We start from the raw sequence: 57,671 nt of genomic DNA on the forward strand, positions 1-57,671 counted from the left end.
ACGCCAAGGAGGCGGCGACGCGCCTTGCCGGCAAGCGGGTTTTCGCCTGCGGCTTCGCCGTGGCGTCCGGGGCGGAAAAGGCGCTTTTCACGGCGCTGTGGCGGCAGGGCAACCTGGAGATGCTCTGGCACGGCGACCCGGCCCTGGCCAATCCCGGGGCGCGGGTGCATTTCGCCTGCCTGGAGCAGAAACGCTGGCTCGGGACCCTAAACGCCCGGGCCGGCTGCATCACCGGCGGCAAGGCCCGCCGTGCGCGCCGCAAGGACGATCCCGACCGCCCCACCCTGGTGCTCGGCGCGGGCACGGCCAACCTGTCCTCCAAGAAGCTGCGCTTTTTCGAGGGCCACGACCTCCACGCCCAGCTCAAGGCCCTGGAAGGCTGTCTGGCCGAGGGACAGGCGGCCGACGCCCTGGACAGCACGGCCATCGTGCTGCCGGACACCGGCCTGCTCTCCCCGGTGCTCCACATCCTGCCGCGAAAAGACGTCAATATTTCCATGGGCTATCCCCTGGCCCGCTCGTCGCTGGCCAGGCTCCTGGAGACCATCCTCACCCTGCAGGAAACGCGGCTGGACACCGGGCGCTACCACTGGCGCGAGCTTGTGGCGCTTATCCGCCATCCCTACCTCAAGATGCTGCACACAGGCGACGACGAACCCCTTCGGGCCGTGTTTCACGCCCTGGAAGCGGCCCTGCGCCAGGGCGGCGCCTTCGTCGATCCGCTGGCCCTGGAATTCGGCGACGAGGAGGCCCCGCCGCCAAAGGAAGCCCTGGCCCTGTGTCGGGAGGTTCTGGAGACGTGCCTGACCGCCTTCGAGGACGTGGACACGCCCCGGGCGCTCGGCAACGCCGTGGGCGGGTTGTGCGAACTGCTGCTCGACCCCGCGCGCAGCGGCGACGCCTGGGAACGGTTTCTCATCGACGCCGAGTGCCTTTTTCGCCTAGCCACGAACGTGGTCCCGGCCCTGACCGGCGGCCGGCTGGCCGACGCGGTCCTGCCCCGCGAAACGCTTTTTGCCCTGTTGCGACGGCTCCTGGCCGACGAGAGGGCCCCGTTCGAGGCCGAACCGCTCACCGGCTTGCAGGTGCTCGGCGTGCTGGAAACGCGCCTCCTCTCCTTTCGCCGGGTGTTCGTCCTCGACGCGGTGGAGGACAAGCTGCCCGGAGCCGCGCCCTACGAGCCCCTGCTTCCCGATCCCCTGCGACGGCTTTTGAAGCTCCCGGACAGCCGCGAACGCGATCTGGTCGCCGCCTACAACATCTACCGGCTTTTTTTCGGGGCCGAGGAGATCACGGTGTTCTACCGCACCGGGTCCTCCGGGGCCGGACTTTTCGAGGACAAGCCCGTGCGCAGCCGGTTCGTGGAGCAGCTTTTGTGGGAGGAGGAAAAACGGCTCGGCCGGGTGCTTCTGCCCGGTGAAGCGCCGGTGTCCCTGGTTTCGATCCCCCTGTGCCCCATCCCGGAGGGCGACGCGGCCATGCCCAAATCCCCGGTCGTGGCCGAACGCCTGCGCGCCTACCTGGCCGAAAAACGCCTGTCCGCCACCTTTCTCGACACCTACCTCACCTGTCCCTTGCGCTTTTTCTACCGCTACCTGACGCCGCTGGCCCCTTTGGCCGAGGTGGCCGAGGAAGGCGACCGGGCGGCCGTGGGGCAGGTGGTCCACGACACGCTGAAGGAATTCTTCACGCCCTATCTCGGGTGCGACATCGACGCGGCGGACATCGACGCCGCCGCCTTGGCCGATCTTTTCGAAACGCGCCTGCGCGCCGATCCCGCCTATGATGCCCTGCCCCCCGACGGCCGGCTGCTTTTGCTGCGGGCCGGGCGCACGCGCCTTGCCGCCATGGCCGCCGGTTTGCCGCGCACCATGCCTGTGGCCCTGGAAACCGAGCTTGCCGCCAGCATCGAGACGGCCGGGCGCAGCTTTCTGCTCGGCGGCCGGCTCGACCGGGTGGACCGCCGCGAGGACGGCATCGTGATTTTGGATTACAAGACCGGCGGTCTGCCGGCCCTGGGACAATCGCTCTGGGACGACGAGGCGCTGTGGGGCCGGTTGTCCCGGTTCACCGCCCCGGACGACGACCCGGAACTGCTCGAGACCGTGGCCAGACGCGTGGGCAGCCTGCAACTGCCGCTCTACTGCTGGCTGTACGCGGCAGGCCAGGGCGAGACCCCGGCCGACGCCGCCTTTGTGGAGCTCAAGGAAACGGGCCGGGAAAAGCCCCTGTTCGGCCCGCGCCGCGACCAGAGCGCCCGCGAGGAAGCCATCACCGGCCAGACGCCGGCGCTTTTGGCCTTCGCGCTGCGCCACCTGTCCATGGCCACGCGCTTTCCCCCGCGCCCGGACGCCCGGCGCTGCGCCTACTGCGATTTCCGTCCGGCCTGCGGGGCGCGCCCGGGCGGCGGCGCCGCCGCCTCGGACACGTAGGACGAGGGACGACCGCGCCCCATCCCCCGGACGCGCTAGCGGTTCAGGGAATCCTCGGGTTCGGTATTTTTCTTCGGGCGCAGGGGCTCGTAGTAGATGGCCGATTTGGTGGCCTTGGTCGCATTGTTGTACTTGAGCTTCATCTTCATCTTCTTTTCCGGAAAATCCCAGGACATCACCAGCCAATCGCCGTCGGTTTCGGTTTCGGGCGTGCCGGCCAGTTTCGTCGTCACCTGCTTGATGATGTCGATGTTGTCGTGCTCGGTGCGCATGATGCGGTCGTACAGTTTGCCGTCGACCACACCGTAGACAATCACAGGGGCCAGCCGCTCATGCACGCCCAGCCGGCAGGGGCCGGTGAAATTGTAGTACGCGACGCCGTCCTTCTCCATGAACTTCACGAAGTAGTCGTGATCGTTTACCTCCGCCAGCGGCTTACCGTAGGGCGGCTTGGCGCAGTCGAATTCCCCGGCCCAGGCGGTAGCGGCAGCGGCGACAAGACACAGCAGCAGACACAGAAGCGACAGGCGGCGCGACATGAGGTGTCCTCCCAAGGGATTGTAAAGTGCCCGACCATAGAGAAACATCCGCCCCGCGGCAATATCCCGGTTAAAGACGGCGCTTCAGTCTTTTTTCGGGGCGGTATGCGTCGCGGACGCTTCGTCCGAACGCGGGTGGGCCTTGTCGTAGACCTGCATGATGCGGGCAAGTTCGAGGTGGGTGTAACGCTGGGTGGTGGAAAGGCGCGCGTGGCCGAGCAGTTCCTGGACGCTGCGCATGTCGGCCCCGGATTCGAGCAGATGGGTGGCGAAACTGTGGCGCAGCATGTGGGGGTGGGTGTGCTTGGCGATACCGGCGGCTTTGGCCAGGGCATCGACGATGCGCGCCGCCTGCCGGCGGTTGAGCCTGCCGCCGCGCGAGCCCAGGAAAAACGCCTGTTCGCGCGGATCGGGCGCGAATTCCGCCCGGCGCATGGCGTATTCCCGCAACCGCTCCCGGGAGGCGTCGCTTAGGGGGGCGAGGCGCTCCTTGCCGCCCTTGCCGTAGACCCGGGCCACACCCTGGGCGATACTCACGTCGTCGAGGTCGAGCCCCACGGCCTCGGCCACGCGAAGCCCGGAGCCGTAGAGCAGTTCGGCCAGGGCCAGATCGCGGCAGGCCTCGCGCGAGCCGTCGGCGGCCGGCGTGCCGGGGCTCGGCGTGACCAGGGCCACGGCCTCGTCCACATTGAGCGCCTTGGGCTGGCGCTTTTCCGTCTTGGGGTTTTTGAGCCCGGCCAGGGGATCGACTTCCACCAGCTTCCTGCGCAGCATGTAGCGGAAAAAGCCGCGCAAGGCCGAGAGCTTGCGCCCCATGGACGTCTTGGCCTCGCGGCGGCGATGCAGCTCGGCCAGAAACCCCCGGCCATGTTCCCGGGTCACTTGCCCGGGCTGGCCGAGGCTGAGGCCCCGGCCATGCAAAAAAAACTCGAACTGGTCCAGATCCACGCCATAGGCGGCCAGCGTGGCCGGGGAGTAGCCTTTTTCGGCCGCGAGGTAGTCGAGAAAACCGACCACGGTCTCCGGTCGGGCCGTCGCGCCGGGCGCGTCCGGTTCAGCCTTGCCGCTTGTCGAGGACATAGCAGCTCCGGGGATTTTCCTTGGCCTTCTTCTTGAGCGTCATGGCCATCTGCGAGGCTTCGCCGTAGTGGGTGAGCCGGCCGTCGCGGTTGAATATCACGGCAATGGAGATGGCCATGAGCGGAAAGGACCTGCGGTTGCCCTCGCGGTCCGTGGACAGGATGAAACCGCGCTCGCGGTCCTCGGCGTCGTAGAAATGGGGCACGATGTCGTCGAAGCTGGCCACCACGGCCTTGCAGGCCTCCTCCACCCGGTCCGTCGGCAGGATGAAGACGAAGTCGTCCCCGCCGACATGGCCCACAAAGGCCTTCTGCCCGCCCACGGTCCGCACGGTGTTGACGATGATGCGCGCCGTCATCATGAGGATTTCGTCACCCCGGGAAAAGCCGTACTTGTCGTTGAACGACTTGAAGTAGTCGAGGTCGGCGTAGGCCAGGGCGAAATCCTCCTTGCGCTCGATCAGTTCCTGGATACGGCCGATGATCGAGGTGTTGCCCGGCAGCTTGGTCAGGGGATTGGCGTCGAGGGACCGCGAGGCCCGGGCCAGGGTCAACGACACCCGGGCCCGCAGCATGGCGGCGTCGAGGGGCCGGGTGAGCAGTTCGTCGACCTCCGTGGCGCACCAGTCGATGTCCCGGCCGGCCAGCGCCGCCTCGTCCATGACCAGAGCCACCGGCATCTGCCGGTAGACGTTTTCGCTTTTGACCATGGCCACGAGATCGAGCCCCGGGATGTCGGTAAGCTTCTGGTCCACCACGAGCAGGTCCGGCGGGTCGTTGAACAGGTGCTCGATGGCCCCCCGGCCGCGCGGCCGGTCGAACAGCTCGATCTCGGCCGGGGTGAACGCCTGGCCGAAAAGGGCCATCAAATCCTGATCGGGGCTTAGGACCATGATCTTCTGGGGCCTGGGGAAAAGGCAAAGAGGGGTGTCTGGCATGGCGGATCAGGTGAACGACAGGTCGGCGATCTCCACGAACTGCTCGCACAGATGATCCAGGAGCTTCTCGACGTGGGCGGGTTTGAGCTTCAAAATCTTGAGCGCCTCGGGTTGCAGGTAGGTGGCCCCCACATCGCCGGAAAAACCGTATTCGAAAACCCGGACCATGAAATCGCCCAGATGCACGACGCTGGCCATTTCGGGGTACAGGCTCGCCAGGTGGGGCTTGTGGTGGTAGGTGAGCCCTTCCTTGATGTTGGCCGGCAGCTTCCAGTGCCCGGCCAGCCAGGCGTTGATGCGGTCATGGCCGAAGCCCATCACCTCGCGTTCGGCCTCGAGGTAGTAGCAGTCGCGCTCGGCCACCACCCGCTCGATCTCGGGCTTGAGGTCCGGCAGCTGGACCGTGGCCACCACCTTGCCGAGGTCGTGCAGCAGCCCGGCCACGGAATACTCCTCCGCATCCTTGAAGCCGAGCATCCGCGCCGTGGTCCCGCAGGCCATGGCGCAGCCCAGGCTGTGCTCCCAGAGCCCGACCATGTTTTCGGTCATGACCTCGAAAACCGAGGTGGACACGATGATCGAGCGCAGGACGTTGAAGCCCAAAAGCACGAGGGCGTGGCCGATGGAGCTGATGCGGCCGGGAAAGCCGTAGACCGGCGAATTGACCATCTTGAGGACCTTGGCCGAAAGCACCTGATCCATGCTGATGAGCTTGGCCACCTGTTCGGTGGTGGAGTCCGGACGCTCGACGAGCTTGCTCACCTCTTCGAGCACCTTGGGCAGGGTGGGCAGGTCGCGCACGGCCAGGATGCGGTCCTTGCGCTCGGTGCGCAGGTCCTCGCTCATTTCGCGGCCCTCTTGCCCTTGGCCGCCGGGGCGGACGCTTCAGCCGGCGGCTGGTCGGGCGCGGGGGCTGCCGTTGCGGCTTCCTTGGCCGCCTTGGCCGCCGCGGCCGCCGCAATCATGGCCGCGCTGGAGGCCGCCTTCATGTGGAAATAGTTGTCCAAAAGCCGCCGGATCTGCCCCATCCACTTGTCGTCGGGATATTTGCGGAACAAAAAGGGGATGCGCTCGATGCGCTTGTCGAACGACGACGCGCCGCCCGGTCCGTCGAGACTGATCGGTTCGCCCTCGACCACCAGATGGTCCACGCCCATGGACTCGAAACGGGAAAGCAGGCTTTCGGAAATTTCGGAGCCGGCGGCGGCCACGGCGATGCCGTCGGCCCTGGCCACGGGCTTGGCCAGAATCATACCCGGCCGCGCCAGGTTGAGCGGGATTTTCTGCATGGATCGCGTTACCCTTCCACTTCCCGGGTGTAGTACATGCCCGGCCATTTCCGCACAAGGCCCTTCATCTCCAACAGCACCAGGGCCTGGCTCAGCGGGCCGGAAGCGGTCTCGAGCGTCCGGGCCAGGGCGTCGATGTGGCGCTTGCTGCCGTCGGCCAAGAGCTTCACAATCCCGGCCTCGAGCGGCGGAAGGTCCGGCGGCGAAGCGGTCGGGGCAACGGGCGATTCGGGCGGCGTGGGCGAAGCGGGCTTGGATTTCGGGGCGGCGGGCGGCGCGGGACGCGGCGCGGACTGGCGTTTCGAAACGGCGGGTGGCGCGGGACGCGGCGGCGCGGGGCGCGGCCTGTCCACGAAGGCGGCCAGCTCCCGGGCCAGGGCGGTCACGATGTCCTCGGCCGTCTGCACGAGTCTGGCTCCCTGGCCGATCAGCGCGTGGCAGCCGGCATAGGTGGGCAGGTTGACCGGCCCGGGCAGGGCGAAGACCTCGCGTCCCTGGTCCAGGGCCAGCCGGGCGGTGATGAGGCTGCCCGAGCGGGCCGCCGCCTCCACCACCATGACCCCGAGAGACAGCCCGGCGATGATGCGGTTGCGGATGGGAAAATTCTGGGACTGGGGCGGCGTGCCCGGGGGAAATTCGCTGATGATGGCGCCATCGGCCGCAAGCGCGCGCCAGACGTCGAGGTTGGCGTCGGGATAGACCAGGTCGAGCCCGGTGCCGCACACGGCAATGGAGCGCCCGGGCCCGGTCAGCCCGCCGAGGTGGGCCTGGCGGTCGATGCCATAGGCCAGCCCGGACACCACGGTGATGCCGCTGGCGGCAAGCCCGGCGGCGATTTCATGGGCGGCGGCGAAGCCGTAGCGCGAACACTGTCTGGCCCCGACCATGGCCACGCAGGGACCGGAGAGCAGCCGCGCCTCGCCGACGACGTAGAGGACCACGGGCGGATCGGGCAAATCGCGCAGCCGGGCCGGGTAGGCCGGATGGAAATAGGGCAGGGGCAAAAGGCCCTTGGCGGCGGCGGCTTCGATCTCCCGCTGCGCAGCGGCGGTGGAGACGCCCCGGGCCAGACCCGCCGCGACCGCGTCGTCGCAAAGCCCCTGGGGACCGAAGCTGCGCACGTCGGCCAGCGCGGCGGCGGCGGAATCGTAGCGGTCGAAAATGCGTTTCCAGGTCCGGGGGCCGATGCCGGGGGCATGGCGCAGGCGCAGGCAAGCCCCGAGTTCGGTCAAAAACGCGTCATCGCCCGTCCAGGCGGTATCGGGCGCGACCGGCTCGTTGGTCATTTGGGCAGGGATTGGAGTTTCTGGCGAACAAGACCGGCCAGTTCCGCTTTGGGGTAATCCTTGAGATACCGTTCGTAGGAAGCCCTGGCGGCGGCCGTATCCCCGGCCTTCTCCTGGGCCATGGCCATCTTGTACAGAGCATCGGCGGCCTTGCCGTGCCCGGGCCAGCCCTTGGCCACCTTCTCGAAGTCGTCGATGGCGGTCTTGTAGTCGCCGGAGGAAAAAGCCCCCTCCCCCACCCAGTAGAGGGCATTGGGGGCCAGCGGGCTGTTGGGATTGGCGGCCAGAAACTGTTCGAAGGCGGTCTTGGCCGCTTTGGCGTTGCCGTTTATGGCCAGCTGCAAGGCCCTGTTGTAGGCGTCCTTTTCGGCCGGGGAAGCGGTTTCGGCATACCCGCCCGGGCCTGAGCCGCCGACGGTCGGGGCCGGCTTGGGGGACGGCTCGGGGGCCGTTGCGGCAGGCGTGGCCGCAGGCGAGACCGGCGGAGCGGCAGGCTCCGTGGGAGCGGGCGCTGCCGTGGCGGTGGCCGGCGGACCGGCCGCCGCGCCTGCCGGTCCGGCGACAGGCGGCGTCTGGGGCGGTTGCGCGATCGTCGCGGCCGGCTTTTTCTCCGCTGCCGTTACTGGCAACGGCGGGGTGGCGGGAGGCGTGGCCGCCGTGGCGACCTTGTCGGCGGCAATGGCGGCTTCGGGCGTGGTCGGCGCTTCGGCCGGTCCCACCCGGCCATAGCCGTGACGCCCCTTGGGCGCGTTCACCCGGGGCGAAGGCTGGGACCTGGCCGGCGGCACATTGCCGAGCGGCGGCATGGGGATGCCCTCCCCGGCCAGGGGCTGGGTGCGCTCCGGCTTCGCCGGCTGGCCCGGGGGGGGCGGCGCGGAAACTTCCGGCGTTTGCCCGGGCTGGGGAGACGCTGGTGGAGACGCGGGCGCGCCTGCGGGCGAAGCCCCGGGATTGACGAACCCCATGCCCAGGGCGCTGCCCTGGGGCACGGCCACCTCCGGGGTCTTCACGCCCTGGGCGTGGAGCGCGGCCTGGATTTCACCGACCCGTTTGGCCAGGATGGCCAACTGACCGTCATTGTGGGTCTGGCGCTTTTCCAAATCCTTGAGCGTCGCCTCAGCTTTCTCCAGGGACGACTCCACCGCCTTGAGACGAAAATCATCGCTCCCTTTGCCCACGCGCAACGTATTGCCCGGCCCGCATGCAGCAAGCAGGCAGGAGACACAGATGGCCGTAGCCGCCGTAACAAGACGTTTTCCGCTCATGTCGCAATGCAGGGATAAAGAGTTGGCAACCCATTCAAGTTCCGCCAGAAACTACGTCAGGGGGGCGCGTTGCGCAAGCCGATTTTGCGACGCGGTCTTCACTGTGCGTCTGTTTGTTGCATCCGACAGGAATTTAGGGCAAAAGCCGACGGCAAGGCGTGGCGTTTCACGGCGTCATGCCTGCTTTGCGCCATCCCCGCGCCAACCCCGACTCCACAAAGGAGAACGCTCCTCATGACCGAGGCCATCCCCATCGCAATCTTCTGGGCGGTCATGTTCCTTTTGGCCTTGCATCTGGGACTGGCCCTGGCCGCCGCCTCGGTGCCGGCCATCACCTCCCTGACGGGCCTGCACAAAACCAAGCGGCTGAAAATATTCATCGATAAATTCGGCCAACAGGCTTCCACCTTTGCCCTGCTCGGCGGATTGTGGGTCTTCGTGATCGTTTGCGCGGCCCTGGCGGCGCTGTGGTTCCTCTTGCCCGAAAAGGCCCCCTACGTCTGCGGCATCCCCCTGCCCCTGGCCGCCGTGGCCGGCCCCATTCTCCTTGGCGCGGCCGTCTTTCTCGCCTACCGGGGCCTTTGGCAGCGCCTCAAGACAAATAAATCCCTGCACGCGGTCATCGGGCTTTCGGCCACGGTGCTGCTCTGGGTCGCCTTTTACACCGGCCTGGCCAGCCTGCGCCCCCTAAGCCTCGCCCTTCCCGCCCCGACCGGCCCCGAATTCCTGTTGCCGCCGGCCGGTTCCCTGTTCTGGCGGCTGCTCGTGCTCGGCATCGCCTTGTCCGTGGCCCTGGCCGGCATCTTCACCGGAGCCTGGCTGGTCTGGCGGCGCAACAAGGACGATTTCGGCCGCGACTACTACAACTTCACCCTGCGCCTGACGGCTCGGATCGGCTTTTTGGGCCAGATCGCCGCCCTGGCCGCCATGGCCTGGCTGGTGCTCGGCTTCGTGCCCCTGGTCGGCGAAATTTCCAACCGCCTGACCATCGCCGTGGCCCTCTACGGCACCGGCACGCTTTTCACCCTCGTCTGCCTCGGCGTGGTCATGCCCCAGGAAAACGCCCTGCGCCATAAACTCATGCTGGCCGTGGCCTTCCTGACCACCCTTGCGGCCCTCACCGGCCTTTTCGCCGGCCTGACGACGATCTTTTTCCCGGCCGTTTTCACGGCCCCGGTGCCGCTTCCGTGAACTTCGCGTGACGCCTCCGTTCGCCCAAGCGTCACATCCGTGGGCTATTCCTTGCCAAAAAGTAAGGAGCATCCCATGCCCGCACGTCCCCTCGCCATCGCCCTGGCCGCGATCCTGACCGCCACCAGCGCCCTGGCCGCCCAGGCCCCGACCGTGCAGAAATACACGGTCGAGGCCCCCCAATCGACCAATATCCCGGCCCCGGCCAGCCTGGCCAAGGCCTTCCCGAACGGCTTTCCCCTGGGGCTCGGCTCCGGCGTGGTCTTCGCCGGCAAGGACGCCGACGGCTCCATCGTGCTCTACGCCGTGGGCGATCGCGGCCCCAACGCCGACGCGCCCGACTACGTTCCCACCCCCGGGGCCAAGCCCGAACCGGCGAAAATCTTTCCCGCCCCGGGTTACACCCCGTCCCTGGCCAAGCTGCGCGTCAAGGACGGCAAGGTGGAAGTCCTCGCCATCACGCCGCTTTTGACCGCCGACGGCAAGCCCATCTCCGGCCGCCCCCTGCCCAAAGGCAGCGTGGGCAGCACCGGCGAAACGCCGCTGGCCGCCGACCTGTCCGTGCTGCCCACGGACACCAACGGCCTGGATACCGAAGGCATCGCCATGGCCCCGGACGGCAGCCTGTGGCTGTGCGACGAATACGGCCCGTTTCTGGTCCACGTCGATGCCGCCACCGGGAAAATCATCAAGAAATACGGCCCCGGCCAGGGACTGCCCGAAATCGTGGCCAAGCGGCAGCCCAACCGCGGCTTCGAAGGCGTGGCCGTGACCAAGGACGGCAAGGTCTTCGCCGCCGTGCAGTCGATCCTCGACGTGGACGGCAAGGTCAAAGCCTCCAAAGCCCCCTTCATCCGCATCGTGGAGCTCGACCCGGCAACCGGCAAGACCCGCATGTTCGGCTATCCCCTGGACAGCGAAGCCTACAAGAAAAACGCCGACGCCAAGCTCGGCGACCTGACCGCCATTTCGCCGACCAAACTCCTCACCGTGGAACAAGGCAAAGGCGTGGATAAAAAGATGCGCAACATCGTCTACGCCATCGACCTGTCCCAGGCCACGGACCTGACCGGCAAAACCGCCCCCGACGGCAAGCCCCTCGAGACCGTCTCCGACCCGGCCGCGCTGGAAAAACTCGGCGTCAAACTGGCCCAAAAAACCAAAGTGGCCGACCTGCGCGCCCTGGGCTGGAACGCCGAAAAAGCCGAAGGCCTGTCCATCGCCCCGGATCACAAGACCCTTATCCTCACCTCGGACAACGACTTCGGCATGACCATCAAGCCGAATAACCCGGTCGCCGACAAGGACGGCAAGCCCGTCAAAAAGCCCGGCGACTACCAGCTCGCCCCCGGCGGGCAACTGTCCCACGACGGCCAACCCGTCCCCACCACCTTCGTCATCACCCCCACCACCGAAAAAACCGACCTCTGGGTCCTCACCCTGCCCGAGGCGGTGCGGTAAACGGGGAAGAGGCGGGGAGGCGAGCAAGCGGGGGCTCCGCCCCCGCCCCCCCGCCGGGAGGCCATGGGCCCCCCGGGCCCCCCATCCGGTGTGCTTTGGCCGGGCGGGAGGCCGGGTTGGCTGGCGGAAAGGCGGAGAGCGGAGAGTGGAGAAGATGCAGGCGGAATTTGTCGGGACGGTGCATGTCGCTTCGCGACAAGCTCGTCCCAAGCAAATTCCGCCTGCACCACGCCGGTCGCCCCTGCGGGGCGACATTCGGAGAACATCTCTTCTTAATTCTCTTAAAATGCGGCGCTTCGCCGCTGGCGCGGTTGTTGCCGCAATCGTGTCCGGCGTCGAGGCGCAACGCGCCTCGTGCCGCCGGGCCGATTGCGGCAACAAAACAGAGGACGTCCCCCCCTGCCGCCCAACCCCATGGCCTCCCACCATCCCAACCCGGAAAAGGGAGGTCCGGAGGGCATAAGCCCTCCGGCGGGGTCCAGGGGCAGAGCCCCTGGCCGCCGGAGGCACCCCTTCCTCCCCTCCTCCCATTCCCTCGCCTATTTCGACGTCATCACCAACACGCCGTTCCATTCCCCCGCCGGCGGCTCAGCCAGCAACTTCTCGCAGCGCTTGACGTACGAAGCGGCGGCGGGGTCGGTGCCGGCCAAGGCGGTAAAGCCGGCCAGGGCGGCCTGAAAATCGCCGGAGATGAAGGCGTCCAGGGCGTTGGCGTAGGCATCGTGAGTGGCGGTGAGGGCTGCGGCGGCGGCGGGCCAAAGGGGTTCGTGGACGTCCACGGGTTCGGCCCGGCCGACCACGGCCACGCGGCCGAGGCGGCGGCTGGCAAAGGCGTCGCCGGCGGCGTCGCGGGTGGCGCTGGAGATCATGGTATAGGTGCCGAATTGCTTGTTGATGCCTTCGAGGCGCGAGGCGAGGTTCACGGCGTCGCCGAGCATGGTGTAGTCGAAGCGGGAATCCGAGCCCATGTTGCCGACGACGGCCGGGCCGGTATTGAGGCCGACGCGCATGTGCAGATCGTGGCCGGAGCGTTCGCGGAAGGCGGGGCGCAGTTCGGTCAGTTTGTCCTGGCAGCGCAGGGCCGCACGCACGGCCCGGGCGGCGTGGTCCGGCTGGTCGAGGGGCGCGTTCCAGAAAGCGATGATGGCGTCGCCTTCGTATTTGTCCACGGTGCCGCCTTCCTCCAGGATGATGTCGGTCATGGCGGTGAGGTATTTGTTCAAAAGCGCGGTCAATTCCTGGGGCGTCATGCCTTCGGAGATGCCGGTGAAGCCCTGGAGGTCGGAGAAGAAGATGGTCAGTTCGCGCAGTTCGCCGCCGAGGCTCATGCGCTCGGGGTGGGCAATGAGCGCCTCGATGACGTCGGGGCTCAGGTATTGGCGGAAAGCGGATTTGATGAAGCGTTTCTGGCGGCCCTCGGTGGCGTAGCCGATGAGCACGGCGGTAACGAGGGAGCCGGCCACGGCCAGTTGCGGCAGGGCCAGGGGCAGCCAGCTTCCCAGGGCGTAGGCGGCCAGGGCGATGAGGATCGGCAGGGGCAGGAAGAGGATGATGACGCCCGCGCCGGCCATGGCCCCGGTGGTCAGGGTCACGGCCAGCCCGGCGGCCACGGCAAGGGCCCCGGCCAGCCACCAGCCGGCCCAGTGGGGGATGACGTGCAGGAAATCGCCGGTCAGCAGACTTTGCAAGGTCTGGGCATGAATTTCCACGCCCGAGGTGACGCCGGCCACGGGCGAGGGACGCAGATCGAGCAGTCCCGGGGCGGAAAAGCCGAAGAGCACGTAGCGGCCCTTGAACATGTTCGGATCGAGGTCGGGCTTGCCGCCTTCGAGCAAGGTCAGCTCACTGCGGATGACCGCCGCCGCGGACACGGCCGGGAAATCCGACGAGCGCCGCCAGCGGGGGATGGCCCGGCCGGCGTCGTCGAGGGGCACGGTGACCGGCCCCAGGCGCAGGGAATGGCCGGCGATGGCGGCGTCGAGGTTGGGCTCGGCCAGCATGCGGGCGGCAAGGGGCAGCGACGGCACGGCCTTGCCGTCGAAGAGGCCGAAGAGGTTCACCCGGCGGTAGATGCCGTCGAATTCCGGGTCCTGGCTGACGTTGCCGAGGATTTTCGCCCCGGCCGCCACTTCGGGCACGGGAAAGGCGGCCTTGGGATAGATCGGGGCTTCGCTTGGCGGCACCTTGGCCAGCCAGGATTTGAGGCCCTTGATGACCAGGGGATCGGGCGGCACGTCGGCCGGCCAGACGTTCGTCTTGCCTGACTCGCGCCCCAGAAAGACCGGCAGCACGAAGTTGCCCAGCCGCTTGCCAGCCGCCGCGAAGGCCGTGTCGTCGGCCACGCCGTAGGTCGAGGGCTCGGTGTAGAGCACGTCGAAGGCCACGGCCTTGGCTCCGCCGCGCCGGCAGAAATCCAGAATCGCGCCGTAGACCTCGCGCGGCCAGGGCCAGGACAGGCCGTTTTCCTTGGCTGCCCAGTCGAGGCTGGCCTGATCCAGGAGAATCAGCCGCACCGCGTCCGAACCGCCGTCCCGGGGCGTGAGCAACCGGGCCCGCCAGTCGAAGGTGCGCGCCTCGAACGAGGTCACGATGCCGGTCAGGGACAGCAGCCAGGCCGCCGTGAGCCCGACCACCCCGGCCATGACGCCGAAAAGGATGCGCTTGCGAAAGGCGGCCGCGCCGCCGGAACCGCCCTCTTTCGCGGGGGAAACCGTCTGTTGCACGCCTGTGTTCCTTTTCAAAGGAGCCCTTGCAGGTGTTCCCGGATGTACTCCGGGGTATAGTTGCCGTCCGGCTTGGCTTTGATGCGCACCATGGGCAGGTCGAGGGTCCGGATCACTTCGTCCTTGAACCGGTCCCTGAGCGGCTGCCCATCGTGGGAGCTGTCGTCGAGTTCGATGATGCAGGCGACATAGTGGCCGGGACGGGTGATGATCACAAAATCCAGGTGCATCTTGGACACGCGGTTGAAGGCCGCGTAATACGCGCCTCTGTCGGTATATTTCAAATTCTTTTCGTCGTTGTCGATGCGCAGCACATCGGCCAGTCGCACCATGGACAGGATATGGTAGCGCCTGTCCACGACCTGTTCAAGTTGCTCGAAAAACTTGCTTTCGTTCTGCGTGAAGACTTTTTTCCTTTTGAAAATGCTGAAATCGAAATCCAGGGAATAATAGTCTTTCTTCGCCCTACCCTTGCGCCACCAGAGTATCCTGGCAACGATATAGGCCACAAGAATCAAGCCAAAGACAATGCCGACTGTTTTGAACTCCACGAATCAATGCTCCGCCACGCTCGGCGCGCGACTCACCCGTAGTCTTCTTCCATGCGGCGCTTCGCCGCTGGCGCGGTTGTCGCCGCAATCGCGTCCGGCGTCGGGAAGCGCAGCTTCTCGTGCCGCCGGGCCGATTGCGGCGACAAGATCAACCCAACCCGCACCGTTTCCCCGCCCCTCCACCCACCATCCCAACCCGGTAACGGGAGGTCCGGAGGGCATAAGCCCTCCGGCGGAGAGGTCCCGGAGAGGCAGAGCCTCTCCGGGCGGGGTCCAGGGGCAGCGCCCCGGCATATCCAGGGGCAGCGCCCCGGCCGGTCCTTAGATATTCCCCAACGCCGCCTTGAACCGGGCCACGCGCGCCGGGGGCTCGTTGATCTCGGCCACCCGGGCCAGATTGGCCAGCTCGTGGATGCGATCGGACGGCGCGGGGTGCGTCTTGGCGAAGTCCGCGCCGCCGGGGGTGAGGCGCTTTTGCATCGCTTCCAGCATGTCCGGCAACCCGGAGGGGTTGTAGCCGGTGCGGACGAGGATGGTGACGGCGGCCTTGTCGGCTTCGTATTCCAGGGTGCGGGAGTAGCCGTTGTTGACCATGGTGGTCATGATGTCGCCGATGGAGTCCGCGAAGATGTTGGTCAGGCGGGCCACGTCCGCGCCGCCGGCCTGCTTGAGGGCCTCGCCGCCGATGATGGCCAAGGCCTCGGTGGTGCGGGCGCGCTTGATGGCGCGCAGGGCGTCCTTGTGCTCCACGTGGGCGACCTCGTGGGCCAGTACGGCGGCCAGGGCGTTTTCGCCGGAACAGCAGCGCAGCATGCCGCGCGTGATGAAGACGAGTCCGCCCGGCGCGGCAAAGGCGTTGATCTCGGTGGAGTCGATGATGAGGAAGTGGTAGCCGCCGTAGGTCTGGGGCATGTCGGAGAACATGGCCAGGGACTGTCCCACTTCGTTGACGTAGGCATTGGCCTTGGCGTCGCGGTAGGGATGGTATTTGGTCAGAAGCGACGCGCCGACAGCCCGGCCGATGTAGTATTCCTGCTCGGGTGTGAAGTCCTCGGCGGCGTGGGCCACGGCCTTGACGCTTTTGACGGCCGAGGCGGCATAGTCGCCGACCGGCGCGCCGCCGACGCTCGCGCCGAAGGAATCGAGGACCCGGGAAAGTCCTTCGGGGTTGTTGCAGCCGTAGAGCGCGAAGCCGAACACGAGCAGCCCGGCCAGGGAAAGAAGGATACGCGACCTCATTTCGCGCCTCCCTGGGGATGCACGCCGCCCTGGCTCAAAAAGGCCAGGAGTTGTCCCGGGTTGTAGCTGATGCGCTCCATGGCGTTGATGGCCGCGTAGTCGCCGCCGTGGCTGCGGCGATAATCCGCCTCGACCTGGGCGGAAAAGCCCTTGCCGGCCAGGGCCATTTCCTTGCCGGAAACGCTGCCCGTGCCGCCCGCCCCGCCCGAGGACATGGCCAGTTTCTCGGTGGTCAGGGCCGTGCGGTGCATCCAGCCCGAAACGCCGCCGGGCAGGGTGACCTTGGCCCAGTCGCCCTGCTCGGTGCTCACGTTCACGCTCTGGCCATAACTAGCCTTGCCCACGATTTTGCCAAGGAATGAAGGCGACTGGCGCACTTGCCCGTCGCGCACGGACACACTCATGACCTTGGCCGCCAAAGCGATGGCCCCGCTCAGGCACACGGCCAGGGCCAGGGCCAGCGTCAGTTTCCGGTATCGCACGAAGGACTCCTTCACATGGCGCGCGGCGCGCCGGACTTGTGCCCCAGAAAGGCGGCGTTGCTGGATAGACTGCCGATATATCGACAAAATATCGTTTTACCGTTCCACCGTCACATGGGCCAGTTTCTCGAAATAGCGAATCATGCCGCCGTGATCGTCCTCGCCACAGCCATCGGCCAGCATGGCCTGCATGACTTCCATGACCGAGGCGGTAAACGGCAGGGGCACATGCAATTCGTTTGCCGTGCGCAACACGTTGGCCAGATCCTTGACGTGGAGCTTGAGGCGAAAGCCCGGCTCGAACTTGCGGTCCATGACCAGCGGCGCCTTGGCGTCGAGCACCGTGCTGCCGGCAAGGCCTCCGCGAATGGCCTGATAGACAAGCTCCGGCTCCACCCCGGCCTTGGCCGCCAGGACAAACGCCTCGGACATGGCCGCAATGTTGAGCGCCACCACGACCTGGTTGGCCAGCTTGGCCACGTTGCCGGCCCCGACCTCGCCCACGCGGGTCACCGAGGCGGCCATGGCGAGCAGCACCGGTTTGACGGCTTCGAAATCGGCCGCGTCGCCGCCGGCCATGACCGTGAGCGTCCCGTCCACGGCCTTGGGTTCGCCGCCGCTGACCGGCGCGTCCAGAAACCGCACGCCCTTTTCGGCCAGGGCGGCCCCGATCTCCCGGCTGGCCAGCGGCGCGATGGAACTCATGTCCACCACGTAAAGACCCGGCCTGGCCCCTTCGATGACGCCGCCTTCGCCAAGCACCACAGCACGCACCTCGGGCGAATCCGGCACCATGGTGATGACCAGCTCGCTTGCCCTGGCCACCTCCGCCGGCGACGGAGCAGAGGTCGCGCCATGGGCGGTCACGGCTTCGACGTTTTTCACGGTGCGGCTGAACACCGTCAGCTCGTAGCCGGCCCTAAGCAGATTGCGACACATGGGCTTGCCCATGATGCCAAGGCCGATGAATCCGATTTTTTTCATAGGGTGTCCTTTTGGGTGTGGAGGCCTCCGGCGGCCAGGGGAGGCTCCGCCTCCCCTGGACCCCACCGCCGGGGGACCGAGGGCCCCCCGGTCCCCCCAACTAGGGGGACAATGGGGCTAAAGGGTAAGTCCCATCTCCGTTACCCAGGCCAGGGAGGCGCGGGTATCGGGATCGGGCACGTATTCCAGGCCGACAAAGCCCTCGTAGCCCAGCCGGTCCAGTTCGGCAAAAAGGAAGGGAAACCGGATTTCCCCGGTGCCGGGCTGATGCCGGCCGGGATTGTCCGCGATCTGCACATGCCCGATGCGGGGCAGGTTGGCGGCGATGGTCGCGGCCAGCTCCCCCTCCTCGCGCTGGGCATGGTAGACGTCGTACTGCATGGCCACGTTGTCGCGCGAGACGGCGTCGATCAGATCCATGACCTGCTCGGTGGTGCTCAGCAGAAAACCGGGGATGTCGAAATGGTTGATGGCCTCGATGACGAGGGTGCGACCCTCGGCGGCCAGGGCGTCGGCGGCGAAGGCCACGTTCTCGATGAGCGTCTCGAAGGCGTCCTCGGGCGAAACGCCGTCCGGCAGTTTTCCGGCCAGACAGTTGAGCCGGGCCACATCCAGGGTCTTGGCGTATTCGAGGGCCAACCCCACGCCGTCGCGAAATTCGGATTCGCGGCCGGGCAGCGCCGCGATGCCGCGCTCGCCGCCGGCCCAGTCGCCGCAGGGCAGGTTGAAAAGCACCTGGGACAGGCCGTTTTCGGCCAGACGCGAGGCCAGTTCCACGGCCGGGTAGGCGTAGGGAAAGAGGTACTCGACAAAATGGAACCCGGCATCCCTGGCGGCGGCGAAACGCTCGGGAAACGGCGCTTCGGTGAAAAGCATGGTCAGGTTGGCTGCAAAACGCGGCATGGCATTCTCCTTGGTCGCATAACGCAACGCGAACTCAGACGGTTTCGGCCGCAGGGCCGGGGGGGGACCAGGCGGGATCGAAGCAGGGCGCGCCCGAAAGAAAACAGGCCACCATGGCGTCGATGCTTGCCTCGCTGACCATAAGCATATCCGTCTGGCGGGTGAACTGCAAAAGCCGGCCCATGTGCCCGAGCTTCTCCGCGATCACCTCAGCCGGGAATTTCTGGAACCGGCCGGCCACGCGGTCGGCGGCGGCGTCGACCACGAAACCCAGCGCCTCCAGGATGCGGCCGATGGCCTTGGCCCGGCGGGCGCGCTTGACGTCGTCGGCCGCGCCCCCGGCAAAGGAAAAGGTGATGTAGTTCTTGTTGACCGTGGCCCCGCAGTAGCAGTCGAGCACGCCGTAGTGATAGCCCACGCGGGAGCTGAAGTTGAGGTACTTGTCCGAGATGATGGCGTAGGACTTGTCGCCGAAGCGGTCGGTGCCGGCTCCGGGCTGGGAAAACATCTGTTCGGACATGACGGAGAAAAACCCGCCGAGGTTCACCGGCCGGGCGATGCGGGCTTCGCCGGTCAGCACGAGGCCCGTCAAAAGCGCGGCAAAGGGGCGCGAGGCGATATCCCCGGGCACAACCCGCGATTTGCCGGCCGCCTCGTCGCGGATGCCGCCGCCAAGGTCGATGATGTGCAGGTCGAGGCCGGTGTTGGCATCGAGGGTGACGCTCCCCCCCTGCCCGCCCGAGGCCAGATCGCTGACCGCGAACATCACGCCGTAGGACCATTCGTGGAGCAGCCTGGTTACGTCGTGCACGGTGCGGCAGCCCTCGGGCTTGAAGGAAGGGGCCTTGGGGTCGAGCAGGGTCAGCGGCACGACGCGCTCGGCCACATCGGTCAGGATGGCGTGGACTTGCGTGCCGGCCATGAACGTCGCGTCGGCCGGAGCCGTGGCCAAAAGTGCCTCCACCCGGCCCCGGTAGATCCGGCCCGAGGCCGCATCCACGGTGACGACCTCTCCCGGCGTAAGGAGGCTTGTCGCGCCATCGAGCCCCAAAAGCGTGGGCACGCCGAATTCCCGGGACAGCGAGGCCATGTGCCCGGTGACGCTGCCGTGGTCGGTGACGATGGCCGCCGCCCGGCGCATGGCCACCATGAACCGGGGATCGCTGTGGGGCGCGACCAGGACCGCGCCCTGGGGAAAGGCGTCCAGGTCGTCGTCGGCCATGATCAGATGGACCGGGCCGCAGCCGACGCCCGAGCAGGCCGCCTGCCCGCCTTCCACGAGGATCGCGGCGCCGGGCACGGGCGGCGCGGGACGCGGGGCCGCGGCCGACAAGGCGGTCAGCTGGCGCGATTGCAACACCAAAAGCCGCCCCTGCCCGTCGACGGCCCATTCCATGTCCTGGGGCCGGCCGAAATGGCGTTCCAGGGCCAATCCCCAGCCGGCCAGGGTCCGGGCGTCGTCGTCGGAAAGGCTCGGTTCCCGGCGCTTGTCCCCGGGCACGGGCACGTCGGTAAGCCCGCCCGTCGGCGACGGCACGAGCATGCGCGGCTTGTCCGTGACCACCCGCTCGGCCACGGCCAGGGTGTCGCGGTCGATAAGGAAGCTGTCCGGGGTGATGACGCCGTCCACGGCATAGGGCCCGAGGCCCCAGACGGCGTTTATGAGCACCGCGTTGCGGTAGGGGTCCTCGGGCAGGCGCGTGTAGAGCACGCCGGCCGCGACGGAGGGCACCAGGACCAGGCAGGCCACGGCCATGGCCACGTCGTCGTCGGGAATGCCCTTGAGCAGCCGGTAGGACATGGCGCGGGGGGTGAAAAGGCTGGCCAGCACGAACTTGTAGGCGCTGGAGATACGGTCCGGGGCGACATTGAGCATGGTGAGATACTGGCCGGCAAAGGACAGCTCACCGTCCTCGCCGATGGCGCTCGAACGCACGGCGAAGCGGACGCCGGCGTCTCCCGCCGTCGCCGTGGCCACGGCCGCGTCCATCTCGCGCGAGACGGCCTCGGGGAGTTTCGCGCGCAGGATGGCGGCCTGGATGTCCTCGGCGGCGGCGGCCATGGAGGCCGGATCGTCGGGCGCGATACCCAGGCGGATGCTGGCCACGGTCTCGAACAATCCCGCTTCCTCGAAGAAGGCCCGAAATGCGGCGGTGGTCACGGCGAACCCGGGTGGCGACGGCAGTCCGGCCTTGCCCGCGATCTCGCCCAGGTTGGCGCATTTGCCGCCCACCTGGTCCACCATGTCGCCGGTTATTTCCGCCATGGGGATCACGAGCCGGCCGCGATAGGGATTGACCCGGCCGGCGATGACCGTCTTGATCTCGGACGAGAGCCGTTCGACCAGGGCCAGAAGCGTGGGCTGGGGCTTGCCGGAAAGGCGCTCGAAGCTTTTGATCATGCGGATGGCGTGGAACACGGCGCGGCTCGTGCGCGAACGGATAAAGGCCATGCCGAACACCTCGCGGCCTTCGAGCATGACCTCGATTTCCGAAAAGATCTTGAGCAGCTCGGTGTTCGACTCGAGCAGCGACTGGAAATGGTTGTATTTTTCCCGAAAGATCGCGGCCGTCTCCTCGCGGGAGATGACCGGCCGGCGGGAAAAAAAGCTTGTGACCAGACCGCGCAGATCGGAAACGACGGTGCCCATGGACCTGCTCCTTTGTCAGGGCATTCCCTTTTGCGCCCGGACGTCTTCCCCGTTATGGTGCCCCGACCGGCCCGTCCGGCCGAACAAGGGAGGGACTTATGGGCGCCAATCTGGCTATCGTGATGCTTGTCCTCATCTTCTCCGTGGCCATCGGCCTTTTCATCGGGAGCAAGATACGCCGCAAATGACCGTACCGGCCAGCCCTTACCGGAGACAAACCGGCTCGGCCGGCGAGGCGAAGACGTCTTCGTCAAGCCCGGCTTCCCGGGACAGACGCCGCAGGACCTCCAGGGCCTCGGCGAAATCGTAGCGCGTAACGGCCCGGCGCAATTCCGCCAGGCCCTTCGCGCCGACGTGTCCGGAAACGGCCCGGCCAAGGGCCGCCACGTCCTCGTCGGCCTCAATGCTGCCTTCGGCCAGATGCGCGGCCAGACGGCGCAGCAGCGGCGCGTAGTCCGCCGGTTTTGCCGCCGGCTTTGCCGCGGCGTCCCCTTGCGCCTCGGACGGCATCGCCGCCGGCACAGGCGTGCGGCCTTCCATGACGCGGCCGAGCGCCGCCAGCAGTTCCTCCCGCTCGAACACCTTGTGCAGGCAGCCATCCATGCCGGCCTCCAGGCAGCGCGCCAGTTCCGGGGCCGTGTCGTGGGCGGTCAGCGCCATGATGGGGATATCCGGCGGACATGGCGGGCTCACCCCGTCGGCCAGCAGCTTGCGGATGATGCGCGTGGCCGCCGGGCCGTCCAATTCCGGCATCTCGATGTCCATGAGGATGCAGTCGAAGGGGCGGCCGGAAGCCTTTTGCCCGAAAAGCGCCCGACAGGCGTCCTTGCCGTTGACGGCCGTTACGACCTCATGGCCGGCGCTGCGCAAAATCTGGGAAAAGATGGCCCGGTTGAGCTTGGCGTCGTCCACGAGCAGCACTTTCCAGCAGCCGGTCATGGCGCACTCGGGCGGGGAATCGGGCGGCGGCGTCAGCCGGGCCGCAGCCTCGACGGTGTCGGCCAGGGCGGCGGCATAGGCCTCGAGCGCTGCGTCGGGCGGCAGTCCCCCCCTGCCCAGGGTGACCTCCAGTTCCCGCGCGGCATCGGCCAACGCCTCGGCCGCGATATTGCCGGCCACGCCCTTGACCGTGTGGGCCAGCCGCCGCGCGCCGTCCAGGTCCCCCGCCGTCAGCCGCCGGGCCAGGGTCCGGCCGCTGGTGGCGTAATCGCGCACGAACTCCGCCGCAATGCTCGCAAGGAGCGCCCCGTTGCCGCCGAGCCGCTCCAGGGCCTTGGCCGCGTCCAGGCCGCAGACCTCCGGCGCATCGCCCCGGGGCGCTGGGGAGCCAGACGCGGCCGCGTCCGCAAGAGCCGCCATGTCCCGGCCCGCCTCGACCGCCGGCGCGATCCACTGGCCCAGGGAAGCAAGCAGCCGCGCCGGATCGATGGGCTTGGTCAGATAGTCGTTCATACCGGCTTCCAGGCAGCGCAGCCGGTCGCCGGAAAGCGCATGGGCGGTCAGGGCCACGATGGGCAGATCGCCGCCGCCGGGCAAAAGCCGTATGGCCCGCGTCGCGGCCAGACCGTCCATGACCGGCATCTGCACATCCATGAGCACGGCATCATAGAGGGCCAGCCCGACCATCTCCACGGCCTCGCGGCCGCCGCCGGCCACATCCACCACCGCGCCGAAACGTTCGAGGATCTCCCGGGCCACCTGCTGGTTGATGGAATTGTCATCCACAAGCAGGATCAAGGCGCCGGCCAGGGGACCGGTCGCGCGGGAGGGACCTTCGGGCGCGGCGGGGTCTTGCGGCGCGGTCTGGGCCGGGGGGACGGCCGGGGCGGGGTGCCGCCCGGTCCTATCCTCCTCGAAGGGACAGGTGAAAAAAAAGCGGGAACCCTGCCCCGGTCGGCTGGCGACTTCCAGCCGGCCGCCGAGCAGTTCCACGCCGCGCCCTACCAGGGCCAGCCCCAGGCCCGTGCCGCCGTAGGGCCGCGACAGGGAGCCGTCGGCCTGGGTGAAGGAGTCGAGCATGGCCGGGATGGCGTCGCTTTCCATGCCGATGCCCGTATCGGTGACGGCAAAGGCCAGCCCGACCCGGCCGTCCCGGCGCTCCACCAGCTCCACGGCCACGCGGATCGAACCGTGCTCGGTAAATTTGACGGCGTTGCCGACCAGCTGGCCCAGCACGCCCTCCAGACGGGCATTGTCGCCGACAAGCCGCGTGGGGACGCGCAGATCCAGGTCCAGCTCCAGGGACAGTCCCCTCCCCCGCGCCGCCGCGTCGAAGCGCCCGATCACCCTGCCAAGCGCCTGCCCCAGATCGAAGGCGACCGGGACCAGCTCGGCCAGCCCTTTTTCCAGCTGGGCGAAATCCGTGATATCGTCCACCACGCCGAGCAGGCCGGTGGCCGAAGCGGTGATCTGGGACAGATAGTCGCGGACGCGCGGATCGGTCACCAGGGGGACGGCCAGATTGGCCAGGCCGATGATGGCCGAAAGGGGCGTGCGCAGCTCGTGGGTCATGCGGGCCATGAAATCGGCCTTGACCTGCATGCCCGCCTGGGCTTCGCCGCGCAGCCGCTCATTGGCAGCCTCGGCCTCCCGCAACGCTTCTCGTAATCGGTCGCGCTCGGCGGTGACAAGCCCAAGGGCGTCGGGCAAAGAAGCGTCGTTGGCGGCATCGCTTGCCATGCGGACTCCGATGCGCTCCGGCCGGGGCCGAACCGCCCGTGAAGGTTCACCTCTCTCCCTGGAAGAACTGGCTTTTTCCATCCCCGGCGTCAAGGCCATGGCGCGTCGGCCAGCCATGGACAAGGCGGCGCGTTGCCGCTACCAAGGGGGAGATCCACAGGAGTCGCCATGCCGCCGGATACGGAAACCCTGCTCGCCTTCGCGCTTACGGCCGTGGCCTGTGTCGCCTGCGCCGTCATCGACATCCGCACCAAGCGCATCCCCAACGCCATCACCTTTCCGGTCATGGCCGCGCTCGTGGTCCTGCACGGCGTTTTTTCCGGCACGGCCGGACTTGGCGAATCGGCCCTCGGGCTCGCCGGGGGATTCCTCGTTTTCCTGATCCCCCACCTTTTCGGCGTGCTCGGGGCCGGCGACGTCAAGCTCATGGCCATGGTCGGCGCGGGGCTCGGCACCCAGGCGCTGCTGACGGCCGTCCTTTTCACGAGCCTCGCCGGGGGCGCGCAGTTCTTCGTCTGGCTCGCCTGGATGCACCTCGCCGGCACGCGCAAGGGTCGGGGCTACCGCCTGTGCTACGGACCGGCCATCGCCGCCGGGGCCCTGGGCACCATGGCCCTCAACCTGGCCGGTCAGCCCTACCTCAGCCTGGTCCTCCCCCACTTCTGAGAACCGAGGATTGACCCTTTTGCGCTCTCTTTTATAAATTTGCCGCCATGCCCACACACGCCCCAAACATCGCTAAACGCCGCCGCATTGCCGGCGCGATTTTTTGCGGCCTGATCCTTTTGGGCGCGTTCGGGCTTATCGCGGTGTGCTGCGGCACGCCCGAGCGCGGCGCGCGGCTGTACGACCAGGGCAAGGGCAAAGAGGCGCTGCCGCTGCTCGAAAAAGCGGCGGCGCGGGGCTCGGCCCCCTCTTCCTACCGGCTGGGGCTGTTGCTCGAATCCGGCCGGGACGCGCCCCGGGACCTGCCCCGGGCCTTGGCGCTTTTTACGGCGGCGGCGAAAAAGAACCTGGTGCCGGGCATGGTCAAGGCCGGCGACCTGTCGCGCGCAAAGGGCGAGAACGCGGCGGCGGTGGGCTGGTATCGCCGGGCAGCCGATCGTGGCAATCCGGCCGGCATGGCCAGACTCGGCGAGATGCTGCTTGCCGGCCGAGGCGCGCCCGCCGATACCGACAAGGCGCTTACGCTGCTGCGTCAGGCCGCGGCCAAGGGCGACCGGCAGGCGGCCATGGACCTGGGCCAGGCCCTTGTCGCGCTCTCCGAAGCCGGGGACGCGCGCGGCGACGCGGCGGCGGCGGCCCGGTATTTCCAGGCGGCCGGCGAAGCCGGGGACGCGGCGGCCATCGGCCGTCTGGCCGACCTGTACGCGGCCGGCCGGGGCGTGCCCAAGGACCTGGGCAAGGCGGCCGATCTGCGGCGGCGGGCGGCCGACGCCGGCGACGCTCCCGCGGCCTACGCCCTGGGGCTGGCCTATCTGTCCGGCCAGGGCGTGACCGCCTATCCCCTGGAAGCGGCACGACTTTTTTCCAAAGCGGCCGACGCGGGCTACGTGCCGGCCATGCTGCGTCTGGCCGACATGTATTATGCCGGGCTCGGCGTTTTCCGCGACCCGGACCGGGCGCTTTCCCTCTACGACAAGGCCGGGGAGGCGGACGACGCGGCGGCCGGCCGGCTCTGCCGGCTTTTCGCCGCCGGCGACAAGGAACGGCGCGACGCCGGGCGGGCCGTGAAATTTTGTGACAAGGCGGCCAAGTCCGGCGATGCCGGCGCGGCCACACTGCTCGGGCTCGGCATGCTGCGCGGCCGGCTGCCCGGGGACGCGGCCACGGGCACGCGGCTGCTGTCCCAGGCGGCCTGGACCGGCGATCCCGAGGCCATGTACGCCATGGCCCTGCTCCATCTGGCCCAGGAAGGCGTGGCCGGCAATCCGGCCGAGGCGTTTCGCTGGTGCCGGCTGGCGGCGGCGGCCGGTCTGCCCGAGGCCAAGACGCTGCTGGCCGCCCTGTCCGAAGAAGAATTCCCCAGCGCCGCCAATCTGGCCAAGGCCATGGATTTCTACCGCGAGGCGGCCGGAGCCGGCGATGCCGAGGCCGGATTCGCCCTGGGGTCGCTGCTCTCCAAAGGCCTGGCCGGGCCGCCGGATTTCAGCGCCGCCCGCAAATGGTACGCCATGGCGGCCAAGGCCGGCGATTCGCGGGCCCAGTTCAACCTGGGGCTCATGTACCTGACGGGCAAGGGCGGTCCGGCCGACGACGCCAAGGCGCTGACCCTCATGCGCGAGGCGGCGGACCAGGGCGATCCCCACGCGCGGTGCAACGTGGCCACCATGGAACTGACGGGCCGGGGCACGACAGCCGATCCCCAGGAGGCTTTTCGCTGGTATCGCCTGGCCGCCGGTCAGGGATTCCCCCAGGCCCAGGCCATGCTGGCGACGTTTTATTACGACGGGCGGGTGGTGCCGCGCGATTTCGAAAGCGCGCTCTTCTGGCTGACCCTGGCCAGTCGCGATCCGGGCGGCGACGCGCTGCTCATCCGGGCCGCCAAGGCCAAGGCGTCGCTGACAAGGCGGCTCACCCCGGAACAGCTCGAACGCGTGCGCCAGCGCGTGGCCGACTTTTCACCGGCCGCCTACGATCCCAAGGCCGAAAAGGCGCTGCTCGCATCCATCAAGTTCCTGCCGCCAAGCGCCCGGGGACCGGGATTCGCCTCCGCGCCGAAAAGCGCCCGAAACGTCGCCTCCGAACCGCCGCAAGTGGATAAAAGCGAGGACAAGGCATTATTTTAAAAAGATTTTGGGGATGATATCCGGGGGGAAACTTTTTTGAAAAAAAGTTTCCCCCCGGACCCCCTTTCAAAAAACTTTAACGGTTACGCTATTATTACGTTCAATCATACGTAACCATTGAAAGTTTTTGGGAGGGGAGAGCGCGAGAGGGGGACCCTTTTTTCAAAAAGGGTCCCCCTCTCGCACACTCTTCCACTCTTCCACTCTTCCCTCCCCCTATGGCACCGGGACATGTTCCAAAAGCGTCTGGACGACGGCGTCGGGGGTGAGGCCTTCTGCCTGGGCCTCGTAGGTGAGCAGGATGCGGTGGCGCAGGACGTCCGGGGCCAGCGCCTTGATGTCTCCGGGCGTGGCGTAGTCCCGGCCGTCTATGAGCGCCATGGCCCGGGCCGTGCGCGCCAGGGCGATGGAGGCGCGCGGCGACGCGCCGTAGGCGATCTTGCCGATCAGCCCGGCAAGGCCCGGGAGTTCCGCCGCACCGGGATCGCGCGTGGCGCCGACCAGGGCCACGATATAATCCAGAAGCCGCGCATCGAGCCGCACCGCCGCCACAAGCGCCCCGAGCTCCAGCACCTGCTCGCCGGTCAGCACCGACTCGACCGCGACCGGCTCGTCGCCGCCCCCCCGGCGCACGATCTCCTTTTCCTCCTCGGCCGAGGGGTAGCCGAGCACGAGCTGGAAAAGAAACCGGTCCACCTGGGCCTCGGGCAAGGGATAAGTCCCCTCCTGCTCGATGGGATTCTGGGTGGCCAGGACGAAAAACGGCTCGGGCAGGGAAAACGTCTCCCCGCCGATGGTCACCCGCCGCTCGGCCATGGCCTCGAGCAGGGCCGACTGCACCTTGGACGGCGCCCGGTTGATCTCGTCGGCCAGCAGGATGTTGGCGAAGACCGGCCCCTTGCGCACGGAAAACACGCCCGTGGCCGGCTGGTACACCTCCATGCCGCAGATGTCGGCGGGCAGCAGATCCGGCGTGAACTGCACCCGGCGAAACTCGCCGTGCACGGCCGCAGCCAGGGTCTTGACCGCCAGGGTCTTGGCCAGTCCCGGCACGCCCTCGATCAGCACATGCCCCCGGCATAAGAGCGCGATAACGAGCCTGTCCACAAACCCGGCCCGGCCGACAAGCACCTTGGCCATCTGGGCGCGCAAGGCCAAAGCGGCCTCGCCGACGCCGGCCAGACGCGCCGGATCGATCATGGTCATGGGAAATCTCCGAAAAGCGGATCAGTGTCCGATGGTATTGCGGAAAATCCAGTCGTTGATGAGGAAGATGCCGTCCTTGCCCACGGTTGTAAACCGTACCAGCTTGTCTCGGCGCACCTCGCCGGCCTCGGTGAACTGGAAACCCACGTATTTTTTGTGCAGCTGCGAAAAATCCCGGATGCTCTTGGTTTCCAGACGCAGCCCGAGCTTGAGGTCCGGCAGGTTGACCTGCCCGGTCAGGTGCAGGAAGGCCAAAAGCGGGTAGTCCTTGTTGCCCTCGACGAAATAGGTATACGCCGGGGCCTCTTCGTTGATTTCGAGCATCAGCCCGCCGGCGGAAAGGTCCCGGATATGGCACTGGGATGCGCCGTCGGGAATGATGCAAAACGGGGCGGGCCAGTGCTTCAGGGCGGAAAATTCGCTCCAGTCCGCGCCGAGGTTGGGGGAGGACAGCTCGAAGGAGGCCAAATGGCTGGGGTTGAGCGGCAGCCGCTTGTGGGTGCGACGGGTCAGCGCGAACGCGGCCGGAAAGGCCAGCTCCACCAGGGCGTAGTTGGCGTCCACCGCCCGCACCCCAAGGACGTTGGTTCCGAAATCGCAGTACGTGCTTTTCTGCTTGCGGTCGGTGATGGCGAAATAGCCGTGGACCTCCTGACCGCAGGCGGCCTCGTTGAGCCTGTTGCCGCTTGGCGACTGGAGAACCATGGAGTCCTCCTTGATCGCCTTGATGTAACAGGGATTTATGGCCGAATTGTCGCGAGCGTCCATGAGGCGGAAATAGAGGATGCTTTTCTGCTTGTAGGCGCTTTCCAGGACCGTGCGCTCCTCGACCAAAAGCCCGCGGGAGGGCACGGCCTTTCGCTGCTGGATGGCCTTGGCCGCCTCCAGGGTCCTGCGCAGCCAGTACATGGCCGCGATCCGGTTGACCAGACTCTGGGGAGGCTCCACGCCCATGCGGAACCTGGCCTCGCAACAGCCGTCGGGGCAGTGGCCGTCGAAGCGCTCGAGCATTTCCCGGAAAAGCTCCAGCACACCGATATCGGGGGGAAATGCCTGGGGTTGCAGCGTCATGGCCGCATTGCGGTACTCCTCCAGGCCGAAGGCCTTGGGGATATCGCCGATGACCAGGACGCCAAACCGCCCAAGCGCCGGTCCATGGAGAGCCTTGTCAAAGATATTTTTAAACAACTTCAAGATGAACGGCTTCTTGTATTTCGCTTCCACCAGCCGGGAGGTGAAGTCGAAAACCGGACGACTGGCGAATTCCATCAAGGTGGCCGTTCCTAGGGAACGAAAGTACCAGTCGCGGACCGCGCGGTCGTTGTGCGAATTCTCAATAATATTGCTTTCGAATTTCAGCACATAGTCATAATTATTGAGATGCATGCAATACTTGTTTTCCCGGGAATCACCCACGAAATGGACAATCCAATGCTTCCTTTCCTCTTCATTTGTCCAGGCCCAGCAATGATACAGAAGTTCGCTGCTCAAATAATCAAAAAAACGCCTTCTATTGAAGTCGTTTTGCAAAATATGCATCACGGCTGGTTCCAGCTTCGCCCGATTGTTCTGGCAGGCAACCAGCCCCTTGTTGACCAACCACACGGGCAAGGCCGCGTTTCGATCGAATATGTAGCGCTGCACGCTGGCGTCGATGGCGCCATCCGTGGATCTGTTCAGGAGATTATTGGAAATATGGCGTACAAGGCGCGAGGCGGCGCCGACAAGCGTCGGATATGCGGCGGGTTCCGGCGGCAATTTGGCGAGCCGGCCGAAATGCATGTCCAGGCTGGTATTGACCACAGGGGTCAGGGCATCTTTCATGAAACGAGGTCCTATACGTATGGCCTTCGAAGAAAGATTGTCGATCGATAGCACATTGCCTTTTTTTCGCAACCGCCCGGGACGCGCGCAAAAGGGCACCTTAGCGCGGCAATGCGGCAACTGTGTTCCGATCGACCCAGCCCGCCCGAATCGGGCCGCCACCTTCCGTCACGACGCGTACAAAACCGTTTCGTGACGGACCGAGGGTGACGACCGTGCCGGGAGCCAAAGGAAAAAGCGTCTCGGCCCCCGGCTCCGGGGCGCTTCCGGCCTGGGCGGCGCGCAGCATCACGGCGCGCGGGAAAAGAACCGGCGACAGCGCCCCCCAGCCGACCGCCAGCCACAGCACGGCCACGAGCGCGGCAACCCAGGGGACACAGGCGACAGCCCGACACGGCCGGCGTGGCCGCCGCGCCCGGAAAAGCCGCGACCCGGCCAGCGAGAGCCAGAAAAGCGCATTGGCCGCCAAAACGAACGGCCACAGGAGGCGGGCCGAAACAAACCGGGCCAGAGGCGCGTCCACGGCCGTGACGTCCAGGCCGGCGGCCGCCAGGGCGGCGGCAACCGCCCCATCGGCCGGGTCCAGGCGGCGCGCCCGGTACAGCCACCAGGCGGCCCGGCCGGGATCGCCGCCAAACCGGCTGGCCGTGGCCGCGTCCAGGCACAAGGCCGTGTCGACCAGACCGGGCTCGGCCGTGGCGGCAGCGGCAAAGGATGCGGCGGCGGCGGCGTAGCGCCCGGCGGCATAGTCCCGCACGGCCGCGTCCAGCGCCTCCCGCCCGGGACCGGCGGCCAGGGCCGCGCCAAGGGCCAAGAGCCATACGACCACGGTGAGGGGAAGGAGCCGCCTCATGCTTCAAGCTCCGCCAGGGCCTTGGCCGCCGCGTCCACGGCCTGCCCGAGTTCCCGGTCCGAGACGGGCCGGCCGTCGTAGAGCACCGCGTCCAGCCGGCGCAGGGCTATCACGGCCGCCGGCGGGCATTCCCCGCCCTTCCCCGCCTCCCGGGCCAGCCGGTCCCGCAAGGCCTCGGCCAGGGCGAACGGCGAACCGAAAAAGGTCGCCCGGGCCCGACGCGGCCGGCGCGGCAAAAACGTCAACGCATAGGCCAGGGGCGGCAGCAGGGCCAACACCAGCCGCCAGAGCCAGGACGGCGCGGCCTGCCTCCCTTTGTCTCCAGACACATGGCGCAACGGCGGGGCCAGGGAGGGATCGGCCGGGACCGACGCGGCGGCCGGGACGCGGTAGGTCCGGACCGGGGCCTCGATTTCCGTGTATCGCCCGCTCGCCGGGTCGAACACGGCCAGCCGGGCCGGACCGAAGACGTAGTCCCCCGGTTTCGCGGCGCTGACGGCGTAGCGAAAGGTCCGCTGGCCGACGTAGCCCGACCGGCCGGCATCGCCACCGCCTGCCGCCTCCAGAAACCGCGCCGTGGCCCCGGGCGGGGGAACGACCGGCGGCGGCGGGGCATCGGCCAGATTGCCCCGGCCCGCAAGCGTGAGCGTATAGACCGCCTCACGGCCGGGCGCGCCGGCATCGAGCCGGGAAGCGAGCGTCATGCGCCCGACAAGGCCGGTAAAGGGCGCGTCGCCGGCATAGTCCGGCAGAGGCCGCACGGTCACGGGGACGGCCGGTCCCTTGACGGTCACGTCGCGGGCCGCCCCGCCCTTGCCCGGCACGCCCCGGCAGACGACCGTGGCCGGCGGGATGGTCGCCTGTCCGGGACTTGCGGCCAGAAGCAGATACTCCGCCTCGGTCACGGCATAACGCCGGCCGGCGAATTCGATCTCGCCGTCGCGCTGCCCAGGCAGAGGCGTGACGTCCATATCCGGGAAACGCGGCGCGGCAAGGCTTATGCCCGAGGCCGTCACGGCCCGGTAGAGGCGCAGGGTGTAGACGAAAAATTCTCCGGCGTAGGGATCGGGCTTGGAAAGCGTGGCGTCGAGAAAGATGTCCTGACCGGCCAGCGCCTTGGGCGGGGTGGGGCGCGGGCGCACGAGGGCCTCCAGGGGCGCGGTGCGAGAGATCCGGCCGCCGGATTCCACGGTAAGCGCCGGTATGGCCAGCCGGCCGGCCCGCACCGGGATCAGCTCGAACCGGTAGGCCGTGACCGGATCGCCGGTTCCCGGTCCGCGCAAGCCATGCACCCGGCCGCGCGGCACCACCGTCCAGTCGGCCAGCCGGGGCACGGTGATGACCGCCGTGGCCTCGCCCGGGATGTACACGCGCAGCATCAGGCTCTGGCCCAGATAGATGTCCCGGGGCTCGAGTTCGGCCACGGGCTCGCTTACAGGCATGGCCGCCGGACCGGGCGGCCCGGCAAGGGCCAGGCTCCCGGCCCAAAGCAGTATGGTGAGGAAAAGCGCGAAAAGACGCATCACCAGTCCCTGGCCACGCTCGGGCGGCCGTACAGCGGCGGCGTTGGCAGCCCGGTCAGGTCGGGCACGCGGTCGAGGATCGGGTCCCCGACCTTGCCGGCCGAACGGGCCTGTTTTTCCCCAGCCTTTTGACCGACCGCGCCGGCAACCGGCACGTTCGCCGGGCCGCCTCTCCCGGCCGAAGGCGGCGCATCGGCGGAGGCCTGCCCGTCCGGGCCGTCCCGCTTGCCGCTGCCGTCGTCGTCACCCACCGGAGCCGGAGCCTTGCCCGGGGCCTCGGCCCTGCCCTCACCGCCGGCGGCCGCGTCCGGCGTCGGGCCGGACTTGGAGCCGGATCTCCCGGCGTCCTTGTCGGCCTCGCGGCAGGCATCGTTGCCGGCGCGCACGCGGTCCAGGTTGGCCCTGGCGTCGGCGTCGGCGGGGACAAGGGCCAGGGACGCGGCGTAGAGCCTGGCCGCGCCGTCGGCGTCGCCCTGACGGCAGACGGCGTTGCCCTGATTATACAGTGCCCGAGCCCGAAGCGCCGGGGAAGCGGCGACCGCCGCCCGGGCGAACATCCGGCCGGCTTCGTCGAAGCGGCCCAGGCGGTAATAGGCCGTGCCGATGTCGTAGAGAATCTCCGGGCTGTCCGGCCGCCAGACCCGGGCGGCCAGAAAGGCTTGCAGGGCCGTGGCCGCGTCGTCGGCCGCAAAGGCCGCGATGCCGCGCGAAACGTCCTTGCCGGCCGGATCGCCGGCCCGGGCCGGGAGCGCCGTCGCCCCCAGGGCGGCCAGGGCCAGAATGGCAACGGGCAGGCCCTTGCCGACCGGCACCAGGAGCAGGTCGAGCAGCAACAGCGCCAGCCCGGCCGCGTAGCACAACGCCGACCGGTCCGCCGGAGCGTCCACGGTCGAGTCCGCATGCCCCCTGGGAGCAGCCAGGGCGGCCAGGGCGGCGGCGATTCCCTCGGCCGGCGAGGGCGCATCCGGGGCCAAGCGAAAAGAGCGTCCCCCCGCGTCCCGGGCCAACCGGGCCAGGCCGGCCGCGTCCACCCCGACCAGCACCGGCCCGCCCTCCCCGTCGCGCAGCACGCCGCCGCCCGCTTCGGGAGGCAGCGGCACGGCAACCGGCGTGGCCCCGCCCACGGCCACGGTGAAAACGGGCGGATCCCCCGGCCGCGAGCCGGCCGCATCGCGCACCGGCACGGTGTCCTCGCCATCGGAAAGGAGCAGGATGGCCCCGGACCCGGCTCCGGCCAGGGCCAGACGGCAGGCTTCCAGGGCGGCGGCGACCGAAGTGCCGCCGAGCGGGGCCTCGGCCGGGGACAGGGCGTCGAGGAAAAGGGCCAGGGCCGGCCGGTCGGCCGTGACCGGACAGGCCAGCCAGGCCCGGCCCGAAAACCCGACCACCCCGGCGGCCACATGGGGCAGTTTGGCCAATACCGCGCGCACGAGCTCCTTGGCCGCGGACAGGCGATCCGGGGCCACGTCGCGGGCCAGCATGCTGCGCGAGCAGTCCACGGCGACCATCAGCCGCAACGGAGCCGGCGGCACGACAGAAGCGGCGACATGCCCCGCTTGCGGTCCGGCCGCGCCAAGGGCCAACAGGGCCAACCCGGCCAGAAAGAGAACGGCCTTGACCCGGCGAAGCCGGCCATGCCGGGAAACGCCCGGGAAAAAGGCGGCCAGGGCGCGGCGTCTGGCTCCGGCCAGCCACAGGAAAGACGCGCATACCGGCACGGCGGCCAAAAGCGCCAGAAATTCCGGTCTGGCAAACGTCATGGCAGCCTCAAAAAACGCGTCGCGGACAGGCCGCAGGAAAGGGTGAGCAGGCAGATGGCCAAGGCCGCTGCCAGGGGGGCAAACGGCGTCTTTTCGGCCGTGGGCACGGGCTTCATGTCGCTGGCCGTCCGCTTGGACACGGCGGCGACCGCCTGGGCCAGGGCGGGTGCGTCCTCGGCCCGGAAAAACGCCCCGCCCGAGAGCGTGGCCAGCTCGGTCAAGGCGGCGGTGTCCACGGCGGCGTTTTCGCGCACGATCTCCTGACCGAGCAGGGGATGGTTGACCAGAAACGGGGCCGGGCCGTTGCCGCCGACCCCCACGGCGAAGATCGGAATACCGCGCGCGGCGGCCGCTCTGGCGGCATCGGCCGGGCGCACTTCCCCGGCGTTGGACAGGCCGTCGCCGAAAACCACCACCAGTTTGGCCAGCCCCGGCGCGCCGGCCAGCTGTTTGACGGCCAAGCCCACGGCATCGCCCATGGCCGTGCGCCGGCCGGCCGCGCCGACGGACAGCCGGGAAAGGGCCTGGGTGAGCGCGGCCCGGTCGTCGGTGGGGGGCAGCACGACATAGGCCCGCGAGCCGAAGGCGACCAGGCCGATGCGGTCCCCGGGCCGGTCAGCGGCAAAGCGGGCGGCCGCCTGGGCCACGGCCTCGAGCCGGCTGACCGTGCGGTCGGGAAGCGGCATGTCCAGCGCGGCCATGGATTCCGACAGATCGACCGCCAGCATGATGTCCACCCCGCGCCCCCGGTAGACCGACGTCTCGGTCACAAGCCGCGGTCCGGCCAGGGCCACAATCACGCCGGCCAAGGCCAGCAGGCGGCAGGCCATGGGGAATGCGGCCGTAAGCGGCGGTCTGCCGGCGGCCAGGGCCGGACCGACATCGGCCACGCCAAGGGAGCCGCGCCGCGACACAAGACGGGGGACAAGGGCCAGGGGAAGAAGAGCGGCGAGCGCCAGCGCCTCGGGCCGGGCCAGGGTCAGCATGCCCCGCGCCTCCCGGCCAGCCAGGCCACGACCAGGGCGTCGCCGCGCCGGTCCGCGCCCGCGACCTCCCGACCGGCGTAGCGCGCCCCGTCGGCCCGCGCCAAAAGCGCGGCCAGGGCCGTACGTTCGGCCTCGGGCAAGGCGGCCAGATGCGGGATGATTTCGGCCGTGGTCATGGCCGTGGCGGGAAAGGAAAACCGCACGACCAGGGCGCGACGGGCCAGTTCGGCCAGCCGGTAGTAATAGTCCCGGTCGTCCAGGCCGGCCGCCTCGGTCGCCAGCGCGGCAAGCCCGGCGCGTATCCCGGCCAGGGCGCGACGGTCGGGCAGGCAGCGTTCCCGCCGCCAGCGCCACATGGCCAGCGCCAAAAGGGCCAAAAGGCCAAGGGTCGCGGCCAGGCCCAGGCCGGACAGGCCGCCCGGGAGCGCAACCGGCCCCTTGATGTCGCGAATGTCGTCCATGGCGGCTGGACCTCTTATGCCCGAAGGGCTCCGGGGCGCGCCCGGTGGCGGAAATAGGCGTCCAGGGCCGGCCCTGGCGCGTCCCCCACGGCAAGCTCCAGCACGCCGACGCCGGCGGCGGTAAGGGCGGCGCGCAACGCGGCATCGCGCTCCCCGGCGGCGCGCGCATACCGCTCCCGGACCCGGGCCTTGCCGCAGTCGAGGACCGCGCGCCGGCCGGTTTCCACATCGGTCAGATGCACCAGACCGTAGGGCGGCAACGCGGCCGCCTCCCTCCCGCGCAAAAGCCCGAGCGTGACTTCGTGGCGGGCGGCGAACGGCCCCAGCACAGGGGCAAACGTCGCGCCGAGACAGTCGGAAAAAACGAACAGCAGGCAACGGCGGCGCATGACGGCGGCAAGCAGGTCCAGGGCCGGCCGGGGATCGGTGCGCGCGCCGACCGGAGCGGCCTCGGCCAGGGCGGCGGCCACGGCATGGGGCTGTCCCCGTCCCTTGCCCGGCGGCACGAAGGCCTCCACCCGGTCGGAAAAGATGACCAGCCCCACCCGGTCGCGGCTGTCGGCGGCGCTGACGGCCAGGGTGACGGCGGCCAGGGCGGCGGTAAAAAACGGGGAGGAACCGCCCGCGGCCACACGCATGGAAGGGCTCGCGTCCACGGCCAGCATGACCGTGCGGGCGCGTTCCTCCCGGTAGCGCTTCACAAAGGGGCGGCCCAGGCGGGCCGTGACCTTCCAGTCGATGGACGCGGCGTCATCGCCCGGGGCGTATTCCCGAAATTCCTCGAATTCCAGGCCTGCGCCGCGAAAAGCCGAACGATAGCCGCCGGCTGTGGCCTCGGTTGCGGGAGCGTGGCCGCGAAGGCGGACACTGCGGGCGGCGGCCAGCAATTGCCAAGCCTGCATGGATGCTTTCGAGCCTCCGATCCGAATGGGCGTTGCGACCGCAGGCACGGTAGCAGCACCGCGCCCGCTGGGCAATGCGGCCCTATTCCTGCTCCAGGGTGCGCAGCCGGCCCACGATCTCGCCCGTCTCGGCGGCGCAGGCCAGCATGCCGTGCATGAAGCTGAAAAAGTGCATGACTTCGCTTAGGCCGTAGGCCGCCGGAGCCCGCTCCCGGCGCATGGCCGACAGTTTTTCCCGCGCCCCGGCCACGGACGTCTCCAATTCGGCCAGGCCGGGAAGCGCGCCGTCCCCGCGCAAATGCGCGGCCAGGCCGGAGAGCACCGCGCCCACGGACTGGCGCAGCCCGGCCAGTTCCCCGGTCAGCTGGCTTTGCAGCCCCTGGCCGTGCCATTCGGAGGCGATGTGGTCCATGGCCAGGATATGCTCGAACAGATGCTCGGCGCGGAAAAGCAGCAGAAGCTGGGCGGCCGCGGCCTCACCACCCCGGCCTTCCAGATTGGCCTCCCGGCGCAGATCCCGGCAACGGGCCAAGGTGCGCACAATGCGGTCCTTGAGCGCGAAGGCCTGCCGGTCGTTGTAGACGTCCCGCACCAGCCCCTCCAGCACCAGGCTGAAAAACGCGGCCTCGTCCTGAAAAATCTTGGCCAGCCCGAAGGACACCGCCTTGCGGGCCCGGGAAGGGAAAAACGACAGGGAAACGGCCAGGGCCGTGATAATGCCGACCGCTATCTCGAAAAAACGGTCCAACCCAAGGGTCAGGGCGGACACGTCGCCATGGCCGGCCAGAAGGACGATGACCGCCGTGATGCCGCCGACCCGGGAACTCTCGCGCAAAAACGGCACGGCCGTGCACACCATCAGGGTGGCGAAAACCGCCATGCCCAGCGCCGGCCAACTCGAGCCGCCGACATGGACGGCCACGATGCCCATGACCGCGCCCACCCCGGTGCCGAGCAGGCGGGCCCAGGCCGCCCGGATCGAGCCGCCGATGTTGGCCTGCATGACGATGACCGCCGTGATGACCGCCCAATAGCCCTGGGGGAGGTTGAGCACCGTGACCACGAGTTGCGTAACCACGGCCGCCACGGCGGTACGGCCGGCATGGCGTACGCCGAGGCGTTTGACCAGGCGCTTTATGAGCGGGAACAAGGTCGATGCGGACATGAAACTCCTCCATCAGGCAAAGGAAAAGCGCCCTACCCTTCCCGGCCCTTTTTGGGAAGCCCCCCCGGTGGAGGGGAGCGCGGACACGTTGTGCCTCGCAACCGGATATGCTATCATGTTTTTTGCAGTCCTGACTATCCGGTCGCGCATGCTTCGTGGCCGCCGGAGGGAGTCGATTGCCGTGATCGCAGTACGACATTTCGGATATACGCCGGGAAGCGGCGGGCCGCGCCCCATCCTGTCCCACGCGCCATGCCCCGGAGTCCGGCCATGACCGGCGGCCGGCTGTTTGTCGCCGGGAGCCCGGAACCCGATCCCCGGGAGCTTTCGGCCGGGCTTTGCGACGCCCATCGCCGCGCGGCCGCGCTATCCTGGGCCGCCGCCTTGTCCCTTCCCCTGGACACCCTGCCCGACGTGGCCGTGGTCGCCCTGACGGCGGCGGAAACGTCGGACGTCCCCGCCCGGCTGCTGGCCCGCCTGGACGGCCTGCCCGGGCACGTGGTCTTTCTGGCCCCGGCCGGGGCTTGCCCGCCCGAAGGCCTTGGCCTGCGCCACCTGCCGGGGCTCGACGCCCGGGGCCTCCTTGCGGTGCTCGACATCCTGGACGAGCACAACGAGGAAACCCTGGCAACCGGCAAGCACGAGGCCTGGCATACCGCTTTCCTGGCCGCCTTTCCGGGCATCATCCTGGCCTGCGACGCCGCCTCCCGCGTGGTATTCGCCAACGCGCCCCTGTCGCGGCGCGCGGGCTGCGATCCCGTGGACATGCCCTGCCACGTCGCCCTGCACGGCCGGGAGAAGCCCTGCCCCTGGTGCCCGCGCCAGGAGGTCGCCAAGGGACAGGCCGTGAGCATGGAGATCCAGAGCCCGCTTGACGGCCGGTTTTTCGCCGCCACCAGCGCGCCGCTCAATCTGCCGGGGTGCCCGCCGCTTATGCTGACGTTGTGCAACGACGTCACGGACCGCAACATGGCGCTCTCCCGGCTCAAATCCCTCAACCGCGACCTGGAGCGCCGGGTGGCCGAGCGCACCGACACCCTGGCCCGGCAGGCCGAGGAACTCGCCGAGGCCAACGCCCGCCTGCGGGAACTCGACGCCCTCAAATCCGGCTTTCTGGCCACCGTCACCCACGACCTGCGCACGCCGCTGACCTCGGTCCTCGGCTTCGCCAAGCTGACGCGGCGGGACTTCATCAAGGATTTCATGCCTTTTTCCGAAGTCAGCGACAAGCTGCGGCGCAAAGGAAATCGCATCGCCGACAATCTGGCCATCATCGAGACCGAGGGCGCGCGCCTGACCCGGCTCGTCAACGATTTCCTCGACCTGTCCAAGATCGAATCCGGCCGGCTCAACTGGAACGACCAGGATACCGACCCGGCCGACGTGATCCGCTCGGCCGTGGCCGCCGTGGGCGGCGAGTACGAACAAAACGAGCGGCTGGCCCTGGTGGTGGATATCCCGGGAGCCCTGCCCCGGCTGCGCCTGGACCCGGACCGGCTCATGCAGGTGCTGGTCAACCTGCTCACCAACGCCGCCCGCCATACCGGTGAGGGCGAGGTCACGCTCTCGGCCAGGATGGTGTCCAACGACCGGATGCAATTCAGCGTGGCCGACACCGGCCCGGGCATTCCGGCCCAGGAGCGGGAGCGGATTTTCGATAAATTCTACCAGACCCGCCAGGGCGACACCACCGCCCAGACCAAGAAAGGCACCGGGCTCGGGCTCGCCATCTGCAAGCAGATCGTCGAACGCTACGGCGGCATCATCCGGGCCGAGGATCGTCGGCCCCACGGCACGGTCTTCGTGGTGGACCTGCCGACGGGCCGGTCGGACCAGGGCGACGGCCTTCCCGCCGACGACGCGCCCCTCCGCCCGGGCCTGCTGTCATCCTGACGCGACGGTCCCGCCACCGAAAGCACGTGGCGGGACCGTCTCCGACATCTCCAACGCGTATCAGATATCGTTTAAGTCGATGACCTTGGGCGCGGCCTTGGCCTTGCCCGGCTCCTTGGCGGGACCGGCCGACGGCCCGGACGCGGGCGAAAGCTCGGAAGGAGCCGGCGCGGCGGACCTGGACGCGGCCGGCGCGGCCACCGCAGCGGGAGCCTTGCGCGCGCCGCAGACCAGCCGGACCGACTGGAGGCGGGATTTGGCCGGGGCAAAGGACGCCTCGCGGGCCAGCGCCTCCCTATAGGCGGCAAGGGCCTTGTCGCACTGGCCGGATAACAGCTCGGCGTCGCCAAGGGCCAGGGCGGCGCGCGGGTCCTTGCCCCCGGCCTTGGCCGCCGCCTGCAGCATGTCCCTGGCCCGGGAAAGGTCGCCATCGGCCAAGGCGGCCATGCCGAGGCCCTCCATGGCCGATGCGTCGCCCGGAGCGGCGGCTGTCGCCGCTTCAAAGGCGGCCACGGCCTTGCGCCGGCCGTCACGCAGGCAGGCGTCGCCGGCGCGGCTGAGGCCCGTCGGCCCGGCGGCGGCGCCGGCCTGGGACAGGTCGCGACAGGCGGCGGCGTAATCCTTGTGATCGTAGGCCGCGTTGCCGGAAGCGACCAGATCCTTGGACGGTTCCGACGAGGAAGACATCTTCAAGACGCCGCAGCCGGAAAGCCCTCCGGCCAGACAGACAAACAGCACGGGCGCGACAAGGGTGCGAAATTTCATGGCGTCACCTCCGGATCGCTGTGGAAAGGCACGCCAGGGCTATCCCAAAGCGCGGCCGGATTGTCAAATCCCGACCGGGCTGCTAGGTCTGGCCTTAACTGCCAGGCTGGTGTTACATATCACTGCAACCGGGAGGAATGCCATGACCCGGCTCGCGCTGCTTTCCCTCGGCTGCGTCCTTCTGGCCTGCTCGGGCGTTTGGGCAGCGGACATCGCCCATGTCGCTCGACCGGGCGACACGCCCGCCCGCATCGCCAAAATCTACCACGTGCCCCTTGCCACCGTCATGACCCACAACAAGGGCCTCGATCCCTGCCGCATCAAGGTCGGCGACGTGATCCTCGTGCCCCGGCCCGCCGAGGACGCCCCGCAAACGCCCGACCAGGAGGCCAAACCGGATCCCACCGCCCTGCCCGACGAGGAACCCCTCGGCGTGCGCTACGTGGTCGTGCCCGGCGATTTTCCCGCCGCCATCGCCGATCGCTTCGGCATCCCCCTGGGCGACCTGTCCCGGGCCAACCCCGGACTCGACCCGAAAAACCTGACCGTCGGCCGGGTGCTGTCCATCCCCCAGGGAACGGCTTGCCCGCCACCGGTGCCCATCGAGCGCGACGGCGCGCCGGCAAAACAAGCCGCGCCCCTGGTCATGGACTTCCAGTAAGGGACCAGGGACGCGGCAACCGAGGGTTGGGGGGCAAATCAGGAACGCACGCGCACCGCTTCCACGGCCGGCACGCCGGGCATCAAATCCGCGACCGGCGACGCGGAGACCGTATCGCGACGGGCATAGCGCGAAGCCAGCAGGGAGCACACGAACAGCTGGAGCGGATGGTAGAACATGATCGGCAGCACGATCAGGCCCAGGGCCGGATTGGCGCCGAAAATAAGCCGCGCCATGGGCACGCCCGAAGCCAGGGTCTTCTTCGAGCCGCAAAAAACCGCCGTGATCCGATCTTCCACCGGCATCCCCATCCGCTTGCCGATCCAGCTCGACAGGAACAAGGCCAGGGCCAGAAGAAGCGCCGCGCCGCCAAGGGTCACCACCAGCACCTCAAGGCCGGTATGCGTCCACAAGCCGGATTTGACCGAGTCGCAAAAGGTTCCGTACACAAGGACCACAATCACCAGCTTGTCGAAGGTGTTGATGAACTTCTTGTGCCGCGAGGCCAGCTTGCCAAAAAAAGGACGCAACACCTGGCCCAGGACGAAAGGCAAAAGCAGCATCAGCGAGATGTTGACCACGGCATGGCCGAACGACAGCCCGCCGACCCCCTGCACGCCCTCGATCAGCTCCACGATGGAAGGCGTCAGCACGATGCCGAGCAGGCTCGACAACGTGGCGTTGAATATCGCCGCCGGCACGTTGCCCCTGGCAATGGCCGTCATGGCCACCGACGAGGACACCGTCGAGGGCAGGGCGCACAGATACAGGAATCCAAGCAACAGCCCCGGCGGCATCAACCCGCCGAAAAGCGCCCGAAACGGGAAATACAAAATCGGAAACGCCACAAAGGTCATGGCCTGCACCAACAGATGCAGCTTCCAGCGTGACATGCCCCGGCGCAGATGCTCCGTGGAAAGCGCCAGGCCATGCAGCAAAAAGATCATGAAGATGCCCCAATTGGACACCTGCTCCGCATGCATGGCCCCACCGATCGACCCGAATTCCGGAAAAACCGTGGCCAGCGCCACCGCCAGCACCATGCCCGCCAAAAACCAATCCTTGGCCATTTTCTCGAGTATCTTCCCAACCATGTCCGTCTCCCCGGCCCATACGGCCGTCTTCCTCCAATGCTCAAATCGGCGCGTGCCCTCATGGCCCGCGTTGACCAAAACCTAAGCATGGACAGACGCGCCGTCTCGCGCTAGAAAGACAATATATAGCTGGAAACAGACATGACCACGGAACGTATCGCCCCCACCCTCCAAACCCTGCCCCGGCCCGTCTACCCGCGCAGCGAAACCCTGCCCGCCGGGTCCGTGTCCCGGGCCCACGCCCACCCCTTCGGCCAGCTCTCCTTCGCCGGCGAAGGCGTGCTCCTCGTGCGCACCGAAACCGGCAGCCACGTCGCCCCGCCCCAACGCGCCGTCTGGGTGCCGCCCGGCATGGCCCACGAAGTCGCCGCATCGCGCCGCTCCGAAATGCGCGGCCTCTACATCGGCTGGGACCAGGACATCTTCCGCCCGCTGCAATGCCTCGTGCTCTCCGTCACGCCGCTGGCCCGCGAACTCATCCTCGCCGTCTGCGCCCTGCCCGTGCTCTACGACGAACACGGCCCAGACGGCCGGCTCGTGGCCGTGCTCCTCGACCAGCTCGCCAGCCTCCCCGTCGCCGACTTCAGCCTGCCCTGGCCCAAGGACCCACGCCTGACCAACATCTGCCAAGCCCTCACCGACAGCCCCGACGACAGCCGCACCGCCAGCGCCTTCGCCAAATCCGCCGGCATGACCGAACGCACCCTCGGACGCCTCTTCCTCGGCCAAACCGGGCTGACCTTCGGCAATTGGCGACGCCGGGCGCGACTGCTCGCCTCGCTGTCGCTGCTCGAATCCGGCAAATCCGTCACCACCACCGCCATCGAATGCGGCTACGACTCCACCTCCGCCTTCATCGCCGCCTTTCGCGAAGCCTTCGGCATCACGCCCGGGGCATTCGTACGCGGCGTTTAGGCAACAGGGACAGGGAGGCAGGAAAGGGAGGAGAGGCAGGGGCGCTGCCCCTGCGACCCCGCCAGGGCTCCGCCCTGGACCCGCCGGGGGACTTGATGTCCCCCGGACCCCCTTTTACCGGGTTGGGATGATGCGGCGGGAGTGCGAGTCGGTGCGGTCGGTGGTGTCTTTCTTGTTGCCGCAATCGGCCCGGCGACACGAGGCGCTTCGCGCCTCGACGCCGGACGCGATTGCGGCAACAACCACGCCAGCGGCGAAGCGCCGCATTTTAAGAAGATGTGATTGTTCTAAATGTCGCCCCAACGGGGCGACCGGCGTGGTGGCGGCGGAATTTGCTTGGGACGAGCTTGTCGCGAAGCGACATGCACCGTCCCGACAAATTCCGCCGCCATCTTCTCACACTCCGCCTACCCGCCAGCCAACCCCGCTCCCGCTCGCCAAAGCACACCGGATGGGGGGTCCGGGGGGCGCGCTCGCCTCCCGGCGGGTCCGGGCAGCGCCCGGCGAAGGGGCTCCGGGGAGGCCGCGCCTCCCCGGGCGGGGTCCGGGGCAGCGCCCCGGCTACGACGACGACGCCTGCTCGTCGGGCAGCACCTTGATGGCGACGAGGGTGACGTCGTCTTCGGGCTGGGCCTCGCCGAGAAAGGCGCGCAACCCGGCCAGAACGGCGTCGACGATTTCGGCGGCCGGGGCTCCGTGGTGCTGTTTGAGCAGTTCGCGCACGCGGTCCTTGCCGAACATTTCGCCGGCGGGATTGCGGGCTTCCCAGAGGCCGTCGGTGGCGAGCAGCGCCACCTGGCCGGGCTTCATGCCCGCGGCGCTGTTTTCGGCGTAGCGGGCTTCGGTGACGATGCCCAGCGGCGGGCCGCCCTTGTCGGGGATATCCTGCACGAGGCCGGTTTCGGCGTCGTAGAGGATGATGGGGTCGTGTCCGGCGCGCACCCAGTGGATGCGTTTTTTCTCGATATCGATGGCGAGGTAGAAAAGCGTCATGAACCGGCCGGAATCGGCCAGATCGGCGCACAGGAGCTTGTTGACGTCGTCGATGACGGCGGCCAGGGAGCCGGGCTGGAAGGAGCGCATGCGCAGAAAGGCCCGGGCGGTGGTCATGAGCAGGGCGGCGGCGATGCCGTGTCCGGTGACGTCGCCGATGATGACGCCGAAGCTGCCATTTTGTTCGTTGGGTTCGTGGATGAAGTCGTAGTAGTCGCCGCCGGTTTCATCGCTGTAGAGGCTGGTGCCGGCGATATCGAAACCGGGCAGTCCCGGCGCGGCCTGGGGCAGGAGGTTTCGCTGCACTTCCTCGGCCAGGGCCAGGGCCTGACGCAGCAGTTCGTTTTTGCGCTGGATTTCCAGGCGCGCCTCGTTGATTTCCTGGTTGATGGCCCGCATGAGCGCCTGGGAGCGGTCTTTTTGGGCTTCGAGGCGTTCCCGGGAGCCGTTGGCGCGTTCCAGGGCCCGGGTCAGGGAGCGGATTTCCCGGCGCAGGGATTCGGCCTCGCCGGTGGGGCAGAGATCCTTGGCCTCCAGGGGCGCAAGACGGGGCGTCACGACCTCGCCGCCAAGCACGAGGCTCACGAGGGACCCGTTGTGCAGGTGCAGGGGCAGGTCCCTGGCCGAGGGGCCGAGTTCCCCGAAGCAGTAGAACCCGGCCACGGGCGTGCCCGGCGGCAACGCGGCGACCATCTGGGAAACTTCCTCGTCGGCCCTGGTGCCGAGGATGTCCTTGCGGGTGGAGCAGGAAAGGAGCAGTGCGCCGGCCGGCGTGAACGTGCCCCTGGCTTCTTCGGCCAGTTCCCGGCTCCTGGCGCGGATGTCGGCGAGCATGCCGGGTCGGTCGGCCTCGGCCAGTTGGACCATGGCCCCTTCGGGCACGCCGGCCGCGAACTGGATGCTGCCGTCGTCCTCGCTGTAAAACCCCGGCGCGCGCAGGTAAAAATCCTTTTTCACCTCGCAGGCCACGGCCAGGGGCAGCTCCGTGGCCGGTTCGGCATGGGGGCCGAGGTAGCGGCGGTAGAAATCCAGGGCCGTGCCGTCGCCGATACGGCTGACGACGCTCCCCGAAACCCCGGTCACGCGCGACAGGCCGCCCACGGGTCGCCAGCCCCGCGACAGGCGCATGGCCGAGGGAATATCGCCGGTCAGGAGCATGAACGGCGCGGCATGGATGAGCACCTCGCGGCCGAAAAACTGGCGCACGGGCCGCCGGTCGGCGAGTTGCCGGGCGGAGATGCCGCCAAGGACCATGCAATCCGGACCAAGGGCCGCATCCAGGGCCTGGCCGAAGGCCTGGACGCCGCCCCGGCCGCCGTCCGGGAACGTCAGGCACAGGGAGGCAGGCGCGGCGATGCCTTTCCGGGCCGCTTTCAGGGCGTCGCGGGCCTGGGCCGCCGTATCGACATCCGGGCCGGCGAAGTCGCGGACAAGGCCCACGGAGCAGCCGATGCCGTCGCCGCCAAAGGCCACGAGCAGCACCGAATCGTCGCTGATGCCGCCGATGGAGGACATCTCCCCGGCCGAGGTCGTGCCGACAAGGGGCACACCCGGAAAGGCCTCCTCGATCACGCGCAAAATCGCGCCGTGGTCGTAGCCGACCCCGGTAAATAAAAGCAGCCCGACCGGGGCCGCCCCGCCAAGCCCCCGCCGGCAGGGCTCCACCGCGCTCCGGGCGGCGCAGTCCCCATCCAGGCACTTGCCGTGTCCGACCGCCATTCGCAACATGGACACCTCCTCGCGTCGCCCCGCGCCTGCCGGGATAACGGACAGGGCAAGGGAGCATAGTGCATTATTGGTCCGATTTGGAAAATGGCAAGGGGGGTAGGTGCGGCGCGACCGGCCATCACGGCCGCCACGGTCCGGCCGAACCCACAATTCGCAACCGTAACGACGCCATTGCCTTGCGTTTCACACCGACGGGCCGGCCGGGTCCGTCAATTCGCGGATGATGCCGCATTGGTCGATGGGCGTGGCCCCGGTACAGCGCAGGCGCAGGGCGCGCAGTTGCGTCTGGAGGGCCTGGAGCCGGGTGATGCGCTCGGTGATGTGGCCAATGTGCGTGTCGAGCAGCGTGTTGACCTCGCCGCAGTCCGGGCAAGCTCCGTCCGTGAGGGCGAGCAGGGCCCGAATTTCGTCGAGATTCATTTCCAGCGCCCGGCAGTTGCGGATAAAGGCCAGCCGGGCGAGGTGGGTGGCGTCGTAGAGCCGGTAGTTGCCGTCCGAGCGTTCCGGCGCCGGCAACAGCCCTTCCTTCTCATAGTACCGGACCGTATCCGGCCGGCAACCCGTGCGTCTGGCCAGTTCGCCGATGCGCATTCTTTTTTCCTCCGATACGGATAAGGGCTTGACCCTGGAGCAACTCCAAGGTGTGTCATGGGGGCGGACAAGGCAAGGAGGATTTTCGATGTCACACCATGAACATGCCCATGCCCCCGATCATGATCCGTTTGCCAAGCCCTGCTGCTGCGGCCACGAGGGTTGCCAAACGTCCGCAGGCACGCCCGCAGGCGACGACAATATCCCGGAAACGGCCCAAAAGGACACCTTCCGCATCGAGGCCATGGACTGCCCCACGGAAGAGGCCATGATCCGCAAGGCGCTCGGGACCATGCCCGGCGTGGCCGGCATGCGCTTCAACCTGCTGGCCCGGGAGCTGACGGTGCACCATGACCTGCCGGACACCATCGGCATCGTGGCGGCCATCGCGGCGCTCGGCATGGAGGCCGTACCGGTCACGGCCGAGGGGCCGCCGCGCCTGGCCGCCGGGCCGACCGGACCATGGGTGAGGCCTGTCCAGGGCGCGGCCCTGGCCGTGGCCGTGGCGGCGGAGGTGACCGAATGGCTGGGGCTTTTCACGCCCTGGCTGCCCCTTGTCTGCGCGCTCGCCGCCATTTTGGCCTGCGGCCTGCCCATCTACCGCAAGGGATTCACCGCGCTCAAAAAACGCGAGCTCAACATCAACGCGCTCATGAGCATCGCCGCGACCGGCGCGGTCCTGCTCGGCCAGTTCCCGGAAGCGGCCATGGTCATGGTGCTTTTCGCCATTGCCGAACAGATGGAATCCGCATCGTTGGCCCGGGCCAGCCAGGCGGTCACGGCGCTTTTGTCCCTGGCCCCGGAGCAGGCGACCATGCGGCGGGAAGACGGGACGTTCGCGACGGTTCCCGCCCGGGACGTGCCGGTCGGCGCGACGGTGCGGCTCATGCCCGGGGAACGCGTGCCCCTCGACGGCAAGGTGGTCGCCGGCCGGTCCTCGGTCGACCAGTCGCCCATCACCGGCGAGAGCCTGCCCGTGGAGAAGGAACCGGGCGCGGCCCTTTTCGCCGGCACCATCAATCAGGAAGGCGAGCTGATGATGGAGACGACGGCCCTGGCCGACGACTCGACGCTTTCGCGCATCACCCGGGCGGTGGTGGATGCGCCGGGCAAAAAGTCCGGCACCCAGCGTTTCGTGGATCGGTTCGCCGCGGTCTACACCCCGGCGGTCTTCGCCGTGGCCGTGGCCGTGGCCGTGTTGCCGCCGCTTTTTTGGGGCGGCGCATTCGTGGACTGGATCTACAAGGGACTGGTCATCCTGGTCATCGCCTGTCCCTGCGCCCTGGTCATCTCCACGCCGGTCTCCGTGGTCAGCGGGCTGGCCGCCGCCGCCAAACACGGCATCCTGGTCAAAGGCGGGCTGTTCCTGGAGCGGGGCCACGCCCTGCGCGCCCTGGGCCTCGACAAGACCGGCACCGTGACCACCGGCCGGCCGGCCCAGACGGACTTCGAAAACCGCGCCGGCGAGGCGGACGCCAACCGGGCCGTGGCGGCAAGCCTGGCCGCGCGTTCGGACCATCCCGTGTCCCGGGCCGTGGCCACGGCGGCGGCCGGGGACGGGATCGTGCCGCGCCACGTGGCGGATTTCACCGCCCTGCCCGGCCTTGGCGTGCACGGGACCGTGGACGGCCGCGTCTTCCACCTCGGCAACCACCGGCTGATCGAAAAGCTGGGCCTGTGTTCGCCGGCCCTGGAGGCGCGGCTTTCCGCCCTCGAAGGCGCGGGCAAGACCACCGTGCTCCTGGCCGACGCGGACGGGGTGCTGGCCCTTTTCGCCGCCGCCGACGCGGTGCGGCCCCACAGCCGCGACGCCGTGGCCGAACTGCACGCCCTCGGGGTTTCCACCGTGCTCCTCTCCGGGGACAACACCCACACGGCCGAAGCCATCGCCCGGGAAACGGGCATCGACGAGGCCTACGGCGACCGGATGCCAAAGGACAAGGCCGAGGCCATCGCGGCGCTTCGCCAGGAGCAACAGGGCAAGGGGCTGGTCGGCATGGTCGGCGACGGCATCAACGACGCCCCGGCGCTGGCGGCGGCGGACATCGGCTTCGCCATGGGCGCGGCCGGCACCGACGCGGCCATCGAGACGGCGGATGTGGCCATCATGGACGACGACCCGCGAAAGCTCGCCGCCTTTATCCGGCTGTCGCGGGATACGGTCGGCGTGCTGCGGCAAAACATCGCCCTGGCCCTCGGGCTCAAGGGGCTGGTGCTGGCGCTTACGGTCGCGGGTTACGGCTCCATGCTGTTAGCCGTATTCGCCGACATGGGCACGAGTCTGCTCGTCATCGGCAACGGACTGCGGCTGTTGCGCAAATAACGGGATGCTGCGGTCTCATCGAAAAGACCATCAGACCTAGAGTTTTTCGCGCCTCCCGCCGATAGGCAATATGATACCGAACGCGGGAGGCCGGACATGGAGATCACAAGCGCGACATCGTCCTTCACGGCGCGTCTTGCCGTATCGCAAAAAACGGCCACAACCGGGACGCAACAAGCCGATGCGAGCGCATCCCCGACCGACGCCAGCCCCGCGTATCAGCGGGCCATGGGAACAACGGCCGGGGGCGCATCGAATGTCCTGGCCAGTAATTTCGTCCAAACGAATTATGAAAGATCGAAATACCTCACGGCAACGATCACGAGTCTTCAAACGGACATGAGCTTCAGCGCCAAGATGGGTTCCTTGATCGGGAGCCTCGACGCGCAGTATGCCGCCCTTACCAGCAGCGGCGTTTCAAGATATGCCGCCGACGCCATCATGCAGCACAAGGTGAAAGACGGCGTCAAGCAGGTGACCAACGACGAATATATGGACCAATCGGCCGACACTTTAAACGACCTCAAGGACGACATCGAACAGCGGGCCGAAGAGGCGACCCAGCCCAAAGACGCCAGCCAGGGCGACACGTCCGGGACCACAGACACGAACGCTTCGACCGATGCGGCCACGACGCCGACCGATCAGGCCGCGTCCCCCGGGCAGGACGCCGCAGCAACAGCCGACACGGAAGAAAACGGCGGACAGCAAGACACTCCTTCACCCGATTCCTCCGTAGCCGCCCCCGCCGCCGATGCGCAGGGAAACGCCGGTCAGCAGGACGCAACCGCTGCCGTATCCGCCACCGAGGAAATCGCACAGGCTGCCGCGGCCGCCGCCTCGTCCGCTGCCGTGCAAGGCAGCACCACAGCACGCGAACCCGCGCAAGCTCCCGCCCAGACGCAGCCGACGACCGCATCCGTGGATATCCTGGTCTGAGATAAAAACGCCCCGGGACCGGGGCGCATGAAAAAGGAAGCGCTCGCCGACGAGGCGCCCCTTGAAAACTTTAGGAAGGGGAGAGCGCGAGAGGGGAAACCCTTTCTTGAAAGGGTTTCCCCTCTCGCATTTTCTTTTCTTAAAACGGCACGTCATCCATGCCCGAGGCTTCGGAGGGGAAGGCCGGGCCGAGGTCTTCGTCCTGCTGGCGCGGCTGCTGCTGGCGGGGTGCGCCGCCCTGCTGGCCGCCGGCCGGGCCGCCGTAGCCGCCTTGCTGGCCACCCTGCTGCCCGCCGCCCTGCTGCCCGCCGCCCTGATAGGACCGCCGGCCGCCCTGCTGGGGCGCGAAACCCTCGTCGCCCATGGGCGCGTCCGCCGCCATGCCGCCGCGCGAATCGAGGCCCTGGACGGTGTGTCCCGGCCCGGTCACCACCACCTCGGTGGTGTAGCGCTTCTGGCCCTGCTGATCGTCCCAGCTGCGGGTGCGAAGCGTCCCTTCGATGTAGACCAGCCGGCCCTTGGCGAGGTAGTTGCCGCAAAATTCCGCCGAACGGCCAAAAACGGCCACCCGGTGCCATTCCGTGCGCTCGACCTTGTTGCCTTCGCGGTCCTTGTAGGATTCGTCCGTGGCCACGGAAAAGTTGGCCACCGGACTGCCCGAGGGCAAATAGGTCAGCTTGGGGTCCTGCCCGAGCCGGCCGACTAAAATGACCTTGTTGATGCTGCCGGCCATATCGTGCCTCCTGCGCCCGCGCCGAAGCGCGTCTTTCGAAAAATGATTACGGTTTGGGAGCGAGCTTTTCCAGCTCGCCCAGGGCGTCTTCCAGGGCGTAGCTCAGGCTGTCCGCGCTCTTGGGATCGCGGTCGCCAAGGGCCGCTTCCAGGGACGCCTTGAGAGCCATGGCCTTTTCCACACCGGGCAAAAGCGCCTGACGATCGGCCCCGGGCAGATCGCCTAGACGCACCTTGTCGTCGAGAGCCTGGGTCAGTTCCAAAAGGCCCCGAGGTTCCGCGGCCGGCGTGGCGGCCACGGGCCAGGCCAGGGCATACAGCCTGCCGTAGCGAGCCTCGGCCGCCGCCTCGTCATAGGTCGTCGCCGTAACGCGGATCTGCAGGTACTTTCCCATGGCTACTCCCTTTCCTCCCAGTCCGTGCGAACCCGGTTGACCACGTCCTGGATGAGGCTTGTCTGGGACTCTGGGCATACGCCCACAAGGGGCGCGCCCTGGTCCACGTTCCGGTCGTGCTGAAAATACACCGCGTAAATGATGCCTTCCGGCCCTTCATAGGTCAGCGGCTTTTCCCGTTTCATACGCGAAACGATGAAAAGCTCCATGCCGTCCTTGACCGTTACCGAACGCGGCCCCGAGGCCTTGACCTTCTTGTCCACGCTGGGAATGAAATAATACTTGGCCCGCTCCGGCGCACGGAAAAGATAGAGCACCTGCTGGAGGATGGAGGCGATGACCTCGTCCTTGGACAGGTAGTGGCGGATGACGGCAAGCTCGGTCCCGGCCTCGACGAAGGCGCCTTCGAGTTCCCGGCGCATCTGGCCGACAGCCCCCTTGGCCTCGGCGTAAATGGGCTTGTCGTTGTGCTCCCGGGTCAGCTTGGCCAAAAGCGTGCCCGGCTTTTCCCCATAGGTTCCCGAGGCGGGCACCACCCGGGCCCCGGCCTCGATGTCGGCGAAACGGACCACGCCCGTATGCGGCGCGGTGACCACGATCTCCTCGTAGGGCGAGGCCTTTATCTTTTCCAGCAAAGCTTTGACGTCTATCACGCGCTTCCCCTGTCGGCCTCTTCCGGCGCGACCTTGGAATTTCGAACGGTGTTACATTGGCCCCGGCGCCCTGGCAACAACGCCCCTGATCGAAGGGGCCGGGATTCGCCTCCCGGCAAGGAGGTCCAAGAGACCTTGTCGTCGGCCGGCGGGGCTGTTCGCGGCCGCGCGCGGCGCATATTCGAAGAATACGCCTTCGCGTCCCCGAACAGCCCCGCCGGCCCTGGCCAACACGCCTCATCTTCGGGGCGGCCTTCCCCCGGTCTTCTTTGCAAAAATGACCGGGCCAGACCCCATATCCCCTTTAAAAGTTGTTGAAGGGGGGTCCGGGGGGAAACTTTTTTCAAAAAGTTTCCCCCCGGCCGCCGGAGGCGTCATCATCCCCCCCTCTTCCCTACCGATAATACAAATTCCGGCCGCCGATGGTGAGGAGCACCTGCTTGAGATTCTTGCGAATCTCGCGGCGGTCCCAGATGCCCTGGATATGGCCCCGGGCCAGGGCGTTATGCGCCCGGTGGTAATCGGGCGGGATGTCGATGCCGGTGGTTTCCTTGATGACGCCCGGGCCGGCGAAGCCGATGTTGGCCGAGCGCACGGAGAACTGGTAGGGCGAGCAGCCGAGGAAGCTCGCCACCGGGCCGGCGTAGGAATTGGTGTCGTAGAGCACCACGTAGAGGCCGCCGCTTTCGATGTAGCGCCGCACAGCCATGGTGACGCGGGGCATCTGGATCAGGCCGTTTAAGCTCTCCTGGATGCGGATGCCGGCCGTGCCGTGGACGTAGGCCAGAAACGGATAGTGCCGCCGTCTGGCCCGGGCCAGGGCCCGGATGAACTTCTCGCCCTCGGCCGCGCCGACCGAGCCGCCGCGAAAGGCCGAATAGAGCACGGCGCACACGAGTTTGACGCCGTCGATCTTGGCGTCGATGGACACGCAGGCGGACTTGCGGCCGGTCTTTTTCTTGGCGGCCTCGATCTTGTCCTCGAAGCCCGGGTAGTCCAGCGGATTGCCGGCCTCGATGTCGGCGTCGAACTCCACCACGGATTCCGGGTCGAAGACGTTGCCGAGCACCCACTGGTATTCCATGGGAAAGTGGTGGCCGCAGTGGACGCACACGCCGGCGAAGTCGCCGTAGAGGTCCGGGGCCCAGAGGTCCGGGCAGCCGTAGGTCTTGGCCTCGGGGCAGGTGACGGCCTTGTCCTCGGCGGCCTTGGGGCTGACGTAACGCCAGCCGAAGTCCTCCAGGCAGGCGCCCTGCTCGGGCTGGGACAGCTCCACCAGCATGCGGCTTTTTTCCGGATCGCAGGTGACGGGGGCGTTCTTGTCGCGGCCCTTGCGCAGGGGCGCGGTCAGCCGGCTGGCCACGAGCCGGGCCTCGGCCTCCAGGTCGCCGACGGTCTTTTTAAAATTCTTCAGATACTTGCCGACGAAGTCGTAGCGCAGAAAAGAATAGCCCGACCACAAGACGCTCTGGGCCCGGGAGGCGATGCGCGCGCCGGAGGGACGGCTGTCGCGGTAGGCCGTCTCGGCCATGCGGCGGTACTTGCAGTAGCGCTTCCAGACCAGCCGGTCGGCGGCGGCGTCGTCGAGGGTCCAGCGCACGAACATGCCCTCGGCGTCGTCGGCCTTACGTTTGGAGGCGACCAGGGCCCGGTAGAGCTTGAAGCCGGCGATGCCGAGAAAGACCTGGTCCGTGGCCTGGATGACCTCCTGGCGCAGGTCCTTGAAGAAGTCGTAGTGATGGGGCCGCGCGCCAAGGGGCGGCTCCTCGATGACCTTGTCGACGTAGCCCATGCGCAGGTTGTCGGCGGCGGTGATGTTGAGCCTCGTGGCGCACTGGGCGATCAGGTCCGGGCTGACCCGCTGGCCCTGCCGGATGCCGGCCTCGATGGCGGCCGCGCCCTCCGGGGAAATGACGGAGTAGTAGCCGCGCGAGAGCATCATGCGCACGTCGGACAGGCCGATGGCCTCGGCCCCGCCCGAGCCGCCCTCGGAAATGACCGACACCACGGGCACCCGCAGTCCGGCCATCTCGTAGAGGTTGCGGGCGATCTGCTGGGCCGCGCCGGGAAAGTCCTCCACCGGAAAGGCCCCGGGGGTGAAGACGTAGGTGTGGATGGGGATGCGCTCGGTCTCGGCCACCTTCATGTATTGCAGGGCCTTGGCGTTGCCCCAGGGCTTGACCGAACCGCCGTTGCGAAATTCCTGGCCGTGGCCCTTTTCCTGGCCGATGACCATGACGGGCTGGTTTATGACCTTGTCGCCCTTGCGCCGGGTGATGTAGGCCCGAGCGATGAGCATGCTCGGGTCGATGGAGTACTCGTCCTGGCCGCCGATCTCGGTGTAGTTGTCGTAGACGTTTTCCAGGATGTCCTTGAGGCTCACCCGGGCGGGATGGCGCACGATGCGCACCATGTCCATGGGGACAAGCTCTTCGTCGAGCTTTTTCTCCAGAAAGGCGAACAGGTCTTCGATCTGGCGCAGCATCTGGGCTTTTTCGCCCGGGGCGGACTTGTCCCTGGCGGCCAGTTCGTCGAGGCGGGACTGCATGAGCGCGATATTGGCGTTATCGCGCCCGCCGAAAATGTCCTTTATGTAGCTTAAGCGATCGGCCAGTTCGACGACGCGCTTTTCGATTTCCATATGGCGTATTCCCAGGCGTCCCGGCGTGCGTCCGACCTCCGGCATGGGCGGCTGGCGGTCCGGCGCGCGGGCCGGGGGGCTCGTGCCGCGTCCGGCAATTTCCCGAAAGTCTTGTCGTAACGCAACGAACCGAGTTTATAGTTTAAGTTCACGAAAAACATGCATGTTTTTGTGAACGGGCTGCTAGAATTGCAGGATGGTGGCGGTCTTGTCCCGCAGAAACCGGACGTTGGACTTTAGCTCCGTTTTGGAGTCGTCCTCGCCGGACAGGGTCAGCTCGTCGAGATAGGCCACCCCGCGTTTTTTGGCCTCGGCCAGATCCTTGCCCCAGACGATGGCCAGGGCCAGGTTGGGGTCGTAGTCCGTGGGGATCTCGTAGGGGGCGTCCATGGGGATGTGGGTGTAAAGCTTCGCCCAGGGCAGGCTCGGGGCCAGAAACTGGTCGATGCGGCCGACCCAGGGCGTGAAGCGGTTGGCCGGATCCTCGGCGATGATGCGGTATTCGATGCCGACGCCATCAAAGGTCACGTCGGACTGGTCATAGCCCAGAGGCTCGCCCAGGCCAAGGCGTATCTGCTCGGCAATGAGGTTGACGTCCCCGTTGCCCCGGATGCGCGAGATGGCCGCGGACACGCCGTTTTCCACCTGGATGCGGGTGTTGACCTCCATGAGGAACGGCTGGCCCGTGGGCGAGACGATCCACTCCCAGGTGCCGACGTTGTCGTAGCCCACCTCGCGGGCCATGGCCAGGGAGTAGCCCACGATGTCGCCCAAGACCCTGGCCGCGTCGAAAGCGTAGTCCACCTCTCCCGGGCGGAACCCGGGAGCCACCTCCAAGCGCTTTTGCCGGCCCGTGGACTGGATGGTGCAGTTGCGCGTGCCGAAGTGCACGATGCCCTTGCCCGTGCGGTCGCCGACGATCTGCACCTCGAGGTGGTTGAAGTCGAAAATGCGCTGCTCGATCAGCACGCCCTCGTCGTGGAACTGGCGCTTGGCATAGTTGCGCACGCGCCGGTAGACGGTCTTGAACTGATCGATGTCGTAGATTTCCTCGATGCCCATGCCGCCGCCGCCGGCCGAGGCCTTGACCAGGACCACGGAGTTGACGATGCCCTGCTCGGCCTGGAAGGCAAACAGGGTCTCGGCGATCTCCTCGGCCTCCATCTCGTCGTAGACCGGGCGGTCCGAGCCGGGAACCGTCGGGATGGACAGGCTTCTGGCCAGGCGCTTGGTGTTGATCTTGTCGCCGAGCGACCGGATGATGCGCCAGGAGGGTCCGATAAAGACCAGCGGGCGCGAGCGCTCGGACACGCGGCGGGCGAAGCGGAAATCCTCGGCGAAAAAGCCGTAGCCCGGGTGGATGGCGGTGGCTCCGGCATGGTCGGCCACGGCCAGAAGCTCGTTGGCGTCGTGGTAGGAGCTTATGCGGTAGGCGGCCTCGGGGCCGCCCAGGGACCGGGCCAGGGCCAGATGGCCCGAAGCCGCGTCGGCCTTGGTATGGACGCAAACAAAATCCAGGCCGAGCGAAACGCAAGCCTGGATGATGCGCATGGCGATCTCGCCCCGGTTGGCAACCAGGACCTTATGTTTATTCGTCGGCACGATCCGTCTTTTTATCCTCAAGTTTATCGGCCATCTCCCGCGCCTTGCGCAGGTCGATGCGCCGCTTTTGAATCTCCAGCACCAGCTTGTCGAGCCAGGCTTCCTGGCGCAACGAAAGCTCCCCGAAGGCCAATCCGGCCAATCCCTTCGCCCCGGTCCGGGCCACCGTGACCGGCAGTCCGGCAATAAGCGCCTTGGGGCCGATGGCCAGACTCAAAAGGCCCTTGCGCCCAAGCGCCAAGCCTCCCGCGGCATCGACCACGGCCAGACCCGCGGCGCTGACATCGTGGACCGCATAGGCGGTCTCGTCGCCCTCGAAGCGGGCGAACAGGCCGCGCACGCGCTCCCTGTAAGCGGCGCGCTTGCCGACCTCGCCTTCCAGCTTGAACGTAAAGTCCATGCCGGGCTCCTACTCGCCGATCCAGCGTTCCAAAACGAACTCCACGCGCTGGTTGCGCGCCCGATGCTCCGGGGTGTCGTTCGGATAGAGGGGTTCTAAATCAGCTAATCCGGTGGCTGTCAATCGGTTGGGGGGCATGCCCAAGGAGACCATATAGCGCAGGACGGCAACGGCCCGCAATGAGGAAACCTCCCAATTGTCGCGGAAACGGCTCCCCGCCCCGGGCGGTTGGTTGTCGGTGAATCCCCGGATATTGACGCGCTCCCCCGCGGTCTTGATGAGAAAGCCGTACAGCGTGCGCAGCCTTTCCTTGCCCTGTTCGGTCAGGTCCACGCCATCCTTGGGGAAAAGCACGCCGGCGGGAAAGGCGATGGTGATCTTGCCCGCTTCGAGGGTGGCGGCCACCACGCCGTCGAGGCCCTTGGTCGAAACGTAGGAGCGGAACTGGTCGTAGACGCGGCGCTGTTCGCCGATGATGCGCTGGCGGATGCGGGCCTGCTCGACCAGGGTGGACATATCGGGCGTGGCGATGGGAGCCGAGGCGACGGCCTTGCTCTTGTTGCCGAGCGCGTTTCGCACCGAGGAAAACGAATCCGTGAACTTCTTGACGTCCAGGCTCGACATGGAAAAAAGCATGATGAAAAAGGTCATGAGGAGCATGGACAGGTCGGAGAGGGTGGTCAGCCATTGGCTGGAAGTCTCGATCTCCTCGTCGTCGTCATCAAGGCCGGTTTGCTCATCGTCGCTCATAACGGCGCTCCCGTGGGGCAATAAACGAGGACAGCTTCTCGTAGACGAGCCTGGGGTTGTTGTTTTCGAGAATGCACTTGGCGCCCTCGAAAATGATCTCCAGCTGGAGGGTTTCGTTCAAGGTGCGGGCGCGCAGCTTGCCGGCCACGGGCAGGAAAAACAGCGTGGACATCATGGAGCCGTAAAACGTGGTGATGATCGCCACGGCCATGGCCGGCCCCAGGGTTTTGGGGTCGTTTAACCGGGTGAGCATCTGGACCAGGCCGATGAGCGTGCCGATCATGCCGAAGGACGGCGCGTAGCCGGCCAGGGACTTGAACACGGCCTCGCCCACGGCGTGGCGACGCTTCATGGAGCCGATTTCTATGCGCACGGTGTCGCGGATCAGCGCCGGGTCGGCGTTGTCGGCGATCAGCTGACAGGCTTTTTTGAGGATGGCGTTTTCGGTGTGGATGTTTTCCAGGGCGATGAGCCCTTCGCGACGGCTGATCTCGGCGATGCGCACCATCATGTTGACGACTTCCGCATCGCGGACCTTGCGCGAGGAAAAAATCTGCATCATGGCCGCGAAGGCCTGCCGGACTTCGCCCATGGGGTAGGCCACACAGATGGAAGCCAACGTGCCGCCGACGACAATCATGATGCTCGGCCCATTGACGAATTCCGTCAACGTGCCGCCCATGAAGATGGCCCCAAGCACCAGGGCGATGCCCGAGGCAAGGCCGAGAAAGGTTCCGAGATCCATGGCCCCGTCCGCTGTGCGCTTGCGTTGGAAAGCGATGCCGACGGAAAAGGCCTCCCCCTTTCCGACCGACCGTCCCCATGCTAGTGGGTCTGGGAACGGGAGCAAGATATATGGTTTATGATGAACATGCAAAGGGTACGAACGCGGTCCTGTCCACCCTCGGCCCCTGCCCGGCAGGTGCGGTCGGACTCGTTGCCGGCACCGGCCTTGGCGGCATTGCCGCGGCGGTTGCGGACAGGCGGGAGATGGCCACGGCCGATATCCCCGGCTTTCCCTTTTCCACGGCCCCGAGCCACGCGGGAAAGCTGGCTTACGGCACGGTCGGCGGCCGGCCGGTGGCTTTGCTCTCGGGCCGGCTCCACCTCTACGAGGGCTACGCCCCGGCCGAGGTGGCCGCCGGCGTGCGCCTGCTCGCCGGACTCGGCGTCAAGACGCTCCTGCTCACCAACGCCGCCGGGGCCCTTGATCCGCATTTTCAGGCCGGCGGGCTCATGCGCCTAACAGACCACATCAACCTGACCGGGAAAAACCCGCTGGTCGGCCCCAACGACGAGGCGGCGGGACCGCGTTTTCCGGACATGAGCAAGGCCTACTCGCCGCGCCTCGGGGAAATCGCCGACAAGACGGCGCTCTCGCTCGGCATCCGGCTGGAACGCGGGGTCTATGCCGGGGTGCTCGGCCCAAGCCTGGA

The 57,671-nt window shown here is 67.7% G+C and carries 47 protein-coding genes (2 of these 47 cut by a window edge); 11 read left to right on the forward strand and 36 right to left on the reverse strand.

From position 1 onward, the window contains the following. Window positions 1–2,432 carry the 3' portion of a PD-(D/E)XK nuclease family protein gene (locus K9F62_01195; GenBank protein UJX41343.1) on the forward strand. It extends 577 nt beyond the left edge of the window, so only the last 2,432 of its 3,009 coding nucleotides appear in the window; the start codon falls outside the window, past its left edge; its stop codon occupies window positions 2,430–2,432. A 35-nt stretch (window positions 2,433–2,467) separates the two neighbouring features. Here the strand turns inward: K9F62_01195 and K9F62_01200 are convergent, their stop codons facing one another. The 7 genes from K9F62_01200 to ybgF form a co-directional block, all read right to left on the reverse strand. After that, the gene (locus K9F62_01200; protein UJX41344.1) at window positions 2,468–2,971 is read right to left on the reverse strand and encodes a hypothetical protein; all 504 of its coding nucleotides are present in this window, start codon (window positions 2,969–2,971) and stop codon (window positions 2,468–2,470) included. Window positions 2,972–3,055: 84 nt separating this feature from the next. Then, a complete protein-coding gene (locus K9F62_01205) occupies window positions 3,056–4,051 on the reverse strand; it encodes a tyrosine recombinase XerC (protein UJX41345.1) in 996 nt (331 codons plus the stop codon). Then, window positions 4,026–4,943, reverse strand: a complete 918-nt coding sequence (locus K9F62_01210; GenBank protein ID UJX43096.1) for a diguanylate cyclase — start codon at window positions 4,941–4,943, stop codon at window positions 4,026–4,028. The genes K9F62_01205 and K9F62_01210 overlap by 26 nt, the downstream gene beginning before the upstream one ends. Window positions 4,944–4,994: 51 nt before the next feature. Continuing rightward, window positions 4,995–5,834 (reverse strand): HDOD domain-containing protein, encoded by an 840-nt coding sequence (locus tag K9F62_01215; protein ID UJX41346.1) that lies wholly within the window; start codon window positions 5,832–5,834, stop codon window positions 4,995–4,997. Continuing rightward, on the reverse strand, window positions 5,831–6,277 hold the full coding sequence (locus K9F62_01220) for a hypothetical protein (protein ID UJX41347.1): 447 nt from the start codon (window positions 6,275–6,277) through the stop codon (window positions 5,831–5,833). The genes K9F62_01215 and K9F62_01220 overlap by 4 nt, the downstream gene beginning before the upstream one ends. An 8-nt stretch (window positions 6,278–6,285) precedes the next feature. Continuing rightward, entirely contained in the window at window positions 6,286–7,563 is a 1,278-nt protein-coding gene (gene dprA / locus K9F62_01225; protein ID UJX41348.1) for a DNA-processing protein DprA, read from the reverse strand. After that, on the reverse strand, window positions 7,560–8,828 hold the full coding sequence (gene ybgF / locus K9F62_01230) for a tol-pal system protein YbgF (protein ID UJX41349.1): 1,269 nt from the start codon (window positions 8,826–8,828) through the stop codon (window positions 7,560–7,562). Before ybgF ends, dprA begins: the two co-directional genes overlap by 4 nt. A gap of 234 nt (window positions 8,829–9,062) precedes the next feature. Here ybgF and K9F62_01235 point away from each other — a divergent pair, with 234 nt between their 5' ends. Then, window positions 9,063–10,019 carry a hypothetical protein gene (locus K9F62_01235; protein UJX41350.1) on the forward strand — a complete coding sequence of 319 codons (957 nt, stop codon included), beginning with the start codon at window positions 9,063–9,065 and terminating at the stop codon, window positions 10,017–10,019. A 75-nt stretch (window positions 10,020–10,094) separates the two neighbouring features. Continuing rightward, complete coding sequence (locus K9F62_01240; GenBank protein ID UJX41351.1) at window positions 10,095–11,480, forward strand: esterase-like activity of phytase family protein; 1,386 nt, start codon at window positions 10,095–10,097, stop codon at window positions 11,478–11,480. A 539-nt stretch (window positions 11,481–12,019) separates the two neighbouring features. On the opposite strand, the gene K9F62_01245 is transcribed toward K9F62_01240, so the two are convergent. The 8 genes from K9F62_01245 to K9F62_01280 form a co-directional block, all read right to left on the reverse strand. Further along, window positions 12,020–14,203: an adenylate/guanylate cyclase domain-containing protein gene (locus K9F62_01245; GenBank protein UJX41352.1), complete on the reverse strand. Its 2,184-nt coding sequence runs from the start codon at window positions 14,201–14,203 to the stop codon at window positions 12,020–12,022. Between the two features lie 14 nt (window positions 14,204–14,217). Next, complete coding sequence (locus tag K9F62_01250; protein ID UJX41353.1) at window positions 14,218–14,754, reverse strand: DUF2726 domain-containing protein; 537 nt, start codon at window positions 14,752–14,754, stop codon at window positions 14,218–14,220. A 321-nt stretch (window positions 14,755–15,075) separates the two neighbouring features. Beyond that, the gene (locus K9F62_01255; GenBank protein ID UJX41354.1) at window positions 15,076–15,993 is read right to left on the reverse strand and encodes a M48 family metallopeptidase; all 918 of its coding nucleotides are present in this window, start codon (window positions 15,991–15,993) and stop codon (window positions 15,076–15,078) included. Further along, window positions 15,990–16,475: an SH3 domain-containing protein gene (locus K9F62_01260; GenBank protein UJX41355.1), complete on the reverse strand. Its 486-nt coding sequence runs from the start codon at window positions 16,473–16,475 to the stop codon at window positions 15,990–15,992. The genes K9F62_01255 and K9F62_01260 overlap by 4 nt, the downstream gene beginning before the upstream one ends. A 96-nt stretch (window positions 16,476–16,571) precedes the next feature. Continuing rightward, window positions 16,572–17,459 carry a 2-hydroxy-3-oxopropionate reductase gene (gene garR, locus K9F62_01265; protein UJX41356.1) on the reverse strand — a complete coding sequence of 296 codons (888 nt, stop codon included), beginning with the start codon at window positions 17,457–17,459 and terminating at the stop codon, window positions 16,572–16,574. A 117-nt stretch (window positions 17,460–17,576) separates the two neighbouring features. Continuing rightward, window positions 17,577–18,362: a hydroxypyruvate isomerase gene (hyi, locus tag K9F62_01270; GenBank protein UJX41357.1), complete on the reverse strand. Its 786-nt coding sequence runs from the start codon at window positions 18,360–18,362 to the stop codon at window positions 17,577–17,579. 34 nt (window positions 18,363–18,396) lie between these two features. Then, window positions 18,397–21,012 (reverse strand): pyruvate, phosphate dikinase, encoded by a 2,616-nt coding sequence (locus tag K9F62_01275; protein ID UJX41358.1) that lies wholly within the window; start codon window positions 21,010–21,012, stop codon window positions 18,397–18,399. A gap of 204 nt (window positions 21,013–21,216) precedes the next feature. Continuing rightward, window positions 21,217–23,691: a response regulator gene (locus K9F62_01280; GenBank protein UJX41359.1), complete on the reverse strand. Its 2,475-nt coding sequence runs from the start codon at window positions 23,689–23,691 to the stop codon at window positions 21,217–21,219. Window positions 23,692–23,859: 168 nt separating this feature from the next. Here K9F62_01280 and K9F62_01285 point away from each other — a divergent pair, with 168 nt between their 5' ends. Next, complete coding sequence (locus K9F62_01285) at window positions 23,860–24,357, forward strand: A24 family peptidase (protein ID UJX41360.1); 498 nt, start codon at window positions 23,860–23,862, stop codon at window positions 24,355–24,357. 47 nt (window positions 24,358–24,404) lie between these two features. After that, the gene (locus tag K9F62_01290; GenBank protein UJX41361.1) at window positions 24,405–26,480 is read left to right on the forward strand and encodes an SEL1-like repeat protein; all 2,076 of its coding nucleotides are present in this window, start codon (window positions 24,405–24,407) and stop codon (window positions 26,478–26,480) included. Window positions 26,481–26,696: 216 nt separating this feature from the next. Here K9F62_01290 and K9F62_01295 read toward each other — a convergent pair whose 3' ends face one another. The 9 genes from K9F62_01295 to K9F62_01335 all read right to left on the reverse strand — a co-directional run bounded on the left by K9F62_01295 (window position 26,697) and on the right by K9F62_01335 (window position 37,160). Next, the gene (locus K9F62_01295; GenBank protein ID UJX41362.1) at window positions 26,697–27,686 is read right to left on the reverse strand and encodes a MoxR family ATPase; all 990 of its coding nucleotides are present in this window, start codon (window positions 27,684–27,686) and stop codon (window positions 26,697–26,699) included. Window positions 27,687–27,707: 21 nt separating this feature from the next. Continuing rightward, the gene (locus tag K9F62_01300; protein UJX41363.1) at window positions 27,708–29,510 is read right to left on the reverse strand and encodes a PilZ domain-containing protein; all 1,803 of its coding nucleotides are present in this window, start codon (window positions 29,508–29,510) and stop codon (window positions 27,708–27,710) included. A gap of 100 nt (window positions 29,511–29,610) precedes the next feature. Then, the gene (locus tag K9F62_01305) at window positions 29,611–30,363 is read right to left on the reverse strand and encodes a hypothetical protein (protein UJX41364.1); all 753 of its coding nucleotides are present in this window, start codon (window positions 30,361–30,363) and stop codon (window positions 29,611–29,613) included. Next, window positions 30,360–31,886: a BatD family protein gene (locus K9F62_01310; protein UJX41365.1), complete on the reverse strand. Its 1,527-nt coding sequence runs from the start codon at window positions 31,884–31,886 to the stop codon at window positions 30,360–30,362. Before K9F62_01310 ends, K9F62_01305 begins: the two co-directional genes overlap by 4 nt. After that, a complete protein-coding gene (locus tag K9F62_01315) occupies window positions 31,886–33,646 on the reverse strand; it encodes a VWA domain-containing protein (protein ID UJX41366.1) in 1,761 nt (586 codons plus the stop codon). Before K9F62_01315 ends, K9F62_01310 begins: the two co-directional genes overlap by 1 nt. Beyond that, a complete protein-coding gene (locus K9F62_01320; GenBank protein UJX41367.1) occupies window positions 33,643–34,632 on the reverse strand; it encodes a VWA domain-containing protein in 990 nt (329 codons plus the stop codon). The genes K9F62_01315 and K9F62_01320 overlap by 4 nt, the downstream gene beginning before the upstream one ends. Continuing rightward, on the reverse strand, window positions 34,626–35,093 hold the full coding sequence (locus tag K9F62_01325; protein ID UJX41368.1) for a hypothetical protein: 468 nt from the start codon (window positions 35,091–35,093) through the stop codon (window positions 34,626–34,628). Before K9F62_01325 ends, K9F62_01320 begins: the two co-directional genes overlap by 7 nt. Window positions 35,094–35,107: 14 nt before the next feature. After that, entirely contained in the window at window positions 35,108–35,995 is an 888-nt protein-coding gene (locus tag K9F62_01330) for a DUF58 domain-containing protein (protein UJX41369.1), read from the reverse strand. Between the two features lie 82 nt (window positions 35,996–36,077). Continuing rightward, the gene (locus K9F62_01335) at window positions 36,078–37,160 is read right to left on the reverse strand and encodes an FUSC family protein (protein UJX41370.1); all 1,083 of its coding nucleotides are present in this window, start codon (window positions 37,158–37,160) and stop codon (window positions 36,078–36,080) included. A 270-nt stretch (window positions 37,161–37,430) separates the two neighbouring features. Between K9F62_01335 and K9F62_01340 the strand changes: the two genes are divergently transcribed. Continuing rightward, window positions 37,431–39,053, forward strand: a complete 1,623-nt coding sequence (locus tag K9F62_01340; GenBank protein ID UJX41371.1) for a two-component sensor histidine kinase — start codon at window positions 37,431–37,433, stop codon at window positions 39,051–39,053. Window positions 39,054–39,113: 60 nt separating this feature from the next. On the opposite strand, the gene K9F62_01345 is transcribed toward K9F62_01340, so the two are convergent. Continuing rightward, window positions 39,114–39,818, reverse strand: coding sequence for a tetratricopeptide repeat protein (locus K9F62_01345; GenBank protein ID UJX41372.1), 705 nt, complete (start codon window positions 39,816–39,818; stop codon window positions 39,114–39,116). Window positions 39,819–39,960: 142 nt separating this feature from the next. Here K9F62_01345 and K9F62_01350 point away from each other — a divergent pair, with 142 nt between their 5' ends. Continuing rightward, window positions 39,961–40,479 (forward strand): LysM peptidoglycan-binding domain-containing protein, encoded by a 519-nt coding sequence (locus tag K9F62_01350; GenBank protein UJX41373.1) that lies wholly within the window; start codon window positions 39,961–39,963, stop codon window positions 40,477–40,479. Between the two features lie 38 nt (window positions 40,480–40,517). Here the strand turns inward: K9F62_01350 and K9F62_01355 are convergent, their stop codons facing one another. After that, window positions 40,518–41,573 (reverse strand): bile acid:sodium symporter, encoded by a 1,056-nt coding sequence (locus K9F62_01355; GenBank protein ID UJX41374.1) that lies wholly within the window; start codon window positions 41,571–41,573, stop codon window positions 40,518–40,520. A 141-nt stretch (window positions 41,574–41,714) separates the two neighbouring features. On the opposite strand from K9F62_01355, the gene K9F62_01360 reads away from it, so the two are divergent. Then, window positions 41,715–42,488 carry a helix-turn-helix transcriptional regulator gene (locus K9F62_01360; GenBank protein UJX41375.1) on the forward strand — a complete coding sequence of 258 codons (774 nt, stop codon included), beginning with the start codon at window positions 41,715–41,717 and terminating at the stop codon, window positions 42,486–42,488. A 561-nt stretch (window positions 42,489–43,049) separates the two neighbouring features. Here the strand turns inward: K9F62_01360 and K9F62_01365 are convergent. Next, window positions 43,050–45,209, reverse strand: coding sequence for a SpoIIE family protein phosphatase (locus K9F62_01365; GenBank protein ID UJX41376.1), 2,160 nt, complete (start codon window positions 45,207–45,209; stop codon window positions 43,050–43,052). Between the two features lie 183 nt (window positions 45,210–45,392). Next, the gene (gene cadR / locus K9F62_01370) at window positions 45,393–45,800 is read right to left on the reverse strand and encodes a Cd(II)/Pb(II)-responsive transcriptional regulator (protein UJX41377.1); all 408 of its coding nucleotides are present in this window, start codon (window positions 45,798–45,800) and stop codon (window positions 45,393–45,395) included. Window positions 45,801–45,888: 88 nt separating this feature from the next. On the opposite strand from cadR, the gene cadA reads away from it, so the two are divergent. Both cadA and K9F62_01380 read left to right on the forward strand, forming a co-directional pair. Next, window positions 45,889–48,123: a cadmium-translocating P-type ATPase gene (gene cadA / locus K9F62_01375; protein UJX41378.1), complete on the forward strand. Its 2,235-nt coding sequence runs from the start codon at window positions 45,889–45,891 to the stop codon at window positions 48,121–48,123. Between the two features lie 96 nt (window positions 48,124–48,219). Continuing rightward, window positions 48,220–49,062, forward strand: a complete 843-nt coding sequence (locus tag K9F62_01380; protein UJX41379.1) for a hypothetical protein — start codon at window positions 48,220–48,222, stop codon at window positions 49,060–49,062. A gap of 139 nt (window positions 49,063–49,201) precedes the next feature. Here K9F62_01380 and K9F62_01385 read toward each other — a convergent pair whose 3' ends face one another. From K9F62_01385 to K9F62_01420, 8 genes are all read right to left on the reverse strand, one after another. Next, a complete protein-coding gene (locus K9F62_01385; protein ID UJX41380.1) occupies window positions 49,202–49,795 on the reverse strand; it encodes a single-stranded DNA-binding protein in 594 nt (197 codons plus the stop codon). A gap of 46 nt (window positions 49,796–49,841) precedes the next feature. Beyond that, on the reverse strand, window positions 49,842–50,189 hold the full coding sequence (locus K9F62_01390; protein ID UJX41381.1) for a hypothetical protein: 348 nt from the start codon (window positions 50,187–50,189) through the stop codon (window positions 49,842–49,844). Window positions 50,190–50,191: 2 nt separating this feature from the next. Beyond that, window positions 50,192–50,842, reverse strand: coding sequence for a biotin attachment protein (locus K9F62_01395; protein ID UJX41382.1), 651 nt, complete (start codon window positions 50,840–50,842; stop codon window positions 50,192–50,194). Window positions 50,843–51,236: 394 nt separating this feature from the next. After that, complete coding sequence (locus K9F62_01400) at window positions 51,237–53,483, reverse strand: acetyl-CoA carboxylase carboxyl transferase subunit alpha/beta (GenBank protein UJX41383.1); 2,247 nt, start codon at window positions 53,481–53,483, stop codon at window positions 51,237–51,239. 183 nt (window positions 53,484–53,666) lie between these two features. Then, window positions 53,667–55,085 (reverse strand): acetyl-CoA carboxylase biotin carboxylase subunit, encoded by a 1,419-nt coding sequence (locus K9F62_01405; protein UJX41384.1) that lies wholly within the window; start codon window positions 55,083–55,085, stop codon window positions 53,667–53,669. After that, the gene (locus K9F62_01410) at window positions 55,072–55,485 is read right to left on the reverse strand and encodes a PilZ domain-containing protein (protein UJX41385.1); all 414 of its coding nucleotides are present in this window, start codon (window positions 55,483–55,485) and stop codon (window positions 55,072–55,074) included. Before K9F62_01410 ends, K9F62_01405 begins: the two co-directional genes overlap by 14 nt. 9 nt (window positions 55,486–55,494) lie before the next feature. Then, window positions 55,495–56,235 (reverse strand): flagellar motor protein MotB, encoded by a 741-nt coding sequence (locus K9F62_01415; protein UJX41386.1) that lies wholly within the window; start codon window positions 56,233–56,235, stop codon window positions 55,495–55,497. After that, the gene (locus tag K9F62_01420; protein UJX41387.1) at window positions 56,222–56,980 is read right to left on the reverse strand and encodes a MotA/TolQ/ExbB proton channel family protein; all 759 of its coding nucleotides are present in this window, start codon (window positions 56,978–56,980) and stop codon (window positions 56,222–56,224) included. Before K9F62_01420 ends, K9F62_01415 begins: the two co-directional genes overlap by 14 nt. Window positions 56,981–57,090: 110 nt before the next feature. Between K9F62_01420 and K9F62_01425 the strand changes: the two genes are divergently transcribed. Continuing rightward, window positions 57,091–57,671, forward strand: the 5' portion of a protein-coding gene (locus K9F62_01425; GenBank protein ID UJX41388.1) for a purine-nucleoside phosphorylase. The gene runs 241 nt beyond the window's last position; only the first 581 of its 822 coding nucleotides appear in the window; it begins with the start codon at window positions 57,091–57,093; its stop codon lies beyond the right edge, outside the window.

The organism is Desulfovibrio sp. JY (genome assembly GCA_021730285.1).
Lineage (GTDB): Bacteria > Desulfobacterota > Desulfovibrionia > Desulfovibrionales > Desulfovibrionaceae > Solidesulfovibrio.

Excerpts from the sequence above, each read along its gene's own strand:
- K9F62_01200 (UJX41344.1), bottom strand. The coding sequence starts at position 2,971 with ATGTCGCGCCGCCTGTCGCTTCTGTGTCTGCTGCTGTGTCTTGTCGCC.
- K9F62_01205 (UJX41345.1), bottom strand. The coding sequence starts at position 4,051 with ATGTCCTCGACAAGCGGCAAGGCTGAACCGGACGCGCCCGGCGCGACG.
- K9F62_01210 (UJX43096.1), bottom strand. The coding sequence starts at position 4,943 with ATGGTCCTAAGCCCCGATCAGGATTTGATGGCCCTTTTCGGCCAGGCG.
- K9F62_01215 (UJX41346.1), bottom strand. The coding sequence starts at position 5,834 with ATGAGCGAGGACCTGCGCACCGAGCGCAAGGACCGCATCCTGGCCGTG.
- K9F62_01220 (UJX41347.1), bottom strand. The coding sequence starts at position 6,277 with ATGCAGAAAATCCCGCTCAACCTGGCGCGGCCGGGTATGATTCTGGCC.
- dprA (UJX41348.1), bottom strand. The coding sequence starts at position 7,563 with ATGACCAACGAGCCGGTCGCGCCCGATACCGCCTGGACGGGCGATGAC.
- ybgF (UJX41349.1), bottom strand. The coding sequence starts at position 8,828 with ATGAGCGGAAAACGTCTTGTTACGGCGGCTACGGCCATCTGTGTCTCC.
- K9F62_01235 (UJX41350.1), top strand. The coding sequence starts at position 9,063 with ATGACCGAGGCCATCCCCATCGCAATCTTCTGGGCGGTCATGTTCCTT.
- K9F62_01240 (UJX41351.1), top strand. The coding sequence starts at position 10,095 with ATGCCCGCACGTCCCCTCGCCATCGCCCTGGCCGCGATCCTGACCGCC.
- K9F62_01255 (UJX41354.1), bottom strand. The coding sequence starts at position 15,993 with ATGAGGTCGCGTATCCTTCTTTCCCTGGCCGGGCTGCTCGTGTTCGGC.
- garR (UJX41356.1), bottom strand. The coding sequence starts at position 17,459 with ATGAAAAAAATCGGATTCATCGGCCTTGGCATCATGGGCAAGCCCATG.
- hyi (UJX41357.1), bottom strand. The coding sequence starts at position 18,362 with ATGCCGCGTTTTGCAGCCAACCTGACCATGCTTTTCACCGAAGCGCCG.
- K9F62_01275 (UJX41358.1), bottom strand. The coding sequence starts at position 21,012 with ATGGGCACCGTCGTTTCCGATCTGCGCGGTCTGGTCACAAGCTTTTTT.
- K9F62_01280 (UJX41359.1), bottom strand. The coding sequence starts at position 23,691 with ATGGCAAGCGATGCCGCCAACGACGCTTCTTTGCCCGACGCCCTTGGG.
- K9F62_01285 (UJX41360.1), top strand. The coding sequence starts at position 23,860 with ATGCCGCCGGATACGGAAACCCTGCTCGCCTTCGCGCTTACGGCCGTG.
- K9F62_01290 (UJX41361.1), top strand. The coding sequence starts at position 24,405 with ATGCCCACACACGCCCCAAACATCGCTAAACGCCGCCGCATTGCCGGC.
- K9F62_01295 (UJX41362.1), bottom strand. The coding sequence starts at position 27,686 with ATGACCATGATCGATCCGGCGCGTCTGGCCGGCGTCGGCGAGGCCGCT.
- K9F62_01300 (UJX41363.1), bottom strand. The coding sequence starts at position 29,510 with ATGAAAGATGCCCTGACCCCTGTGGTCAATACCAGCCTGGACATGCAT.
- K9F62_01305 (UJX41364.1), bottom strand. The coding sequence starts at position 30,363 with ATGAGGCGGCTCCTTCCCCTCACCGTGGTCGTATGGCTCTTGGCCCTT.
- K9F62_01310 (UJX41365.1), bottom strand. The coding sequence starts at position 31,886 with ATGCGTCTTTTCGCGCTTTTCCTCACCATACTGCTTTGGGCCGGGAGC.
- K9F62_01315 (UJX41366.1), bottom strand. The coding sequence starts at position 33,646 with ATGACGTTTGCCAGACCGGAATTTCTGGCGCTTTTGGCCGCCGTGCCG.
- K9F62_01320 (UJX41367.1), bottom strand. The coding sequence starts at position 34,632 with ATGCTGACCCTGGCCCGGCCCGAGGCGCTGGCGCTCGCCGCTCTTCTT.
- K9F62_01325 (UJX41368.1), bottom strand. The coding sequence starts at position 35,093 with ATGGACGACATTCGCGACATCAAGGGGCCGGTTGCGCTCCCGGGCGGC.
- K9F62_01330 (UJX41369.1), bottom strand. The coding sequence starts at position 35,995 with ATGCAGGCTTGGCAATTGCTGGCCGCCGCCCGCAGTGTCCGCCTTCGC.
- K9F62_01335 (UJX41370.1), bottom strand. The coding sequence starts at position 37,160 with ATGTCCGCATCGACCTTGTTCCCGCTCATAAAGCGCCTGGTCAAACGC.
- K9F62_01340 (UJX41371.1), top strand. The coding sequence starts at position 37,431 with ATGACCGGCGGCCGGCTGTTTGTCGCCGGGAGCCCGGAACCCGATCCC.
- K9F62_01345 (UJX41372.1), bottom strand. The coding sequence starts at position 39,818 with ATGAAATTTCGCACCCTTGTCGCGCCCGTGCTGTTTGTCTGTCTGGCC.
- K9F62_01350 (UJX41373.1), top strand. The coding sequence starts at position 39,961 with ATGACCCGGCTCGCGCTGCTTTCCCTCGGCTGCGTCCTTCTGGCCTGC.
- K9F62_01355 (UJX41374.1), bottom strand. The coding sequence starts at position 41,573 with ATGGTTGGGAAGATACTCGAGAAAATGGCCAAGGATTGGTTTTTGGCG.
- K9F62_01360 (UJX41375.1), top strand. The coding sequence starts at position 41,715 with ATGACCACGGAACGTATCGCCCCCACCCTCCAAACCCTGCCCCGGCCC.
- K9F62_01365 (UJX41376.1), bottom strand. The coding sequence starts at position 45,209 with ATGTTGCGAATGGCGGTCGGACACGGCAAGTGCCTGGATGGGGACTGC.
- cadR (UJX41377.1), bottom strand. The coding sequence starts at position 45,800 with ATGCGCATCGGCGAACTGGCCAGACGCACGGGTTGCCGGCCGGATACG.
- cadA (UJX41378.1), top strand. The coding sequence starts at position 45,889 with ATGTCACACCATGAACATGCCCATGCCCCCGATCATGATCCGTTTGCC.
- K9F62_01380 (UJX41379.1), top strand. The coding sequence starts at position 48,220 with ATGGAGATCACAAGCGCGACATCGTCCTTCACGGCGCGTCTTGCCGTA.
- K9F62_01385 (UJX41380.1), bottom strand. The coding sequence starts at position 49,795 with ATGGCCGGCAGCATCAACAAGGTCATTTTAGTCGGCCGGCTCGGGCAG.
- K9F62_01390 (UJX41381.1), bottom strand. The coding sequence starts at position 50,189 with ATGGGAAAGTACCTGCAGATCCGCGTTACGGCGACGACCTATGACGAG.
- K9F62_01400 (UJX41383.1), bottom strand. The coding sequence starts at position 53,483 with ATGGAAATCGAAAAGCGCGTCGTCGAACTGGCCGATCGCTTAAGCTAC.
- K9F62_01410 (UJX41385.1), bottom strand. The coding sequence starts at position 55,485 with ATGGACTTTACGTTCAAGCTGGAAGGCGAGGTCGGCAAGCGCGCCGCT.
- K9F62_01415 (UJX41386.1), bottom strand. The coding sequence starts at position 56,235 with ATGAGCGACGATGAGCAAACCGGCCTTGATGACGACGACGAGGAGATC.
- K9F62_01420 (UJX41387.1), bottom strand. The coding sequence starts at position 56,980 with ATGGATCTCGGAACCTTTCTCGGCCTTGCCTCGGGCATCGCCCTGGTG.